Origin of the sequence: Ralstonia flaminis (assembly GCF_958415495.1) — a bacterium.
Taxonomy (GTDB): Bacteria; Pseudomonadota; Gammaproteobacteria; order Burkholderiales; family Burkholderiaceae; genus Ralstonia; species Ralstonia flaminis.
Genome location: NZ_CATZLL010000024.1, coordinates 1 through 51,091 on the forward strand (window position 1 = coordinate 1; position 51,091 = coordinate 51,091).

At 62.5% G+C, this 51,091-nt stretch carries 44 protein-coding genes; 7 read left to right on the top strand and 37 right to left on the bottom strand.

From position 1 onward, the window contains the following. On the bottom strand, window positions 1-12,280 hold a 12,280-nt coding region (locus tag R2N11_RS25370; protein ID WP_316682838.1), incomplete at its 3' end, for a hypothetical protein. A gap of 292 nt (window positions 12,281-12,572) precedes the next feature. On the opposite strand from R2N11_RS25370, the gene R2N11_RS25375 reads away from it, so the two are divergent. Together R2N11_RS25375 and R2N11_RS25380 are read left to right on the top strand one after the other, a co-directional pair. Beyond that, complete coding sequence (locus tag R2N11_RS25375; protein ID WP_316682839.1) at window positions 12,573-13,160, top strand: tetratricopeptide repeat protein; 588 nt, start codon at window positions 12,573-12,575, stop codon at window positions 13,158-13,160. A 42-nt stretch (window positions 13,161-13,202) separates the two neighbouring features. Next, the gene (locus R2N11_RS25380; protein ID WP_316682840.1) at window positions 13,203-13,577 is read left to right on the top strand and encodes a hypothetical protein; all 375 of its coding nucleotides are present in this window, start codon (window positions 13,203-13,205) and stop codon (window positions 13,575-13,577) included. Between the two features lie 77 nt (window positions 13,578-13,654). On the opposite strand, the gene R2N11_RS25385 is transcribed toward R2N11_RS25380, so the two are convergent. The 26 genes from R2N11_RS25385 to R2N11_RS25510 form a co-directional block, all read right to left on the bottom strand. After that, window positions 13,655-14,788: a tetratricopeptide repeat protein gene (locus tag R2N11_RS25385; RefSeq protein ID WP_316682841.1), complete on the bottom strand. Its 1,134-nt coding sequence runs from the start codon at window positions 14,786-14,788 to the stop codon at window positions 13,655-13,657. Between the two features lie 28 nt (window positions 14,789-14,816). Continuing rightward, window positions 14,817-15,638 carry a sigma-70 family RNA polymerase sigma factor gene (locus tag R2N11_RS25390; RefSeq protein ID WP_316682842.1) on the bottom strand — a complete coding sequence of 274 codons (822 nt, stop codon included), beginning with the start codon at window positions 15,636-15,638 and terminating at the stop codon, window positions 14,817-14,819. Window positions 15,639-15,646: 8 nt separating this feature from the next. Further along, a complete protein-coding gene (gene fliP, locus R2N11_RS25395) occupies window positions 15,647-16,588 on the bottom strand; it encodes a flagellar type III secretion system pore protein FliP (protein ID WP_316682843.1) in 942 nt (313 codons plus the stop codon). Beyond that, window positions 16,585-16,962, bottom strand: coding sequence for a flagellar biosynthetic protein FliO (locus R2N11_RS25400; RefSeq protein WP_316682844.1), 378 nt, complete (start codon window positions 16,960-16,962; stop codon window positions 16,585-16,587). Before R2N11_RS25400 ends, fliP begins: the two co-directional genes overlap by 4 nt. Window positions 16,963-17,005: 43 nt before the next feature. Next, a complete protein-coding gene (locus R2N11_RS25405) occupies window positions 17,006-17,368 on the bottom strand; it encodes a FliM/FliN family flagellar motor switch protein (RefSeq protein ID WP_316682845.1) in 363 nt (120 codons plus the stop codon). Between the two features lie 5 nt (window positions 17,369-17,373). Next, window positions 17,374-18,267 carry a FliM/FliN family flagellar motor switch protein gene (locus R2N11_RS25410; RefSeq protein ID WP_316682846.1) on the bottom strand — a complete coding sequence of 298 codons (894 nt, stop codon included), beginning with the start codon at window positions 18,265-18,267 and terminating at the stop codon, window positions 17,374-17,376. Beyond that, window positions 18,264-19,457, bottom strand: a complete 1,194-nt coding sequence (locus R2N11_RS25415; RefSeq protein WP_316682847.1) for a flagellar hook protein FlgE — start codon at window positions 19,455-19,457, stop codon at window positions 18,264-18,266. Before R2N11_RS25415 ends, R2N11_RS25410 begins: the two co-directional genes overlap by 4 nt. Window positions 19,458-19,484: 27 nt before the next feature. Then, entirely contained in the window at window positions 19,485-19,880 is a 396-nt protein-coding gene (locus tag R2N11_RS25420; RefSeq protein WP_316682848.1) for a flagellar hook capping FlgD N-terminal domain-containing protein, read from the bottom strand. Continuing rightward, entirely contained in the window at window positions 19,864-20,610 is a 747-nt protein-coding gene (locus R2N11_RS25425; protein WP_316682849.1) for a hypothetical protein, read from the bottom strand. The genes R2N11_RS25420 and R2N11_RS25425 overlap by 17 nt, the downstream gene beginning before the upstream one ends. Beyond that, window positions 20,607-21,092: a hypothetical protein gene (locus tag R2N11_RS25430; protein ID WP_316682850.1), complete on the bottom strand. Its 486-nt coding sequence runs from the start codon at window positions 21,090-21,092 to the stop codon at window positions 20,607-20,609. The genes R2N11_RS25425 and R2N11_RS25430 overlap by 4 nt, the downstream gene beginning before the upstream one ends. Beyond that, complete coding sequence (locus R2N11_RS25435; RefSeq protein ID WP_316682851.1) at window positions 21,085-22,515, bottom strand: FliI/YscN family ATPase; 1,431 nt, start codon at window positions 22,513-22,515, stop codon at window positions 21,085-21,087. Before R2N11_RS25435 ends, R2N11_RS25430 begins: the two co-directional genes overlap by 8 nt. 5 nt (window positions 22,516-22,520) lie before the next feature. After that, the gene (locus tag R2N11_RS25440; protein ID WP_316682852.1) at window positions 22,521-23,324 is read right to left on the bottom strand and encodes a FliH/SctL family protein; all 804 of its coding nucleotides are present in this window, start codon (window positions 23,322-23,324) and stop codon (window positions 22,521-22,523) included. Further along, window positions 23,321-23,947, bottom strand: coding sequence for a hypothetical protein (locus tag R2N11_RS25445; protein WP_316682853.1), 627 nt, complete (start codon window positions 23,945-23,947; stop codon window positions 23,321-23,323). The genes R2N11_RS25440 and R2N11_RS25445 overlap by 4 nt, the downstream gene beginning before the upstream one ends. Continuing rightward, the gene (fliF, locus tag R2N11_RS25450) at window positions 23,944-25,395 is read right to left on the bottom strand and encodes a flagellar basal-body MS-ring/collar protein FliF (RefSeq protein ID WP_316682854.1); all 1,452 of its coding nucleotides are present in this window, start codon (window positions 25,393-25,395) and stop codon (window positions 23,944-23,946) included. The genes R2N11_RS25445 and fliF overlap by 4 nt, the downstream gene beginning before the upstream one ends. 48 nt (window positions 25,396-25,443) lie before the next feature. Then, window positions 25,444-25,779, bottom strand: coding sequence for a flagellar hook-basal body complex protein FliE (gene fliE / locus R2N11_RS25455; RefSeq protein ID WP_316682855.1), 336 nt, complete (start codon window positions 25,777-25,779; stop codon window positions 25,444-25,446). Beyond that, window positions 25,776-26,231 carry a flagellar basal body rod protein FlgC gene (flgC, locus tag R2N11_RS25460; protein ID WP_316682856.1) on the bottom strand — a complete coding sequence of 152 codons (456 nt, stop codon included), beginning with the start codon at window positions 26,229-26,231 and terminating at the stop codon, window positions 25,776-25,778. The genes fliE and flgC overlap by 4 nt, the downstream gene beginning before the upstream one ends. An 11-nt stretch (window positions 26,232-26,242) precedes the next feature. Then, window positions 26,243-26,623, bottom strand: coding sequence for a flagellar basal body rod protein FlgB (gene flgB, locus R2N11_RS25465; protein ID WP_316682857.1), 381 nt, complete (start codon window positions 26,621-26,623; stop codon window positions 26,243-26,245). Between the two features lie 38 nt (window positions 26,624-26,661). After that, a complete protein-coding gene (locus R2N11_RS25470; protein ID WP_316682858.1) occupies window positions 26,662-27,738 on the bottom strand; it encodes a flagellar basal body P-ring protein FlgI in 1,077 nt (358 codons plus the stop codon). 86 nt (window positions 27,739-27,824) lie between these two features. Continuing rightward, window positions 27,825-28,430: a flagellar basal body L-ring protein FlgH gene (locus R2N11_RS25475; RefSeq protein WP_316682859.1), complete on the bottom strand. Its 606-nt coding sequence runs from the start codon at window positions 28,428-28,430 to the stop codon at window positions 27,825-27,827. Window positions 28,431-28,447: 17 nt separating this feature from the next. Further along, a complete protein-coding gene (gene flgA / locus R2N11_RS25480; RefSeq protein ID WP_316682860.1) occupies window positions 28,448-29,392 on the bottom strand; it encodes a flagellar basal body P-ring formation chaperone FlgA in 945 nt (314 codons plus the stop codon). A 41-nt stretch (window positions 29,393-29,433) separates the two neighbouring features. Further along, the gene (flgG, locus tag R2N11_RS25485) at window positions 29,434-30,228 is read right to left on the bottom strand and encodes a flagellar basal-body rod protein FlgG (protein ID WP_316682861.1); all 795 of its coding nucleotides are present in this window, start codon (window positions 30,226-30,228) and stop codon (window positions 29,434-29,436) included. A 43-nt stretch (window positions 30,229-30,271) separates the two neighbouring features. Further along, on the bottom strand, window positions 30,272-31,003 hold the full coding sequence (locus R2N11_RS25490; RefSeq protein ID WP_316682862.1) for a flagellar hook-basal body protein: 732 nt from the start codon (window positions 31,001-31,003) through the stop codon (window positions 30,272-30,274). A gap of 19 nt (window positions 31,004-31,022) precedes the next feature. Next, the gene (gene flhA / locus R2N11_RS25495; RefSeq protein WP_316682863.1) at window positions 31,023-33,065 is read right to left on the bottom strand and encodes a flagellar biosynthesis protein FlhA; all 2,043 of its coding nucleotides are present in this window, start codon (window positions 33,063-33,065) and stop codon (window positions 31,023-31,025) included. Beyond that, entirely contained in the window at window positions 33,062-34,162 is a 1,101-nt protein-coding gene (locus tag R2N11_RS25500; RefSeq protein WP_316682864.1) for an EscU/YscU/HrcU family type III secretion system export apparatus switch protein, read from the bottom strand. Before R2N11_RS25500 ends, flhA begins: the two co-directional genes overlap by 4 nt. Then, window positions 34,162-34,932 (bottom strand): flagellar biosynthetic protein FliR, encoded by a 771-nt coding sequence (locus R2N11_RS25505; RefSeq protein ID WP_488281385.1) that lies wholly within the window; start codon window positions 34,930-34,932, stop codon window positions 34,162-34,164. The genes R2N11_RS25500 and R2N11_RS25505 overlap by 1 nt, the downstream gene beginning before the upstream one ends. 21 nt (window positions 34,933-34,953) lie before the next feature. Continuing rightward, on the bottom strand, window positions 34,954-35,220 hold the full coding sequence (locus tag R2N11_RS25510; protein WP_316682866.1) for a flagellar biosynthetic protein FliQ: 267 nt from the start codon (window positions 35,218-35,220) through the stop codon (window positions 34,954-34,956). Between R2N11_RS25510 and R2N11_RS25515 the strand changes: the two genes are divergently transcribed. After that, complete coding sequence (locus tag R2N11_RS25515) at window positions 35,215-35,844, top strand: hypothetical protein (protein WP_316682867.1); 630 nt, start codon at window positions 35,215-35,217, stop codon at window positions 35,842-35,844. The two genes, R2N11_RS25510 and R2N11_RS25515, sit on opposite strands and share 6 nt — an antisense overlap. Window positions 35,845-35,927: 83 nt before the next feature. Here the strand turns inward: R2N11_RS25515 and R2N11_RS25520 are convergent, their stop codons facing one another. From R2N11_RS25520 to R2N11_RS25535, 4 genes are read right to left on the bottom strand one after another with little or no spacing between them, the layout of a single operon-like run. Beyond that, window positions 35,928-36,575, bottom strand: a complete 648-nt coding sequence (locus R2N11_RS25520) for a DUF2894 domain-containing protein (protein WP_430715479.1) — start codon at window positions 36,573-36,575, stop codon at window positions 35,928-35,930. Then, window positions 36,562-37,212: an OmpA family protein gene (locus R2N11_RS25525; protein ID WP_316682868.1), complete on the bottom strand. Its 651-nt coding sequence runs from the start codon at window positions 37,210-37,212 to the stop codon at window positions 36,562-36,564. The genes R2N11_RS25520 and R2N11_RS25525 overlap by 14 nt, the downstream gene beginning before the upstream one ends. Next, window positions 37,209-39,539, bottom strand: coding sequence for a DUF802 domain-containing protein (locus tag R2N11_RS25530; protein ID WP_316682869.1), 2,331 nt, complete (start codon window positions 39,537-39,539; stop codon window positions 37,209-37,211). Before R2N11_RS25530 ends, R2N11_RS25525 begins: the two co-directional genes overlap by 4 nt. 17 nt (window positions 39,540-39,556) lie before the next feature. Continuing rightward, a complete protein-coding gene (locus R2N11_RS25535) occupies window positions 39,557-40,306 on the bottom strand; it encodes a DUF3348 domain-containing protein (RefSeq protein WP_316682879.1) in 750 nt (249 codons plus the stop codon). 196 nt (window positions 40,307-40,502) lie between these two features. Between R2N11_RS25535 and R2N11_RS25540 the strand changes: the two genes are divergently transcribed. Next, a complete protein-coding gene (locus R2N11_RS25540; RefSeq protein ID WP_316682870.1) occupies window positions 40,503-41,636 on the top strand; it encodes a class I SAM-dependent methyltransferase in 1,134 nt (377 codons plus the stop codon). A 1-nt stretch (window position 41,637) separates the two neighbouring features. Here R2N11_RS25540 and R2N11_RS25545 read toward each other — a convergent pair whose 3' ends face one another. Further along, window positions 41,638-42,912, bottom strand: a complete 1,275-nt coding sequence (locus R2N11_RS25545) for a TIGR03862 family flavoprotein (protein WP_316682871.1) — start codon at window positions 42,910-42,912, stop codon at window positions 41,638-41,640. A gap of 217 nt (window positions 42,913-43,129) precedes the next feature. On the opposite strand from R2N11_RS25545, the gene R2N11_RS25550 reads away from it, so the two are divergent. Beyond that, on the top strand, window positions 43,130-43,966 hold the full coding sequence (locus tag R2N11_RS25550) for a class I SAM-dependent methyltransferase (protein ID WP_316682872.1): 837 nt from the start codon (window positions 43,130-43,132) through the stop codon (window positions 43,964-43,966). Between the two features lie 103 nt (window positions 43,967-44,069). Here R2N11_RS25550 and R2N11_RS25555 read toward each other — a convergent pair whose 3' ends face one another. From R2N11_RS25555 to R2N11_RS25575, 5 genes are all read right to left on the bottom strand, one after another. Beyond that, complete coding sequence (locus tag R2N11_RS25555) at window positions 44,070-45,038, bottom strand: fimbrial protein (protein WP_316682873.1); 969 nt, start codon at window positions 45,036-45,038, stop codon at window positions 44,070-44,072. A 35-nt stretch (window positions 45,039-45,073) separates the two neighbouring features. Continuing rightward, window positions 45,074-46,090: a fimbrial protein gene (locus R2N11_RS25560; RefSeq protein WP_316682874.1), complete on the bottom strand. Its 1,017-nt coding sequence runs from the start codon at window positions 46,088-46,090 to the stop codon at window positions 45,074-45,076. Window positions 46,091-46,142: 52 nt separating this feature from the next. Continuing rightward, window positions 46,143-46,694 (bottom strand): fimbrial protein, encoded by a 552-nt coding sequence (locus R2N11_RS25565; protein ID WP_316682875.1) that lies wholly within the window; start codon window positions 46,692-46,694, stop codon window positions 46,143-46,145. Window positions 46,695-46,779: 85 nt separating this feature from the next. Beyond that, complete coding sequence (locus tag R2N11_RS25570) at window positions 46,780-47,529, bottom strand: fimbrial biogenesis chaperone (RefSeq protein WP_199026630.1); 750 nt, start codon at window positions 47,527-47,529, stop codon at window positions 46,780-46,782. 325 nt (window positions 47,530-47,854) lie between these two features. Further along, window positions 47,855-48,130 carry a hypothetical protein gene (locus tag R2N11_RS25575; RefSeq protein WP_199026631.1) on the bottom strand — a complete coding sequence of 92 codons (276 nt, stop codon included), beginning with the start codon at window positions 48,128-48,130 and terminating at the stop codon, window positions 47,855-47,857. Window positions 48,131-49,018: 888 nt separating this feature from the next. Here R2N11_RS25575 and R2N11_RS25580 point away from each other — a divergent pair. Then, window positions 49,019-49,489 carry a hypothetical protein gene (locus tag R2N11_RS25580; protein ID WP_316682876.1) on the top strand — a complete coding sequence of 157 codons (471 nt, stop codon included), beginning with the start codon at window positions 49,019-49,021 and terminating at the stop codon, window positions 49,487-49,489. A gap of 203 nt (window positions 49,490-49,692) precedes the next feature. Continuing rightward, window positions 49,693-51,091: ESPR-type extended signal peptide-containing protein (locus tag R2N11_RS25585; protein ID WP_316682877.1), on the top strand; the 1,399-nt coding region annotated here is incomplete at its 3' end.

Consider the following 51,091-nt stretch of genomic DNA (forward strand, 5'->3'; position numbering starts at 1 on the left):
CCATCAGCACGTGGCCCGATACGTCATTGACGAACGTGCGGTTGTTCTGCCACTTGGTCGAATCGGTGATACCGACCAGGTTGCCGTTGACGTCGTAGCTGCTGGTGGTCGTGCCCGGGTCCATCTTGGTGCTGGTGCCCGAGACCGTGCTTTGCTTGTAGCCTTCGAAGCGCTGCAGACCGTAGGTGTACGTGTTGGTGTAACCGCCGTCGTAGTCCGTGACCGCGTACTGCAGCACGTTGCCGGCCGCGTCGTAGCTGTTGTAGTGGATGTCTGCCTTGAGCGCGCCGTCGCTCTTGAGCGTGCGCTGGTGCAGCAGGCGGCCGTTGGCGTCGTACTGGTTGGAGCGCACTTCCAGGCCGTTGGTCTGGTCTTGCGGCACGCCTTCGTTGAGCTTGGCGGCGTAGCCGGTGGGCAGGTTGCCCGAGCCGGTGCGCGTGACACGGCCCGCGCCGTCGTACGAGCGGTGGTCGATCTGTACGCCATCGCGCACCACGCTGCTCAGGCGGTTCAGGTTGTCATACGCATACGTCTCGGTGGTGTAGCCGTCTGAGCGTACGAACGTCGTCGGCGTCGTGCTGTAGATGGCCTCGCCCGCCTCCGTATAGCCCGTGATGATGCTTTGGCCGCCGGCGGTCGTGACCCTGTTGCCCCAATGCGTGTCGGTGAGGCGGTTGCCGTTCTTGTCGTAGGTGATGGCGTGGCCTTGCTGACCAATGTTGCCCGCCGCGTCCACACCGTCCACCACGATCTGGCGGTTCATCGCGTCGTACTTGAAGTACCGGCCAACATCAGAGCGATTGTTGCCGTCCACCGCGTGTTGCTCGATGTACGTGCGGTTGCCCACGTTGTCGTACTGGAACGAGATGTGCACCTGACCATCGGCCACATCGCGCAAGCGGTTCAGTGCGTCGTAGCTCAGGAAGTTGTCCTGATACACCACGCCGCCCTGCACGGTCTTTTCGCGAACGTGGTTGCCTGCCAAGTCGTAGGCATACGTGGTGGTCTGGTTGAGCGCGTTGTCCTGAATCGTGGTCAACTGGCCTGCGGCGTCATAGCTGTAGTTGAGCGACTGGCCGCGCGTGTTGCTTTGCCCGATGAGCTGACGGGCGTTGTCGTAGGCATAGCTGTAGACCGCCCCGCCAATATCGGTGTGGCGCGTGACCTTGCCAAAGTAGTTGTACGTCCAGGTCGCCGCCATTGCCGTCGGGTCCACCTCGGCAATCTTGCGGTTGAGCGCGTCATATGCAGAACGTGTCGTCTGGCCCAGCGGCTGCGTGACCGAAAGAACGTTGCCGCGCAGGTCGTAGGTGTAGCTCGTCGTTTCACCCGCGCCGTTGGTCTGGCGCAGGAGACGGCCAGCCTGATCGTAGGCGTAGCGCTCCGACACGTTTTGCCAGCCTTGGCTCTGCAGCTGGTAGGCACCGTTGATGGAAGTCACTTCCACCTGCGAATGCGTGGCAGACAGCAGTCGGTTGGCCGCGTCGTAGTTGTACTTGGTCACCAAGCCCATCGCATCGATGGTGGCGGTCTTGTTGCCGAAGGCGTTGTAGCGGTAGTTCACCACGCCGCCATCCGCATGCAGCTCGGCCGTGACGTTGCCGCCGGCATCGTAGACCTTGCCGTTGACGTTGCCGTTGGCATCCACCACCGCCACCTGGCGGCCCAGCGCGTCGTATGTAGAACGCGTAACGGGGCTCGCGCCGGTCTGATTACCTGCACCGTCTGGCTTGCGCTCTTCGATGACCTGGTTGTTGGCGTTGTAGCGATACGTCGTCTTCCAGTACGGCGAACGCGGATCGCTGATCTCGGTCACGTTGCCCCAGCGGTCTACCTTCTGGTTGACCACCGGGCGTGCCCAATAGGCGTCGCCGTTCGTGACGGCAACCTGGCCAAGCACTGCACCTGCCTGGCTCGCGCTCAGGCTGACCGACGTGCTGGAGGTGGTCGACACGCTGGCACTGTACTGCGCGGGAATCGCGCTAACGAAGTACGCCGGCGTATAGGGCGGTGTTGTGGATTGGCTAGTCGGCGGCGGCGTGGTGCCTGCCACCCAGACCTGCTGTTGCTGCGTCTGCCATTGGTACACGGTGTACGGCACGGCAACGGCGACGTTTCCATTCCAGGCGTAGTGCGCGCCCAGCGTCTGGTGGCCCGACTCATTGGTACCGATCACCACCGGAGCGTTATAGAGCGGCCGCGGTGCAGCCGTCATATAGGCATTCGGGTCAGCCGGATAGATCGTGACCTGACCGTACACCGGCACGCTGCGCGAGCGCTGCTCGTTCACCCACACGGTCGTGTAGATGATGTTGCCCGACTCGTCGCGCTTCGGAACCCGTTGCCCCGCCTCGTTGGTGATCATGACAGGCGGCCCCTGCGTGGGGACCTGCACCGTGTAGTACTCCGTGGTCCAGCCGACAATCTGCGTTTGCTGATACGGCACCGCTACGACAACATTGCCTTGCCACGCATAGTGCGCGCCCAGCGTCTGCTTGCCAGACTCGTCGGTGGCGACCACCACCGGATACGTGTACTTGGCCTGCGTATAGCCGCGGATGTACAGCGAAGGGTCAGGCGGGGTCACCGTTACCGGCACCTGCACCTGCACGTTGCGCATTTCATAGTGTCCGGGGCCCTGCGGATAGAACGTCAGGGTACCCAGCCCCTGGGCCGTGCGGTTGCCGCTGCTGTCTGTCGCAACAACTTGGTATTCGTAGGTGCCAGCCGCCATGCCCGTCACATTGACGAACTGGTATGCCGGGTTACCCGACTCGTCGGCGCCGTGATACATCACGGGCAGAGACGCCCAGGCACCGCCACCCTGCGGTCGATACAGGAACTGAACGTTGCCCGCCTTCGCCGGCCACTTCAACACCTTGGCAGGGGTTCCGCCAATGACGTTGCCGGCCTCGTCAGTCTTGTAGGTCGGGCGGCCATAAGTGTCGGTAATTACCTGAGTACCGACCACACCGTCGGCCAAGCCAACGGCAATCGGCGGATAGTTGACTTGCGGCACCCAGTAGCCGGGCACCTCAGCAACCTTAACGAACTGGCCCGTCGCGTGTGCGTAAGGTGCCGCACTGCCGCTCTGCGTCCACAGCAGCTCGAATTCATACGTACCGGCACCCACCGCCGACGTATCGACGCCGTACAGGCCATTGCCACGCGCCGTAGCCGTCAGCGTCTGCCAGCCGGCACCGCTGCCTGCCGGGCGATAGCGCAGCGTTTGCACAACGTTGTCGCCAGGGCTCTGCCAGGCCAGTACGCCAGCGCCTGCTGCACCGTAGGACAACGGCGTGCCAATCGTCTGGAGTGCCGGCGCCGCAATGCTCACGCTGCCGGTGCCCGTTACGCGGGTCACGTTGTCGCGGCCAACGGTAATGACTTGGTATTGATAGTTGCCAGGCTGCAGGTTGGCTGCGTCATAGCGCAGCACATCACCAAAGCGCACCAGCGGCAACGCGTTGCCCCAGTTGGCCGTACCGGCGGGTGCGAGCTGCAGATACACCTGCTGCATCGGATCTGCAGGCGCCTGCACCTCAATGGCGTTGCCGGCCGTACCGCTGCCGCTCTGGTCGATGACCTGCACCCACTCGCCCTGTGCGTTCTGCTTGTACACACGAACATGCGTAATCTGGCTGACGCCGCCGACCGTGCCAACGCCGTCCTGCCATGCAAACGTGGTGCCGTAAGCGCCTTGCTCTGCGCTCACGATCTGCGACCGCGACCTGGCCACGCCCGGCACCGTAACGGTGTTTCCGCTTTCGTTCGTGCCGCTTTCGTTCCTGCCGCCCGACTTGTGGTACTGATACGGCGCGGTTACGTAGTCGACATCCACCCGGACCTGACCGTTGCCCAGACCTTGCAGGCCCGACCACGACAGATTGATCTGGTTGGTACCAGTCCACGTGGCGATGCCCGACTCATTGGAGGCGGCCCTGGCCGATTGCATCGAAGACGACAGCGACACCGGATGCGCCGACACCCCCCCTTGCGATTGCAGGCGTTCGGGGCCTGTCTTGGAAACCTGCCGGCCGAGTGCGTCGTATTGCGTATCGGTGCGGCGCGCATTGCCCAACGAACGTGCGGCATCCGGGCTGCTGATCGCCGCGACATTGATATCGTCACGGCCCATGCCCGCGCTGCGGATGTCGGCCGTGGCATTGCCATAGGCGTCGAACAGCGTGATGCGATCTACGCCGTCGCCATTGTTGGTGCGCCACAAGTGGCCGGCGCTGTCGTAGTCGAAGTACTCCTGGCGCCCCCCGTTGACACCCTTGCGCACCACTTCGCCAAAGGCGTTGTATTCCATGGCGGTATCGGTAATACCGGCCTGTGCCTGTGTGACTACGGCCATGCCCGAGCCGTTGGCCTGCGCGGGGCTGCCCTCCCATTTGCTGACCCATTGGCCGTTGTCCAACTGCCAGACGCGGATGTAGGTGAGGCTGCTCAGGCCGCCATCAGCGGTGTCATTATCCGACCACGAGATGGTGGCGCCGCTAGGCACCTGTCCTGCACCAAAATCGACCGTACGGCTTGCCGCGTGCGACGCGACACCGCCTGTGCCACGCGACTGGCCGTTCTCGTTCGTGCCTAGCGAGTAGCGGGTGTCTGCGGTGATGTAGTCCACCTCCACACGCACCAGACCGCCCTGTGCGTTGATCAGCGACGACCACGTCAGATTGACCTGGTTGGTGCCGCGCATGCCGATACGGCCGGATTCATCCAGCACGACCCGCGACGAACTGCTGGAACTGACGTTCAGCCCCCCCTGCAGCACAGACGTCGATGCGGGGTCGAACGTATGCGTCAGTTGACCCAGCTTGTCGTACTGGTAAACCTCAAACTGCGTGTGCGCAACGCCATCGTTGCCGGTGACATCCATCCAGCTCTTGGCAAGCTGGCCGCGCTCGTTGTACGAGTTGTAGTGATTAACACCAGTGGCATCAGTCGTCTGGACTGCCTTGCCGTGCAGATCGTACTGCGTGTAGGTGTAGCGGTTTCCGGCCTGGCTCGACGTTCCGTAGCCGTCCACAGAAGCCGACGTGGCTCCGGTGGCGTACTCGGTCTGCAGCACAACGTTGCCGTAGGCATCGCGCCAGAATTCCGTCAGCGGCGTGAGCGCGGCGCCGTTGTCGGTGCTGGTGCGGGTGGGGGCCGCCACTGCACGGATGCGGCCCAGTACGTCGTAGTAGGTGTACGTTTTGCTGCCAGCCGCGTCGGTCACGCTGGTCTGGTTGCCGACCGCGTCGTAGGTGTACGAGGTCGTCAGGTTGCCGCGCGTGCTCGACCCGTTGGACGCCGTGCTGTATTCAACGTTGACACGCGTCTCGCTGGTCTTGCGATTGGCACGGTCAAAAGCGTACGTGGTGGTACGGTCATCCGCCGAACCGGCAGGCGCACCGTAGCTGACCTGCGACCAGCCGCCCGCCGCGATGGCGTTTGCGTACTCCGTCTGCGCCACGACGTTGCCTGCAGCGTCGAAGTTCTTGGTGGTCAGATAGCCCAGCGCGTTCACTGTGGCAATCTGATTGCCCCGCAGGTCGAAATAGTTGGTGGTGGTCGTCCAGTTGTTGGTAGCGGCATTGCGCAGCTGGCTGACCTGCACGGTGTTGCCAAAGGCGTCGTACGCCGTGCGCGTGGTCTTGCCTGCCGAGAAATACTGAGCACCCGCAGCGGCACTGGAATCGTAGGTAAATGCCTGTGGCTCCACGAGTTGCACCACACGACCCAGCTTGTCGTAGGTGGTCAGAATCGCGCGGTCAAGGCTGTGGTCCACCCCAGAGGCATTGATGGCACCTTCCACTGCCGTGCGCGTGGGTGCGCCGGCCGCGTTGGAGAAGGCGGTGCTCGTCAGACCGGTACGGGTGGCATAACGCACCAGGCGCGTTACCTCGCCAAATGCGTTGCGCGTGTAGCCGGTGACATAGCCCTCGGCATCCACTTCGTAGAGCAGCTTGCCGGTGGCGTCGTACGCCTTCGCGCTGCGGTTGCCCGCAACGTCCTTGCCGCCCACGGCATTGCCGAAGATGTCGTAGTAGGTCTCGGACGTGAGCGACATGACCGTGTCGCCACGAGCAGCGCCACCGTTCTGGCCATTGGCCGCCACGTTGCCCAGCGCCTCGGTGTACACGCCCACCGGCGGGAACGTCGTTCTGATCTGGCGGCCCAGCGCGTCGTACTCGTAGCGCGTGGTGCGCTCTTCCGGCCGCCCGGCTGCTTCAGTACGCGCAATCAGGTTGCCAAGGCCGTCGTACTGATAACGCGTGATGACCGATACGCTGATGTTCTGCGACACCTGCAGGCTGCCGTTCGCCCCACTCGGCGCCACCGTGACCGAGGTCACCAGCGGCGATGTTTCCTGGGTCAGTCGACCCACTGCATCGTAGGCGTACGACCAGACAGCGCCCAGCTTGTTGGTATAGGTCAGCTTCTTGCCCAGGCCGTTGTAGGTGTACGTTTCCGTACCACCCAGCGGGTCGGTGCTGGAGACGAGGTTGCCAGAGGCGTCGTACGTGTAGGTATTCGACTGATCCAGCGCGGCGGAGCCCACCACGGCTGCGCCGATCGCATCTGCGTTGGCAGCCACAGACGCGGGAATGGCAAGTGCGTACTGCGTGGTCCGAACAACCTGGCCGACGCCGTTGTACTGCGTCTGTTTCACATAGCCGAGCGCGTCGACCGTGTAGATCTGCCGGTTGCCGGCGTCGTAGCCGCGGCGCTCGATCCGGTCATTCGCCGCATCTGCACTCAAAAGCCCACGCAGCGTAGGCAGTGCCGCCGTGATGGATAGGTTTGTCGTGTCGATCGGCTTGGCGTAGACATGCACAGACGCCACGTTGCCAACACTGTCGTAGACGTTCTCGGTGGCGATGCCTTGCGCATTGATGGCGAGCACCTGGCGATTCGCGCTGTCATAGCCGAATCGGTCTGTCCGATCGTCGGCGCTGGCCTTGAGCGCCGCCCGAATCGATGCAAGCTGCGGCGTTGCGAGCGCCTGTGCGAGTGTCGTGCCTGTTAGCGCGCCTGCGTATCGCGTGATCGCCGCAACATTGCCGTTAGCATCGTAGACACGCTCCGTCACACCGCCCAGGGAGTCGACCTGGAAAATCTGGCGGTTGGCGGCATCGTAGGCATACGCTGTCACAAGGTCCGCTGCCGGATTGGGCGTGACCGTCGAGATGTCTTGCCCCGCGCTGACCGGCGTGGCGTAGCGGATCGTGCTCGTCAGGTTGTTCGCCTGGTCATAGACGAACTGCGTGACGGCGCCGAGTCCGTCCACCGTCCAGATCGGGCGGTTGGCCGCGTCGTAAATCGTGCGAACGTGTGAATCCTTGGCAGCGTTCGCGACAAGCGCCAGCGCCGCTGTAAGGGCGTCGACCGTGGCCGCTGTATCGGCCGGTACAGCGGCCGCGTAGACGATCTTCTCGATCACGTTACCGACGGGGTCGAGGCCCATCTGCGTAACAAAGCCCTTCGCATCGATCGTAAAAATCGGCCGATTGATGTCGTCGTACACCGTACGCACATGGGTATCGTGCGCGGGGTCTGCAACGACAGCGGGGGCTACCTTTCCGTCCCAGGAAGTGAGCGAGATACGATTTGCGTAGCCGACGCGCTCAATGACGTTGCCGTTGGCGTCATAGCGCAGTTCCGTCACGCTACCGGTGCCATCGACGCTATAGCGGAGATAGCCATTGGCGTCGTAAACACTCGACGTCACCACGTCGCTAAGCGGAGCGGCAGTAACGCGCGCAATCACATCTGCAAGCGTCGGTGCGCTGGACATGCCCGCAAGAGAAATCGGGGTGGCATAGGCCGTCTTCCGGACAACATGACCGGCGGCATCGTAGATCGACTGGCCGACTGCGCCGTTGGCATCGATCGTCAGGACCAGGCGATTGTTGGTGTCGTAGACGAAACGCGTGACATGGCCGTTGGCATCCGTGCTTGTCACCACATTGCCGTTGCCGTCATAGGCATAGGTCTTGGTGAGGTTGAGCCCGGTCGGGTCAGTCTGCTCACGAATACGCCGCCCTGCCTTGTCGTAGGTGTATGCGGTCACCACACCTGTTGGCGATGTCGCGGTCAACACGCGGCCAGCAGCATCGTAGGCGTACGTAGTCTGCAGGTTCAGGCCACCGTTATCCACCGTCTGGGTCAGAACCTGGCCCTTCTGGTCATACTGGTAGCTGGTGACCGTGCCACGCGGGTCCTTGACGGTCAGACGGTTGCCCAGCGCATCATAGGTATAGACCGTGGTCTGGTTCACCCCCGGCGGGTCCAGCCGCTGGGTCAATACACGGCCTGCGGCATCGTACGTGTAGTAGGTCGTGTTGCCGGAGGCGTTCAGGGACTGGGTGAGCTGCCCGGCCCGATCGTACGTGTTCTTCGTCTGCGTAACGTTGGTGTCCGTCTGGATCAGGGCACCGTTGGCGTTGTACTTGTAGACGGTCTGGTTGCCACGCGCATCCGTAATCTTGAGCGTCTGCCCATAGCGGTTGCGCTGCGTGGTCGTGACGATACCGCCGGGCAGCGTCACCGTGACGGTACGGTTCTTGTCCGAGTAGGCGTAGGTGACGACGTTGCCCAGCGCGTCCGTGCTGGTCAGTGTGCGATTGAACGCATCATAGGTCGTCTTGGCTGTGCCGCCGAGCGGGTCCTTCGTGGCAACCACGCGCCCGAGGCGATCGTAGGTCACCTCGCTCACGTTGCCGTTGCGATCCACCGAGCGGATCGCCCGGCCGAATGCATCGTAGACAGTGCTCGCAGCCAAGCGCAGGCCGGATGGGTCCAGCACAGATTGCGTGGCCTGGCCACGATGGTCGTAGCTGGTCTCTTGCACCACCGTGCTGCCATCAACTTGCGTCGAAGTGCGCGAGACCTCTTCGCCAAAAGCGTCGTAGGCGAACGTCGTCTGGTTGCCGTTGGCGTCCACCGTGCTCGAGACGAGCCCCCCAGCCGTGTAGGTATAGGTGACCTTGCTGTCCTTTGCCGCGTTGCGGACGGCGTCGATGGCGCTGGTCAGCGCAGCATTGACGATACCGCCGGCGTTGGCCCCCGTCAGCCCCGTCAAGGAGATGCGCGTGGCATAGCGAACCGATGCCGCCAGTTGCCCCTGCACGTTGTACTGCTGCTCCGTCACTTCACCCAGCGCGTTGACGGTATGCGTCAAGCGGCTGTCGACATCGTAGAAGTAGAGGGTGCGGAAGCCATTGGCGTTCGTGCTGCTGGTCCGGCGGCCCGCAGCATCGTAGGTGTACGTCGTGGCGTACTGTGCCCAAACGGCGTCGATCTGGGCCTGGGTCTGCCCCGTCGTCAGCTTGGTGGCGCCTTCTGCGGAAAGCTCCGCGATGACGCGACCCTGGATGTCGTAGCGGACGTTGAACTTGCGCAGGTCCGTGGTGCCCACAGCGGTGGACGTCGACGTACGGTTTCCCATCACGTCGTATGTGTATGACGTAACGGTGCCCTCAGCGTTGGTTTCGGTCAGAACGCGGTTGAAGCCGTCGTAGGTCCGTGCGGTGATCTGATCTGCCGCGTTGGTTGCCGGGCGAATCGTGGCTAGCGTGGAGTTAGCCGTGACCGTGCCGACAGCCTTGTTGGTGTAACGCGTGCTCTTGAGGACGTTGCCTGCCCCGTCATAAACCTTCTCGGTCAGGTAGCCTTCCGCATCGACCTCACCAACCTGCAGCCCACGTGCGTCATACAGGTAGAAGGTGTGTGCGTCTGCTGCATTCGCCGCCGGCAGGAGTTGGTCAAACGTGCCTGTTGCACGCAGGGATGCCGTAGTCGGTGTTGCATACGTGACTCGGTCCACCAATTGACCGGCAGCGTTGTAGCGCAGCTCCGACAGATAGCCTTCGCCATCGAGCGTGGCACGCAGCAGGCCGTCGGCATCGTAGAAGTTGCGCAACACACGGTCGGCCGCCGACGCAGTTGGCATCACACCGGGATCCTGCGGATCCGCACCCAACGGTGCGGTGTCGAGTGGGATGGCATAGCGAATGACTGCGATCACGCGACCTACACCGTCGTACTTCGTCTCAGTTACGGCCCCAGCACCATCAACCGACTTAATTAAGCGGCCGGCCCTGTCATAGATACGCCAGGCCTTGCTGTCCTGTGCAGACAACGCGGGGCGCATACTCTCCAGCGTTGGATTGGTGGGCCGTCCCTGTGTGTCGATCAGTTGGTTAATGGGAACGGAAGTTGCGTAGACGATCGTCTGGAGCAACCGATTCTCACGGTCGTAGGCGTACTCCGTCAGGGTGCCATTGCTATCGATATCGGCACTCTTGCGACCTGCTTCGTCATACAGCGACCAATGGCGAACGCCCGTCGGATCCTGCGTCATCAACAGGTGACCGTCAGCATCGTAGGCGTAGGTCGTTTGCCCAAGCGACTGGGCAGATCCATTGGATTGGGAAACACTGACCAGCCGGCCAGCCTTGTCGTAGAGGCTGGTCGTTACAAGCCCGTTGGCGGCGAGTACCGATGTCTTGTTGCCGGCATCGTCATAGCGCGTCGTGGTCAGTTGGTTGGCCGGGTCAATGGTTGCCACCAGGCGGCCCAAGCCGTCATAGCTGTACTGTGTGACTGCACCTGTACCGGTAATGGTCTTCAGCAGCCAGCCGTGTTGATCGTAGACATACTGCGTCGTTGCTGCACCGCTGGAAACACCGTTGCCGGCGGCATCCACCGCCGAGTAGGCGGTCGTGCTCTGCAGTTGCCCCCGGAAGTCGTAGGCCATGTCCGTCAAGGTGACGCGACGCATGTCCTGCGCGCCCCCCCAGGAGGCCAGTTGGGACTCCGTCAAGACGGACGTCTCGGTTAGTCCCGCAACGTTGTAGGTACTACCCGCATACGTGATGCTGCGCACGCGATTGCCTGCAGAGTCGTAGCGATACTCCGTCACTCGGCCCTCGGGCGAGATCACGAAGCGAAGCAACCCCTTGTTGGCGGCGTCATAAACGTAATGTGTCGTCAGCGGAGGCCTTTGCTGCCCAGAACCAGCGCCATTGGAATCCGCATACAAATAGGTCGATTCGCTCAGCAAGCGATTCTGAGAGTCGAAAACGCGCTTGACGACATTGTTTTCGGCATCGCGCTGTAACGTCTGGTTGCCATTGGCGTCGTACTCCATATCGATCGCCCGACCGTCGGCGCCGATCACACGTGTCAGATCACCGTTCGCGTTATACGAAAACAAGGTCTCCTGACGCAAACCGTATGCGGCCGGCGCATTGAAGTACGCCAGTTGCCCCTTGGCATCGTAGTAGTAACGCGTCACCAGACCGAGCGGATCGGTCATTGTGGTTAGACCCTTTACCACGCCATTGCTGTACGACGTGTCATAGCTATACGACGTGGTCTGCCCCAACCCATCCGTCACCGATGCGATGCGGTACTGGCCGCCGATGTTCACATAGGTGAACGCCAAGCTGCTGCCATCGGTCTGGGCAATCGTGGCAATGCGGTTGCTGGTGCCGTCGTAGGTGTACGTCGTCTTGTAGACGTTTCCGTCTGCGATCGAGCCGTCCTCCGGCGTCAGATCCACCGTGACGGTGGACAACCGGTTGCTCGCGTCGTAGGTATAGCTGACCGCGCTGAGCGCCTTGAGCGTGCCGTTGACCAGCACCATGCTGCGCACGCGCGAGACGTTGCCGCTCGCGTCGTAGTCGAGCTGGATCGACTCGCCATCGCTATTGCTGACCGAGGTGACACCGCGGCTACCCCAGGTGTAGGTCAGCGTCCGGCCCTGCGGGTCGGTACTGGTGGCAATGCGGCCGGTGGCGTCGTACACCTCGGTTCGCTGCGTGTCGCCATCCTTCCAGGTGTACTTGCCCGTGCCCGAGTCGTAGGCCAGGGTGTCGTAGGCGCCTGCGCCGTCCGTCGAGATGTACAGCCCGCGGCCGGTGTCATATTGATAGGTCGACGTCGAGCCGTCGCGATCGGTGCGAACTACCGAGCTGCCGGCAGTCAGCGCTGTGCCGTTGAGCTGCAGCTTGGTGTCCAGCCCATTCCACCAGTTATCGCCGTTGTCGTCAGTGAACTGGCCCTGGCTGTTGTACGTGCGAAGCGCGCTGGTAGCGCCGCCTACGCCGACCAGGCGGTCATCGCGGTCCTGGACAATGAGGTTGCCCGTTGCGATGTTGACGTACACCTGCTCGCCGTTACGTCCCGAGGCGGAGTTGCCGATGACACCGCGTTGCCCGAGGGTCGCGAGGGACGAGAGATTCAGGCCAATGCTGTTGCCGCTGACGATCGCTACCATGAGTTCTTCTTACGTATGGACGGTGAGTTCACGAGCAGTCGGGCTGGCAACAGGCACAGCAACATCGACCGGTCTTCGATGCAATACATCCGGAGACTCGGCGAAATGTTTAGCGGCGCACATCAATCGCGCAGCCGGAGCAAGATGTGCCGGGCCGGGCGCTAAACAAAATGAAAAACGTGTGGATATACTCTGAGCGGCTGTTCGCCCCAGGAGATCAGCCGAATACCATCTACCGCACTTGCCATGGCAAGTTGTGTCCGTTCGCCCCTTCCTGGGAGGATTGTCAGCATTGCAAACTTCAGATCCCGACGCGCTGCTGCGCGATGCCATCGCGGCCAGCCAGCGCAACGACAGCGAGACTGCGCTGTCCCTGTTCGCCCGTGTGAGCGAACTCGTGCCGCACTCGGCCGTTCCGCACTTGCTGGCGGGGGCTGAACTTGCGCAAATCGGCCAGTATGCGGAGGCTGAATCCGCCTATGCCAGAGCGGTTCTCGCCGATCCGCAACTGCACATCGCGCGCTATCAACTTGGCCTGCTTCAGTTCACCTCGGGCAACGTGCCCATGGCGATGCTGAGCTGGCAGCCGTTGCTGGAGCTGGGGCCGCAGAATGCGCTCTCGCTGTTCGTGCAGGGGTTCGCCCAGCTGGCGCAGGACAACTTTGCCGATGCAGCGTCGCTGTTCCATGCCGGCATGGCAGCCAACACCGATAACCCGCCCCTCAATGCGGACATCGAGATGGTGTTGCAACGCATGGCGGAGTTGCCTGGCGCAGGTGATCGCCCTGCACCACAACCCACCGAAGCCGCACAGCCGAGTGCCGAGGAACCGCCGGTGGGCGCGCACGTATTGCTCTCCAACTACGGCTCGCTCAACTAAGGCCGGTACGTCGCCCGGCCCTTCCCCTGCTTTCTAGTATTCATGACACAGATCGACGGCGCGAGTCGCCTCGCCGCAATGATTCGCGCAGAGGTTGCCTCGCTGGGCAATCGCCGTACAAGCGCATCTGGCACGCGCAAGGAAGCGCTCAAACGTGATGCCACGCGTGGCGCTGGGCAGGATGTGGATCTGGCCGCCGTCATCGCACGGCGGGTTGCGGCCATCGACCCGGACGACGCCGAGCGTGGCCGCAAAGCTTTTCGCGTCTTTCTGGAATCCGTGCTGCTTGCCGAGTTTGGCGAGGCGCTCATGAACGACGCGCACTTCTATCAGCTCGTTGACGACGTTCAGAAGCAAATGGAAGCCGACCCGGAGATTGCGGCGGCCATCAAAGAAGCGACTCGCCTGCTGATCTAGAACGCAAAAACGGGCCCGCATGAACGGGCCGTCGTTTTTTACCTCAGTGCCAATGCAACCTTGAAGGCCGGCAGAGCTCAACCTGCTGTCGTACCGCCAACAGCGCCAAACCGACGCGCGAGCAGTTGCGTTGCAAGACGCTGAATCGATTCAACATCGCTGACTTCACCCGCCAATATCGCGCTGGCATATTGCGTGGCCAAACCATTGCCATCGAGGCCGCGCGCACGCGCGATCTCGCCCTCCGCCAGTTCTCGCTGGCCCAGGAATGCATACGCCACGGCAAGGCCGCCATGGCTCTCCCCGAAGTTGCGATCCAGCGCCACCGCTTGCCCGAACGCTTGTACCGCAGCGTCCATGTCGCGGCGCACGATGTGGGTCCAACCCAGGCCATTCCAGGTACCCACGTGCGCGGGCATGAACCGGACAGCCTGATGGAAGGCAAAGAGCGCAGCTTCCAGCTGAAAGTCCAGCAATTCCGCAAACCCCAGCGCCGACCAGGCGCGGCCGTCCTCCGCATGGACACTCAGCGCGCGCCGCAGCAGCTCTCTGGCTTGCGCTGCATCACGAAGTGCCAGCGCAACGCTGCCCGCCGCGACCAGCGCCTCCAACTGCTGCCCGTTGTTCTGTAGCGCGGCGCCCGCCCATGCCTGCGTAGCATCCATCTCACCGAGATCCAGTGCCGCCAAGCTCGCAACACCCATCGCATCCGGCGCCAGCGCCCCATTCACAGCCTGCGCATGCGTCCATTCGATGGCTTGCTTAAGCTCTCCGGCCTGATGAAGCGTACGCAGCCAAAGCACCTGCAACGCCGGCGACGCGGCCGCCTGCTCAGACAGCATGCGTGGTGCAAGCCTGTCGCGGGCCGCCGCAAAGTCGCCTTCACGAAACACCGTATAGGCAATATCGTGCTCGATCGCCTCCTTGGCCTCGGCGGAAAGGTCTGGCGCCATCTGCAGAGCCTCCAGTCGCGCCCGGGCATCGGCCCAATGGCGCATCGCCATGTCGATTCGGCTCTCGCGGAATTCCACAATGGACCCAGTGACACCCAGTGCCTGCGCGTGCCTCAAGTGAAACCGTGCACGCTGCCACTCGCCTGCGGCAAAGGCGGCATCAAATGCCTCTTCAAGCAACGTCAGGTTGTTGGGGTCTTCACGCAGATACTGCTCAAGGCGTGTCAGGCGGTCTGCGGCGGTCGTGTCGTTTGCCATGGTTTTCGTGTTCTGGTCTGATGCTGCGTTACCACGCAACATCGGAGGGATGATGGGACTGCAAGGACTTGCGCAACTTCTCCAGCGCGGCACGGTGGATCTGCGCAACCCGCCCCTTGGTCACGCCAAGCGTGCCTGCTATCTCTTCGAAGCTGATCTCTTGCAGGTAGTGTGAGCGAATGACCGTCTGTTCCTGCGTCGAAAGCGTGCCGATGAAATAGCGCAACCGCTGCTGCAGTTGCCGAAACTCGATGCTCCCATAGTACTGAGGCGCAGGCGCACTGGCGAGTGAATCGCTCTCTATCAGGCCGGTGCCCTCCAGGAGAAACGTCAACGCCATGCCGATCCCGACCTCGGCAAGGTAGCGGAACGGCGCAGCCTTGGCAGCACGGCTGCCTTCGTTCGCCTGCGCTTCTTCCGCACTGTCTCGCGCAGCGTCCTTGATCTCCTTCATCCGCTCCTGTCGCAAGCGCATTCGCAGCGCAATCTGCTGCTGCTTCTCCGTCATGCGCTCCAGGCCGTTCAAGATGGCCCCATGCATTCGCCGCGAAGCAAACGTCTTGAACTGCGCACCTCGGTCCTCCGCGTAGCGATCTACGGATTCCACGAGGCCGACAATAGCGAACTGGCGGTACTCGTCAAACTCGATCTCGTCATGAATGCGGCGCGCATAGTAGGTTGCAGCAACGGTATGCGCATACGGCAGATAGTGCCGAATCAGTGCGTCGCGGTCTTCCGCACGCTGATGCTCGCGAAACTGTTGCCAGAGCGTTGCCTCGTCGCCCTGCGCAACCGCCGCGTGCTGCGGTGGCTCGTCTTCCATGCCGTCTTCGCTGATGATCGGTGCCATGTCGCGACTCAGTGGAATGAACCCACCAGGGCTTTCAACAAGACACTCCAACCGTCGATGAGGATGAACATGAGGATCTTCAACGGCAGCGCGATCGTCATCGGCGGCATCATCATCATGCCCAGCGCCATGAGAATGCTGGAGACGATCAGATCGATCAGCAGGAACGGCAGGAAGACGACGAAACCAATCTGGAAGGCAGCACGCAACTCAGAGAGCATGAACGCTGGGATCAGCTGAACGTTGCTGATGTCCTCCATGGTTTCGGGCTTCTTGGCCTTCGACAATTCCACCATCAGCGCCAAATCCTGCTCGCGCGTCTGCCGCACCATGAACTCGCGCATCGGCCCACTGGCTCGCTCGTAGGCCTGCTCAACATTGATACGCCCTTGCATAAACGGCTGTACGGATTCGGTATTCACCGTTTGCAGCACCGGCGCCATCGTGAAGAGGGTCAGAAACAGCGCCAACCCGATCAGGGCGGTATTCGGGGGCGTCTCCGGCATCCCCATTGCGTGGCGCAGCATGGACAGGACGATGATGATCCGCAGGAATGCCGTCAGGCAGATCAGCATTGCTGGCAGCACGGCCAGTACCGTCAGCCCGATCACGGCCCGCAGCGCAAACGTGGTTTCGCCCGGCGAGATGCGGATCTCGGGCGCGCGAGCCACCGCTCCTCCTTGGACCGGTGCAGCACTGACACGATTGGCCGACCGCGCCGGCACCTGCGCACGCTTGGGAGCCGGCGCTTCCGAAACCGTTGACTCGGTGCGCTCAATCGCAATCGAGCCTGCCGGCGTCACCGCACTGGCAGGCGCATCGTCGCCCAGCAGCGTCACCACGGGTTCTGCCTGTGCGTCCGATGCGGCCGCCATCGCAGGGCCTGCAAAGGCCATTGCCAACAGCATCACCAGCCAAAGCAGGCGCACGCGCCCTGACAGCATCGTCATCGCTGCGCGCCCTCCGCCTCGGGGGCACCACCGGCCGGGCGCGTCTGTAGCACAGTCACCTGGCCCGCCGCGTTCGTCGAGACAAGAACCTGGCCGCCGTCCCACTCCACAACGTGCAGTCGCACATTGGGCGTCATGCTCGTTGAAGCGGACACGGCGATGTGTTTGCCCGCGGGGCTTGGTGTTGACTGTCGGCCCAGCGCACGTGCGAGCCACGTCCATTGCGTTTGCCGACGACTTGCCACCCACAGCACGGCAACCGTTGCCACGAGCAACAGCAGAATGGCCGCGCCAGCGCTTGTGGAAACGGGATCCTCTTCCTGCCGGAACGGCAACGGCGCAGGAGTCGACGCGAACGCCACCGAGGACGACATACCAGAACCCTCGGCAGAGACCGGTTTTGCTGATTGCGGCATCTCAGGGCACCAAGGGCATGGGCAGTTCTGTGAGACGCACAGCGAAGCTCTCTCCCACCGCTACCAGCAAGCCCCGGGCGACGACTTTGCCGTCGAGCCGGATGTCGACCGGCTGGTCGACCGCGCGGTCCAGGCGCAGCACGTGCCCGTCTTTCGCTGCCAGCAGCTCTCCGACCGTCAACTCGACCTCGCCGACGCAGACTTCGAGCCGAGCCCTCACGGCCAACAGCGGGCTGGTCGACTGCAACACCGCGCCACCGCCCGATACATGCTGCGTTAGCGGCTCATACGCCAAGGTCTGGACGGTGACAGGCCCTTCTCCGCTGGCCGGTGCGCCAACGTGGGATAACTCTTGTTTGGACATGATGATCAGGTTTTGGATGAAGCGGCGGTCTTGTCAATGACCGCCTGGAGTTGAATGCCTTTGGCGTTGTCGACCGCACCTAGATGGCCCACGGCGAGGCACGTGTTGCCCCGACCGGCCTGAAGCAGAAACAGCTTGGTCGGCTCATGCAACGGTTGGGGGACTGTCACCACGTCACCTGCCCGTAATGTCATCAGTGCTTTCAGATCCAGGTCGATCTCTGCCAGGCGGGCAGCCATGCGCAGCGGCTGGCGACCCAGTGCGTCAAAAACGGGCGTGAGCGCACGTGCAGGCTGCGCCGCCGCGCGCGTATTGGTACGCGTCGGGATCCATTCGCGCGCGCGTGTCGGCTCCAGATGCAATGGCAAATCCACGGCAGTGGCGCCTCGTACAGTAAGCACGCCGGTAATTGCACCAGACCATGGCAGACGCTGCTTCGACGGAAAATCCGCGGCCACGAGAGCGGTCTCTGTCACAACTTCTGTCTCTGGGTGCTCACCGCCAAGCGCCTCGCACAACGCTCCCCATGCCTTGGCAGCAACCTGCGCCGACATGGATCCCGCGGTGTCCAGGCTTACCGTGCGGCCGAGTGCATCCTCGGCGCCGAAGAGTGCACGGCGCAGCATCACCCGCGGGGATTCAGCGCCTGCCATCCAGATGTCGCGACAGCGGTCAGTCGTGGCGGCCAGATTCGACCATGCGTTGAATGGCAACTCCAGAACCCGTGGCTCTGCTTCGCACGCATTGGTCAGTGCCCCCAGCGACAGCTCCAGCCCCCACGCCAGACCGAAGCTTGCGAGCTTCGTATCCAGCCGCTCACGCAGAGAACCCAGATCTTCCGGTGCCCACCAGACCAGCGAGCGCGCAGGCGAGTTGGCGTCGTTGCGCAACGCCGTCATGCCTTGCCCTTCATCGAATACAGTTCCTGGATCATGTCGTTGGCCGTGGAGATGACCTGCGACGATGCCTGGTAGCCGCGCTGCATGATCACCAGGTCACTGAACTCCTGTGAGAGGTTGACGTTGGAAATCTCCACCGTCGAAGCCTTGACGCCACCAAATGCTTCAGTGTTGGCCGCGCCGGTGTGCCAGTGCGCATCGTTCGTTGAACGAAACAGGTTGTTGCCTACCGATTCGACCGCGTCTGCGGTATCGAAGCGGCCGAGCAGCAGTCGGTCTCCCTTCTTGGTTTGCCCATTGGAATAAGTCAGAACGACAAAGCCATCGGTATCGAAGCTGACGTTCGACAACGTGCCAGAACCAAAACCGTCCTGGCCGGATGCGGCTAATGTCGACAAATTGCCGGACGCAAACGAGGTCACGTCCTTGCTGAAGTCCAGCGCAACCGTCATTGGCGACTGCCCAGGCGGCGTGTAGTCGAACTTCACCTGAGAAGACGCAGCGTCTGGCTTGCCGTCCTTGAACAGCAACGTTCCGGAGCCGACGGCAGTCGTGCCGTCCAGGATCGATAAGGTCCAGCTCCCGGGGTTGGTCGCGCTGCCGTTGGTGAACTTGACCGACAGCGTATGTTGCGTACCAGTGCTGTCATAGACGTTGACACTGCCTACGGTCTGCTCGGTCGCCGTGCTGGACAGGTTGCCTGAAAACTTGACCGTGCCCGTGGGCTTGGGCGGCGACGCGCGCGAGCCATCCAGCGAGACGATCCCGGCATTACCGTCGGCGTCGATACCAAACACCTTCAACCCACCCACGCGCGTGACCAGCAAGCCCGCGTCGTTGAACTGAAACTGACCAGAACGGGTGTAGCGTACGTTACCGTCAGCATCCTGCACGGTGAACATGCCCAGCCCATCCACCGCCACATCCATGGCATTGCCGGTCTGGCGCAGTTCGCCAGGATTGAAGTTCAGCGCGGTGCCATGCGTGGCAAGGCCAAACCCCTTGCCGTGCTGCATTCCGGGCGAGCCAGCGTCGCCGCTGGTGGAGTCGCTGTAAACAAGGTCGCCAAATTGCAGCGTCGAGCTCTTGAAGCCCGGCGTGTTCATGTTGGCCGTGTTGTTGGCAATCACCTTCAGCCCTTGGGAATATCCCATCAAGCCGGTCATGCCAAGATAGATTGAGTCGAGCATGGTGCACTCCCCTTTAGCGACTGGTCGTTAGCGGATCGTGTTGATCTGCGACAGGCTGATACCCGACAGCGCGGTACCGCTGGTTGTCGTGATAGTCAGTTGCGGTGAACCGCTTGCCAACGACAGCGACGACACCGTGCCGACCGCCGTACCCGACTGCGTCTTCACCTCCACCGTCTTGCCGATCAGCCCCACCGATTGCAGCGAGGATTGGCTTGAGAGCAGCGTATCGAGCTTGGTATTGATCTGCTGTGTCTGCTCGAGCGACGTGAACTGCGCGATCTGCGCCATGAACTCTTGGTTGTCCATGGGCTTGAGCGGGTCCTGATACGTCAGTTGCGTCAACAATATCTTCAGGAAATCCTGCAGCCCGATGGACCCCGACTGCAGGCTCGTGCTGCCAACACTATCGACCGTTGCCATTGCGTTCCCCCTCGATGGGATAGTTGACCTGCGGCGCCTGCTCGGCGCCTAGGGTCAGGTTTCCGTTCCATGATTTGCCGTTGCAGGTGATGTCGGCCAACCCAATGCCGCGCGCGGCCAGGCGCTGGCGCACATAGGCAACCGCCTGCGCAATCTGCTCTGGATTGGCCTGCGCAGCACCGATCCAGAGATGGCCACCCGCCTCGCTGATCTCCAGATGCAGACGCATCGGCACCGCACCTTCTGCTTCGAAATCTGCACCCTGGAGGAGCACGCCTTGCGCAATGCGACCTTCTGCGGGCGACCGTACCGCCGTCACCACCGCATCTCGCGTGGACGATGCCATCGGCTTCACCGATTGATCAACGTATCCCCCGAACCCGGTTGGCACGGACCATTCCTGCCGTTGGGCCTGCATGCCAGCGGAATCCGTGCTCGCGGCGAGGTCCAGGCGAAGCGCCTGCATTGCCAGCTGCCGAGATGCGGTCAACGTGCCGTCGGTCGGTGACTGGCGCCCCGGCGCCTCCACCGCCATTGAACGCGGTGCCACAGCTGGCTCCGTAAGAGGACGGCCGCTATAGTGGGTCGCTCCTTGAAACCAGTCCTGCGTCTGGGCACGCTCCATTTCCCGCTGCCATGCCGCAACGTCACCAGCGGAGGGCAATGTGGCCTCTGTCCCCCGCGGGGCATCGGCCTTGTCCGGCAGCAAGCCATACGGCAGCGGCTTCATGCCTCATCTCCATTGCCCGACGTTGGAGCGTTGGTGCGCTGCCATGCCTGGCGCGCTGTCCAATCGTCATCGGCCTCAACCGCCGCGTCACGCGCGCACGTTTCGGCATACGCTCGGCGGCTATCTTCGCGATGCTGCGCAAGCAGTTCCACAGCGCGGTGTGCTTGGCCTAGTGCAACCTGTGCCTGTTCCCTCGCTTCGCTACGGACGCGCACTTGTCGTGCGCTTTCCTCGAGCTGTGTGTGTGCCTTGCCGAGATAACGCAAGGCGTGCGCCCGTTGCATGATATCCACGGACACGCCCTCGCCCGAAGCCATCGCGGCAACTGCGGCCGCGTGATCCGCTTCCAGCTGGGCATGACGATCGCGCTCCACCGTCAGCGCGGTGGTGGCCTCTGTGAGTGCGCGCGTGGCGGCGTCCAATTGCCAGTTGGAGCGGTTGAGCACCGGCTCCAGACCGTAGCGAAATCCTCGGCTATCCATGTGCGCCCCCGGTGCTGACGCTCGCCGGCTTGATGCCCGTAGGCGCAAACGACGCAGCCGGTCGCGAAGGTTGCGCCGGCTGCCGAGAGGCCGGCGGCACACTCTGCGGCGAAGGAGCGACCTGCGACAGCAGCTCCCTCAGCGCCTGCAGCGACGCTTCCCGCGCCTCGCCCCCCTCTACCTGAGATAGGAACGCACGCAAGGTAGGTTCAAGTGCCAGCGCTGCATCAAGCTCTGCGTTGGCACCGGGTTCATACGCACCAATGTCCACCAGTTGCCGGTTGCGCTCGAGAATCGAGAGCTGCTTGACTGTTGCAGTGGCCAAGGCGCGCGTTTGTGCATCCGTCAATTCAGACATCAGCCGGCTGGCACTCTGCAACACGTCGATGGCCGGATACTGGCCGCGATGCGCCAGCGCGCGTGACAGCACGATATGGCCATCCAGGGTTGCACGCAGCGTGTCTGCGATAGGCTCATTCATGTCGTCGCCTTCCACGAGCACCGTCAACAGCGCGGTGATACTGCCGCCGCTGCTTGCGGTACCGCAGCGTTCACACAGTTGCGGTAGCTCTGCGAAAACAGACGGGGTGTATCCGCGCGCCGTCGGCGGCTCACCAGCAGACAGTCCGATCTCTCGCCGGGCCATGGCCAAGCGGGTGATCGAATCCATGGTCAACAGGACCTGCTTGCCCGCGTCGCGAAACGACTCCGCAATGGCCACAGCGGCATACGCGGCATGTAAGCGTGCCAGCGCCGGCTGGTCCGATGTGGCCACCACCACCACCGAGCGCTTCAACCCGTCCTGGTCAAGCTGCTTCTCGATGAACTCCCGCACCTCTCGGCCGCGCTCCCCGATCAGTGCAATGACGTTGATGTCTGCCTTCACATGGCGAGCGATCATCCCAAGCAGCGTGCTCTTACCCACACCGCTGCCGGCGAAGATACCCATGCGCTGCCCTTGCCCCAGCGTCAGCAGCGTATCGATGCTGCGCACACCGGTTTCCAGCACACGATCAATCCGGGGGCGATCCATCGGATTGAGCGGCGTGGCATGCAATGGCCTACGTTCTGCGCAGACGGGCCGCGGCTGTCCATCAAGTGGCTCTCCGAAACCATCGATGACACGGCCCAGCAGCGCGTCACCCACGCCAATGCTGGCCGTACGCCCCATCGCCACAACCTTGCTGCCGGCCCCCAGGCCAACCGCTGATGCATAAGGCATGAGCGTCACGGCGCCCGGGCGCACGCCCACAATCTCGGCCATCACGGGCGCCCCGCCACGCCGGGGCGTGATCGCGCAAATCTCGCCAATCACGGCATCCGGCCCCTCGGACTCGATCACCAGGCCGGAAAGCGCACGCACCGTGCCCGTCCGCTCAGTCAGCAAGGTATGCGCAGTGGCTCGACGCACTGCTGCCAGCATGCCGCTCACGACGCGCCCCCCTGGGTTGGGGCGGCCGCGTTCCCCCTGTCACCACGTACCTCGGATGCCGCTTTGCGCCATGCATTTCCCAGGTTACGCAATTGCACCTCAAGTCGACCATCCAGCGTACCCGTTGCCGTATCGACGACACATCCACCCACGGCAATCGTCTCGTCAGCAACCCAGCTGATACCCGGAAAGCCCTGACACACTGCTTGCAAATCGGCACCGGTTTGCAACGTCGCAAGATCGTCTGGGCGCATGCGCACACTCAGTACAGGCTTGCCGGCAAGCTCACTCAAAACCCTGTCAACAACGGAGCGCACCGCTGCGGGGCTCGCCGCCGCGTCGCCAACGACACGGCAGACCGCCTCAAACGCAAGGCCGATTGCCTGCTCTTCCATGTTGCGCAGGGCGCTGGTCAAGCTCTGCTGCATCTGCTCGAGCACACGCCGCGTCACGGCGGCATGCTCAGCAAGCGCGGCATCGATGCGCTTACGCTCACTGTCTCGAGCGGTTGCCGCCTCAGCCTGGACCGCATCCACCGCCTGTTGAGTTGCCTGTTCAACCTTTTTTGCGGCGTCCACCAATCCCTCCTGGAGGCCGCGCTCGTAGCCCTCCGCAAAGCCGCGCGAAACAGCCTCGGCGGCCTCCCGCGCTTGCGCCGTCAGGACACCGCCCGCCTCCTCCGCAACGCCAACCGCCATCGGAGCCGGAACGGGCGCAGACGCCCGTTGCCGGACGAGCGCGCGCGGGGCGTCTTCCAGCGCAACAGAACGCAGCACATGAGAGATCGGTCGCTGGCTCATGCCTGGGCCTTTCTCGAGAATGATCTGAGCAGCTCTGCCACACCCCAGGAGGCACGGCGCCTCGCCTGTGCAGTGGGTCGCACCCGGTGTTCTGTGCTCTGCGGATGCGCCATGGCAACGCCAGCGAGCGTGGCTTCCAGTACCGCGACGTCACGTGCTTTGCCGGGCAATGCGCCGAAAGTCATCGAGACCTCCGCAATACGGCGCGCCCGAGCGGGGCCAAGCCGCTGCATGACTTCCGCTCGCCACGGCCACGCCGAGATTGCCATCAGGGTGACGGCAAATATCGGAGGCTCCTGTCGCAACACCTCGACCATCGCGTCGGGCGACAGCGCCGCCACCTGAGCCATCAGTTGGCCCTGCGTAGGGTCGGTCGCAGGCTTCGGCGCATGGGTAGCCGATGTCGCTGTCACCATCGTCGTCGCAGCGAGCAGCGCGCGATCTCTCGGCAAACCAAGCACGGCAAGCTCATCCAGCAGGGCCAGTAGCTGCACACACGCGTGTTCAGGCAACTGACCGAGCATCCACACGCGGTCTGCAGCGGTCATCGCATGCAGCGCCAACGCGGTGTGGCGAAGTCCATCTTCGCCCTCTGTTCGGACGAAATCTGGCGCCGCGCTCATGCACGACCTCCATCGCCCACACTGTCGGCCTTGCTCGGCGCCCGCAACCAGCTCTGCATCTGTGCCAGCATTGCCGCACGCTCTGCGTCGCTCATGCCGGGCGTCTCGGGTTCAGTTTTCTTCCGCCCACGGCCGAACCACCATCCCACGACAAGACACAAGGCAGCCATCAGAAGCATCGGCACCCCGTAACCCGAGACGATTGCGCGAGGGCTGCTCAGTCTCGGCCCGGTCGCAACCGATAACGGGGCGACATCCGCCGACGGCGTTGCCGGCATCTGGCCCGTTGGCGTGACAACATTGCCGCCATAGGTGCCCATCGTTTGCACCAGCACCACGTCGCCCCGCTCCGGCACGATCCCGGTCGCCGTCGCCACCAGGGCCTTCGCGTGTTCGATCTGCTCCGATGACAGTTGGGGCTTGATCACGGCCAGCACCTGCATCCGCTTCACGGACCCCGGCTGGCCGACAACCTGCTCCACCCGTTTGCCGACCTGGTAGTCAACCTCGCGCTGCGTGCTGCCACTTGCTGCGTCGCGTGCACCCAGCGGCAACCCACCATCATGGCTGCTTTCGCGCTCTCGCACGACCACGCCTGTCAGGGCCTGGTTGCCTCGACCGGGCGTACCCACCACATCCTCCGTGGTAATGCGCACCGCGTCCATGTTCAGCGTGACATCGACGCTTGCAATCGCCTGCCCCGCACCAAAGGTTTTCTCGAGCACCTCGGTGGCCTTTTTAGCCAACGCGTTCTCGGTATCCCGCTTCAGGTCCAGCCTTGCGGAGCCATCGCCACCTGCCCCCGCCTGTGCACTGCGCGTTAAGGCAATGCCCTGCTCATTGACGATCGTGACATCGTGACTGACGAGCCCCGGAACCGATGCCGCCACCAGCCGCTGAATGCCTGCCGTCTGCTCCGGAGTCAGCGTGTGACCATCCTTCAGGGCGATGGTCACCGATGCCTTTGGCTTGTTGTCCGCACGTTTGAACAGACCGTCCTCGGCCAAAGCGATATGAATCCGTGCCGACTTCACATCCGAAATCGATAGAATGGTCCGCGTCAATTCACCTTGCAGTGCACGCTGGTAGTTGACCTTCTGAGCGAACTCCGTCATCCCGAAATCACCGGCGTTGAACAGTTCGAATCCAACGCCGCCATGCAGCGGAAGCTCCTTGCCCATGAGCTTGAGACGCGTCTTGTGGACAACGTCCCCCTCGATCAGGATCGTGGCGCCTTCGTCCGCGAGACGATACGGCACCTTCATCCTGTCGAGCTCGGCCATCATCACGGATGCATCCTGCGGCGACAGACCAGAGAACAACACCTGCTCGTTTGCCCGAAACAGCCAGACGCCAGCGAGCGCTGTTGCTCCAACAATGGCCACCGCGCCGGCTATCAAGCCGATCCGGCGTGTTCCGGAAAGACCGGTCCAGAAATCCTTCAGCACATCACCCCCTGCTACTCATCCCCGCCTTCACTCTTGACGGACGCGCCGTCACACCTGCGTCCGCATGATGTCCTGATAGGACTCAAGTACACGATTGCGCACCTGTAACATCAACTGGAACGCGATCCTGCTTTCTTCCATCCGCACCATGACTTGATGCAGGCTCTGCACGTTCCCGATCGCGAGGTTCTGCATATCCTGTTGACTGGTCAGCAGCGCCTGGTTCACCTGTTCAAGACCGGCGCTCACCATGCCACCAAACGATGCGGTGGCGTCGCCCCGCACGGATGGCGCCGCCGCAGCTTCTGCCACGTTGGGCATGGTGGGATTGACCGCTTGCGAAGCGACGCCTGCAACGGCATCGAGTTGTGCAGCAATCGTCATTGCTTACCTCCGATTTCAAGTGCTTTCATGGCCATCGTGCGAGCCATTGTCATAGCGGCCACGTTGGCCTCGTAGGCACGTGTTGCAGACATCATCGTCATCATTTCCGTCGCGGTATCCACGCCCGGATACGATACGAACCCCTGTGCGTCTGCATAGGGGTGTCCCGGTTCGTAGGCACGGCGCACGGGCGCAAGACTTGGCTCGACCCGTGCCTGAGGCGCCGACAACGTACGCTCGATCATCGACGTGAATGTGCTTTCACCGGCGGTGACCGAAGCCGCAGCGAGCGGTGTATGCGCGTACGGCACCAACCGCATCGGCTGGAAAGTCGCCCCGCCAGAGCCAATGACGGTATTGGCGTTTGCCAGGTTCAACGTCGAGATATCCACACGCATGCGCTCGAGACTCATACCTGCTGCGCTCACCGCAAAAGATTGCTGGTAGTCCATGGTGTCCGTGCCTATCGTTTGCCGTCGGAGACAGCGCTGAACAGCACGGAAAAGTGCCGATCCAGTGCCGTCGTCAGCGCCTGGTACTGCAGCGCGTTGGCAGACATGGCCGCCATCTCCTGATCCGGTTGCACCGAGGTCATCACGCCGCTCGCATCCTGCGCGGGCTGCAGCGACATGCGAACCGCAAACATCGACGCTGGGTCCGCAGATATGGGAGGCCGGCGCGCAGCCATTTCGTCGATCTGCGCCGAGAACTGCAGCCGCATCGGCACATAGCCGGGTGTGTTGGCATTGGCAATGTTCGCCGCCAAAACCCTGTGCTGCAACGATGCCGCATCGAGTGCCAGCGACAGTGCCGCCGTGGTCACCCCTTCGATTCCTGGATTCACTTCTACCCCCTGTGCCTTTATTGTTGGATGGTCTCGCGTTACTGGACTACCAGTTCCGCATGCAGCGCGCCCGCTGCCTTGACGGCACGCAGGATCGAGATGATGTCCCGTGTGTTCGTCTTCATCTGGGCCAGTGCCTGGACGAGATCGGCAACCGTGTTGTTGGTTGCAGCCACGAAAGCAGGCGCATTGCGCTCGTCCACATCCACGTGCGAGTTGGAAACGATCGCGGTTTGTACGCCCGGACCGCCGTGGCCGATGTAGAACGGCTGCGACACCGTATTCTCGGTAGCGATCGAGATCTTCAGGTCGCCGTGCGAGATGGCAACCTTGGCGATACGCACATCCCCTCCGGCAACCACTGTGCCCGTCCGTTCGTTAATAACAACCTTGGCGCGCCGGTCAGGCTCGACCGTTACGTTCTCGACGCGCGAGAAGAACTGCACGGGATGATCGCGCAGCGATTCCGGAATCCGAATCTCAATGCCCGAAGCATCGCGCGCCTCCGCCAGCGGCGCGCCAAGCTGCGCGTTGATGGCGTTGGCGACGCGGTTGGCTGTCGTGTAGTCTGGTTCCGCCAATACGAATGTGATGTTCTTGCGCGCATCGACCATGTTGGCGCCGGTGCCCACCTCCACCGTGGCGCCCGCAGGCACCGAGCCAACCGTCGGATGATTCTTCTGCACAACGTTGCCGTTCGCATCGTAGCGGTACCCGCCCACAGACAACGGTCCCTGGGCCAGCGCATAGACACGGCCGTTGGGAGCCTTGAGCGGTGTCAGCAACAGCGTGCCGCCGACCAAGCTGCGCGCGTCACCGGCAGAAGTCACCGTGACGTCAAGCGTGTCACCCTCCCGCGCAAATGTCGGCAGCGCTGCAGTGACCATCACGACGGCCACGTTCCGGCTTTGCACCTGCTCCGGCGCAATTGTCATGTTGAACTGCGAGAAAACATTCGCCAGCGCCTGTTTTGTCGAGCGATTGGTGGGCGCATCGCCAGTGCCAGCCAAGCCCGTCACGATGCCGTAGCCAACCAGCGCATTCTCACGCCAGCCCTGAAGCTTGCCGAGATCCTTCACACGCACCGGCGCATCTGAGGCGGCGAGTGCCGACATTGCGTTGAGAAAAAGCGGTACGGCCGCAACGACCAACACTGCGCACCGCAGCCGCGTGCGCCAATGCTGAACAGTGAACATCCTCATCATAGCCCCAGGAAATCGAGCACTTTGCGCCACCACGCGCGCGTCTGCCGTTCGGACAAATCGCCCTCGCCTACGTAGGTAATTCGCGCATCGGCAATGCGCGTGGACAGCACGACATTGCCGTCCGAAATATCCAGTGGCCGGACGCGTCCTTCAAGGTTGATACGTTGCTGCTCTCCATTGATGACCAGCAACTGCTCACCGGCAACACGAAGGTCGCCACTGGGCAGCACCTCCTGCACGCGCACCGTCAGCAGCGCGAGAACCTTGCCCGCGCGGCTGGTCCGACCACCGCCATCAAAATCGCCAGCGACATTCAGATTGGCCGCGAGCGGCGCTGTGCGTGTCACGCTCAGGTTGCCCCCAATGTCGTTCTTGCGACGCGTGGCCGTGTCGGCGTTTGCCGCAGCCGACGCATTCTCATAGACCTGCACGGTGATGACGTCGTCCACGCGGAACGCCTTGTTGTCCGCCGTCAGGGGCCGGAAACGCTGCTCTGAGTACAGACTCTCGGCGCTGGCTACGGTACTGGTCAGCAGTAACCAGACTGCAAGCGCAGCAAAGCAACGGGATGTCAGGAAGGTATTACTCATGAAGTTGCTCAATCCACCTATAGTCTGCTTCACTGGCCCAACTCCACGGCCCCGTCTTCCATCACCTGGCCCCGAACGGGATATCTGCCAGCCAACATTCGAACCTGTACCGGACGCCCAGGCCATCCGTCCTGCAGTGCCTCGGCCCGGGTCTCCAGTGAAATCATGCCAACACGGCTGCGCAAGACCACGGTCTGTCCACGCGCGATCACAGGGATGGGCTGCATGGCCGCCTCCAACAGCGGCGCACCGGCCATAACACTGTGGCGGGCCCGCCAACCCTCCGGAATGGCGGCGACAGGCGCCGTACCGAGTTTGGTGACGTCGATCTCTCGCCGTTCGAAGTCAGCGGTGCGCAACGCATCACCGGCACGCACATCGTGACGAGCCACCCATGCGGCCTGATAAACATTGACGTCAAACGCCACCGAGACGACGCGCACAAACTCGCCGGCCACCCACACCTCAACCCAGACCACCATGCGAGGCGTCGGCAACTGGTTATCCGAGAGCTCGCGTACACGCAGGTCTACGTCGCCAGCAGGCACAGAAATGTCGTCGACGTTCTGGCCAGAAGACACTGAGAAACGCTCATAGCGGCCACGCAACCACGACTCCAGACGTTGACGTGCAGTCATCTGCAGTTGCGCGCCGAACAACGGCTGAACTGCACGTTCGATCCGCACGCGTTCCGCGCCATCCCATTCGACGGCGTCTCCCGTCAGTTCCAACCGCCTCTGCACGAAGCGCGCGATCGTCTTGGCGTCCAGCACGATCGACTCGCCCGGACGTGGCGCGGGGCCGATGGACAGAGCCATCAACTGCCGCAAGGTCTTCACATCGCGCGCACGTAGTTGCGCGACGTCATTCAACGTAACGTTTGCGCGCCTTACCTGAACATGCTCGTGCAAGGCGACATGTGCGCCGGGATCGGCGAATACGTGCGTCGGCACGCTGCCCATGACGACCAGCATGGCAACAACGAAGCGAGTGAGCCGCAACGGCGCGCAGGCAATCATCGACGAAGGTTGTTGATCATGCCGAGCATCTCATCGGATGCCTGCGCGATCTTGACGTTTGCTTCGTAAGCACGCTGAGCCACCATCAGGCTCACCATCTCGTCAACAAGCTTGACGTTGGACGACTCCACAAAACCCTGCTGGATTTGCGACGTACCGTCGTCACCGGCACGCATGGCTATCGGTTCACCTGCGTTCTCGTTGGTGCGATACAGGTTGTCACCCGCAGCCGTGATCGCACCCGCATTGGGAAACTTGACCAGCTCCAACTGCCCGACGTCGGTGGCCAAAGACTGACCGCTCACGCGCACCATCACATGTCCGTCCGCGGTAATCGTCATGTCGGTGGCATTCTCGGGGATCGCAATCCCCGGTTTCAGCGGATAGCCCGACAGCGTTGACAGCATGCCGTCTGCATTGACCTTCAGTGTGCCGCCACGCGTGAAGGCACGACTGCCATCCGGCATCTGCACCTCAATAAAACCCGCCCCTGCAATGGCGACATCGAACGGCGAGTCCGTCTTCTTCAGATCGCCGGTATCAAGAACACGTCCCATGCTGGCAATCCCCACACCAACCCCTAGACGTGACGCTGTGCCAAGCAATCCTGTAGTCGCGTCCGAGCTGGTCGCGACGGGCCGCATGGCATCCTGCGTGACGAGATCCGTAAAGCTGACCTTACCTTTCTTGAAGCCTGGCGTATTGACGTTTGCCAAGTTGTTGGCAATGGTGTCGACGTTGGTCTGCTGTGACTGCATGCCTGTGGCAGCAATATAGAGGGCGTCTAGCATTTGGTTTTGGGGCTTCTTCTGTCTTGTTGTGGGGCTGTTGGTGTCAGGCCTCGCCGAGCTTGCGGATCGCTTGGCCGATCATCTCGTCGTAGTTCTGCGTCATGCGCTGGACCGACTCCGCATGCCGCATGGTCTGAACCAGTTGCGTCATCTCCACCAACGAACTGACGTTGCTGTTCTCGAGGTAACCCTGACGAACGGTCTGCACGGTGTCCTGGGCGGGCGTCATACCTTCGCCCGGCGCCCAGAGCCCATCCCCAAGGCGGCGCAAAGACTTCGGGTCGGAAAAGGTCACCAACTTCAGTTGGCCAACGATATTGCCGGCCTCACGAACAACGCCAGCGCTGTCGACAACCGGATTGGGCGTGGTCAGTACGATCTCTCCGCCACGCCCCATCACCGGCTTGCCGCTCATCGTCACCAGCCGGCCCCGCGTGTCGACGCGGAACTCGCCGTTGCGGGTGTACGCAGGGCCAGACTCCGTCGCCACCTCAAAGAACTCGGGGCCGGTCAGGGCAAGTTGCAGACTCTGCCCGGTCGCTCGCAGGGTGCCCGGGCGGGTATCTGCCACAGTTGACTGTGTCGGTACGGAAGCGGCCATCCCCGCGTCCACCTGCGCGCCAAATGCCTGGGCTGTGCTCACCGCGGCACCGGCCCCCGCCACCTCACGCCGATAGCCCGGCGTTGACGCATTCGCGAGGTTGAGTGCGATGCGGTCCAGTCTGTTTGCATCCTGCTGCAATGCAGACAACGCGACGACAAGTGTTTGTTGCACGAGCGCTCTCCAGAATTCTCTATACGTTAACGACGCCAAACGACTTGAGCTCCACCGCGTGAGGCACCTCGGCCATGGAGATCACTCGCAGATGAGGGAGCACACGCTCCGTCAGGCTACGGATATGCCGCCGAAGCTCCGGCGAGCAAAGAATCACCGGCAGCAGATTGCTCTTCATCATCTTCTCAGCGTGGAACACCAGGCGTTGGATGAACTGCTCCGCGAGGCGCGGCTCCAACGCGAACTGCCCCGCTGCATCGCCGGTATGCAGGCCCTGCAAGAAACCTGCCTCCATCGCAGCATCCAGTGTCAGCACCTGCAACGCGCCTGCATCTCCAATCAACGCCTGGCAGATTGCATGCCCCAAGCGCTGACGCACCAGTTCGGTCAGCGCCAGGATGTCCTTTGTGCCGCGCCCTCCGTCTGCCAGCGTTTCGAGAATCGCCTCGATATGCCGGATGCTCACTTTCTCGCGCAGCAGATGCTGCAGGACTTTCTGCACATCCCCCAGCGTCAACACGGTTGGGATCAGCTCCTCCACCAGTCCGGGGTGGCTTTCCCGCACGCGTGCCAGAAGTCGCTCGGTGTCTGCCCGCGTCAGCAAAGTGGCCGATTCGCGCCGCAGGATCTCTGTCAAATGCGTCAGGAACACGGTCTGCGGATCGACCAAGGTGTACCGCGCAGCTGTGGCCGCATCGCGTTGTGTGTTCTCGATCCACAGCGCAGGCAGGCCATAGGTGGGGTCCTTTGTGACCTCACCTGGAATCGCACGGGTATCGCCCGATGGATGAATTGCCAGCAAGCGGTCCATCCGGGCTTCCGCCTTTGCCCGGACGACACCGTCCACATGGATCTCATACTGGTTCGGCCCCAGTCTCGTTCCCTCGCGAAACCGGACAGGCGGCAACACCAGGCCCAACTCCTGCGCGTGCTGCTTGCGAAACAGAAGAATCCTGTCCATGAACAAACCGCCTTCCTGCCCGACCAACGGCAACCACTGGGAGCCGACGTGGACCTCGATCGGTTCAACAGCGAGCGCTGCATACGTATCGCCATCACGCTCGGATTGCTGGTCGGGCTGTGGCGCCTCCGCCTTGGCATCCGCACGCTTGCCGCGAAACGCGAACACGGCGACGCCGAGCATGACGGCCAGCAGTGCAGCGACTGGAAACCATGGAATGCCCGGCAAGAGGAACAGCCCAACGAGTGCGCACGCCACCAGCAGCAGTGTCTTCGGAAGCGAGGTGATCTGACGTAGCACTTCCTGGCTCAGGTTGGTATCCGAGGCAGAGCGGGTCACGATAATGCCGGTGCCCACGGCAATCACCAGCGCGGGAACCTGCGTCACGATGCCATCACCAATGGTCAGCAGCGTGTAGGTCTGCAAGGCCTGGTCCCAGCGCATGCCGAACTGCATCGTACCGATCACCAAGCCGCCCACGATGTTGATGAGCATGATGATGATCCCCGCGATGGCATCACCTTTGACAAACTTGCTAGCGCCGTCCATCGCACCGTAGAACGCTGCTTCCTTTTCCAGGTTCTTGCGTCGCCGCTGCGCCTCCTCCTGATCGATGAACCCCATGTTCAGATCAGCATCGATGCTCATCTGCTGGCCCGGCATGCTGTCCAGGGTGAAGCGCGCCGCCACTTCCGAAACGCGCTGCGCACCGCTCGTCACGACCACGTACTGCACAACGATCAGAATCAGAAAGACGATGAGCCCGATCACGTAGTTGCCACCGACGACATACGACCCAATGGCCGCGATCACGCGCCCGGCATCAGCATCGGCAAGAATCAGCCGTGTTGCCGCGACGTTGAGCGACAGGCGAAACAACGTGGCGATCAGCAACAGCGACGGGAAGGTGGAAAACTCCACCGGCCGCGCCATGTAGAACGTCAGCAGCAGGATGAGAAAGGCAAACGAGAAGTTGGCCAGAATGAGGAAGTCCAGCATCCCGCGCGGAATGGGTGCGAAGAGCACCAGCAGGATGCCGAGGACGAGCGCGACCAGCACAACGTCCCCTTGCCGCATTAACAGACGTTGCAAGTTTGTCATGACACAACACCCTCGGCCGACGGGGCCGCAACAACGTGCCGCGAACGCTTCATCGCAAGCACCCAGACCATGATCTTCGCCACGTCGACATAGAGGGACGGCGGCACATGATGCCCGATATCGAGCTGCCGAAATAGCGCACGCGCAAGAGAACGGTTTTCTACGATGGGCACACCGTGGTCGCGCCCAACCCGGCGAATGGCCAAAGCCACCGCACCGGCACCCTTGGCGATGACGCGCGGCGATTCCATCTTGCCGTGCTGGTACTCGAGTGCGACAGCGAGGTGAGTCGGGTTGGCAATGATGACGTCGGCACCACCGGCCTTGCCGATCAAGGCGGAGCGTTTCGACATCTGCTGACGAATCTCGCGCTGACGCGCGCGAATGCGAGGATCGCCTTCCCTTTGCTTGTGCTCGTCCTTGACCTCACGCTTGCTCATGCGCATGCGCGTGGCGAACTGCCTGCGCATGAAGAGCCAGTCGACCGCTGCAATCAAGATCAGAATGGCGCCAACACGAAACCCAACGTCACCGATGTCGGCAACCATCGTTTCGATATAACGACGCGGTGACAATGCCGCCAGATGCTGGAACTGCGGCAACATGGCCTTCAACGCGTACCAGACAACGAGCGCGAGCAAGATCAATTTGATGCAGGAGCGCCCGGCCTGGAACAGCGTACGGATCGACAGCAACTGGCGCAGACCCTTAGCCGGATTCAGTCGGCTCCAATCCGGCTTCAGCGCCTTGGGAGCAAACAGCGGCCCCGTCTGCAACAGGTTGCCTGCAATGGCGGCCAGTACGATCGTGATCAGGAAAGGCAGCAAGACCACGAGAAGATGGCCGAGCATGGCTCCCGTCAAAGCCACCAACTCAACACCATCCTCGGCGCGAGCTGCTCGCTGGAGAACCGTGAGATCGAAACGAAACTCGCGCAGGATTCCATCCGTGCCCTTGGCGTGAAGCATGGCAATGGCGGTGACCAGCACTACGGCCGCGACCACTTCCGTGCTCTTCGGCACCTGCCCTTGTTCACGCGCACGCTGCAGCTTATAGGGCGAAGCTGCTTCGCTCTTGTCGAAATCCTCGTCAGCCATTACCGGAACAGTGCCTCCCAGCTACGGAACACTGCGGTGAAGATGCGACTGACATGCTCTCCTGCCCCGGTAAGCCAAGCAGCCAGCGCGCCCAACCCCACAATGACCTTGACCGGCATGCCCAGCGCGAACATGTTCATCTGCGGCAGATTGCGCGCCAGCATGACCAGCCCGAACTCGGTCAGCAGCAGGCACGCGACAACCGGGGCAACCAGCGCAAAGGCCAGCGTGAACACGCCGGCCACATGGCGCAGGACGACAGGAAGGCTGTCCGTCATTGCCCATGGCATGCCCATTGGAAAGTGCTCAAAGCTGTAGGCCAACGCTCGCAGCAGCGTGTGATGGACATCCAGAGAGAACAGGCACACGGCGGCGAGATAGCTCATTGTGCCGGTAAGAAGGGGCAGATTCTGGCGTGTAGCGGGATCGAACAACTGGCCGATGCCGAATCCGATTTGAATATCAAGGATGCGCCCCGCGACTGAGAACGTCGCAAACGCGAACAACACGCCCAGCCCAAGCACGACCCCCACCGAAAATTCGATCAGCGCTGCCGTAGTCAGCGCTGTCAAATCCACGGTGCCTCGATAGGCGGCAGATGGTATCGCCTCCACGAGCGCGGCAGAAAATCCGAGTACAAACAGCACCCGCACCATGAGCGGCACAGGCATGGCGCTGAGAATCGGCGTCATGGCAAAGACCATGCCGATGCGAATGCTCATCAGCAGCACAGATACGGCCCACGGTCCGTACCACGGAGAACCAACCATCGACGCCACGGGACGACGACTTCAGAACAGCGTTGGAATGCTGGCCCAGAGCTGCGCGGAATAGCTTGTCAGCGTGCGCAACATCCACGGGCCCATCGCGATCAAGACGACGCCGGTCGCGAGAAGCTTGGGGACAAAGGTCAGGGACATTTCCTGAACCTGGGTCACGACCTGCAACAAGCTAATGGCAAGCCCGACCACCAGAATGACGGCGAGAACAGGCAGGCAAATGACCAGCCCCGTCCACAAAAGATTCGCCATCATGCGCAGCGCCAGATCCGCATGCATTCTTACTTCCCCATCCCTGTGCGTTATTTTGATGTTTTTCGCATGGTGGCCGCTGCTATTTCCCTTTCAGGGTTGTCGGCTTATGCAAAACGCTGGCACCCCCCCTTAAACCCCAGGAATAATCCGCGATCTGCGCCAATCTTTGTTGCGCGCAGACGGCTCACTCCCGCTCGGAGTACTCCGGCAGGGATGGCTCAAAGCTGGATTAAAAGTAGGAGGAAACGCCAAACGGGCACGATTTTGCCGGCAGCCCAAAAAACTTGCAACACATTGTTACAAACAACGCAAGCGAATTTACAACAGGTCAGGTTTTACACACAGTGTGTAGGTAAAAATCGAAGCTCCCATGCTGGTGATATGACGCGCAAACCGACGTGGAACGACGCCAATCAAAGCAAATCTTTGCCAACAGGCAGGCCTGAAGCCGTCGAGAGCGATTACGTGATTAATGCAGCGCATTTCACGGTGCATGCACCGCACCTTGGTGAGGCGGACTTGAAAATAGCTACTCTCGCGCCCTTGCCGGGTATCGCGTGTTTCAGACATTCGCAGGATTCTCACCGTTGGAATGACATCAGGCGATTCTGCGAAGAAGATCCTTTGGAACGCACGGTCATTTTCTAGCTGCCCGACGTCTTTTCTACAACGTCACACTGGTGCCGCCGTATTTGTCGGCATCAGGCGGTCGCTCAACAGCTGTTGCCGGCCTATCTGGGTGGCTTGCCTTTCACACTCTTACTGCTCACACCACCACGCCCAACCTCCAGCCCGGCACCAGCCCCCTCCCCGCCCATCCGCTCCAGCCACGACAGCGCATCCACATACGCCAGGAACTGCCGCAGATACTCCGGCGACACCTCGCGCATCAGCAGCAGTGACCGGTGCACAAGGCTGCTCGAATTGAGCGGCCCGGCGTTGGTCGGCACTTGATCAAGCGACTGGCGCAACTGTTTCTCTGCACTGACGCGCGACCAGGTTTCCCGCACGTCTTCGAGAATCTTCAGTTCAGTGGCGGCATGGGGATGGCGCTCTAGGCCAATGGCCGCAGCGCCACCAGCATCCGCGCGCGCATGGCTGGCGATGCTATCGAGCAAATCGCCCAACGCACTACGCGCAGGCATACCGGAACCCCCATCCGCCTCAGGCACTGGCATCGCTCGAGCGACGTCATCCGCATAGGCCGCGATCAAGTTGCTCAGTCGTTCCTCCAGGAGGCGCCGCGCCTCGCCCGTTTGCTTGGCCGCACGACGATGCAGCGCCTCAATGAAGTGAAAGCGCACGCGATCAAGGCGATCCGCACCGCGTGCTCGCCAGTCGTCGAGCATCACCTGCGTGGACGAATCAGTTGGGCTCACGACGCCCACCGTTGGAAGCAGACTGCCTCGGCACAGGCGCAATCTCCACACGCCGGTTCTTCGCGCGGCCCACATCATCCGCATTGGAGCTCACGGGTTGCTGCGAGCCAAACGCCGCGGCAAACACGCTGGACGCGGGAATACCTTCATCAATCAATGCGCGTGTCACCGTCAACGCACGCTTGGCAGACAACTCCCAGTTATCGGCAAACTGGCGATTGCCGGCCCGCACCTGCTGGTCATCGGAGAACCCGCTCACCATCAAAATCTCATCGCGGGACGTGAGATACGCCGCCAGCGGGCCTGCCAGACTCTTCATCAGCGCGCGCCCCTCGGGCTGCAACTGATCGGAATTGAGCGCAAACAGCACACTGCCGTTGATGCCGATCCGCCCGTTGACCAGCGTCACGCGCCCCGCCGCCAGCGGGCCGGCCAGAGCCTGCTCCAGCGTCTTGCGGCGCTGTGCCTCCGCCTCGCGCTGCTTGACCTCGTTCTCCAGCTTGGACGACAGCTCCAGCTGCACGCCAATCACACCCACCAGAATCAGCACGAAGGCGCCAAGCACCACCGACATCAAGTCGCCAAACGCGGCCCAGACCGGCGCGGACTCCAGGCCGCCGTCAATCTCGTCGTTCATGCCGCTTCGGTTCCGGCAAGGGCACGCTGCTCGCCAGCATGGCCGCTGGAATGGCCACCCAAGCGCTGCAGGTCTTCAAGGATCTGCTTTTGCGACAGCATGCTCAGATCAATCACCTCCCGCGCCTGTGCCACGTAGTAGGCAAGCTGTTCATCGCTGCGCGTGAGCGACTTGTCCAGCGCGGCTTCGATCCGCTGCAGGTGCGCCACCAGTTTGTCATTCGACTCACCGAACAGGTGCACCGCCGCGCCAAACGCCTCGCCCAGGCTTGCCACCTCAACGGCACTGCCGGTCACCTGCGCGGCCACTGCGCCCAGCTTGCCGGTCTCGGCCTCCACCCGATCGGTGAAGCGCACACCAACCCGCTCAAGCAGATCTGCCGAACTGGCAACCAGCGCATCCACCGCGGTTCGCTGTTCGGTAGACGCGTGGTTCACAGCGTCGAGCAGCGTCTCCAGCGTGCCCAGCAAGCGCGTGCGCTCTTCCAGCATTGCCGTGTCGCGGACCATGCTGTCGGACAGCTTCTGGCGCAGCTCGGCAACCACTTCGGCTGCCGCCTTGGGCGCCTCCGAGGCAGCCTGCACCAGTCGAGCAATCTCGGCGATCGTGTCGTTGGCGTGGGCCTGTGTTTGCGAAGAGATGTCGCGCGCGGTCTGTGCCAGCGCATCGCAAATTGCCTGTTGGCGGCTTGCCGTGTCGGCACCCGCCTTCTCCCATTCCTGGCTCAGCTTGGCGCCCATTGCACCCAGCGCCTCGGTCCAGGCCGCCAGACGTTGCTGGTCGCGTGCTTCCAGCGCAGTCTGCAACGCCACATGCGATTGGCGCGATGCATCCTGCTGCGCGGCGATATCGCGGGCAGTTGCCGCCAGCGCATCGCAAATTGCCTGCTGGCGGCTCGCCGTGTCGGCACCCGCCTTCTCCCACGCCTGGCTCAGCTTGGCGCCCATTGCGCCCAGCGCCTCGGTCCAGGCTGCCAGACGTTGCTGGTCGCGTGCTTCCAGCGCAGTCTGCAATGCCACATGCGATTGGCGTGATGCATCCTGCAACGACACGGCATGTTGCTCGAACGTCGCCGCAGCCGCCTCCAGGGCACGCTGGTTCCGATCCGCCAGTTCCACGTGAGTGTGCTCCTGGCGCGAAAGTGCATCGCTCCAGGCGCCGGACAGGCTGCCCACCGTCGCATCCAGGCGCTCGGCAACGCCGTCGAGCAGACGGGTCGAGCGTTGCTCAAAGGTTTCGGCAAACCGGTCCAGCGAGGTACCGACGTTCCCCACCAGCGCAGCGCTTGCGCGTTGATGCTCCGACAACGCGGTGTTCCAGATGCCCGCGACCGTCTCGGCCGTTGCCTCAAAGCGCGTCGACAGGCCGTCCAGTTGGCGCTGCACGGCTTGCGTTACCGTCTCATGCAGCGCGGCGGATTCACGCGCAAGCCCCGCCATCGTCGTGTCGACCACCGGTTGCAGCGCTGCGCCGGCAACGCGTGCACTTTCAGCGGCACTGTCCTGCAACGACTGCCCGACAGAAGATGCCAGTTGACGGTAGGCCAGCTCCGTCTTGTCGAGAAACGCTTGCTGGCTGGCGATCTGGCGTTCGCTGCTGGCGGCGCTCTGTTGCTCCAGCGCAGCCATCATTGCCTGCAGCCGGTCCACCAGGGCGGGCATGGCGTCCGATTGCCGCTGCAGCAGCTTGAACGTCTCTTCGCGTTGATGCGCGTGGGAATAGATGCGCAGTGTCGTGGCGATCTGGGTGTCGAGCGCCTGAACCGCCTGCAGCCGCTCACGCCGGCACAGCGCGGACAGCAACCCCAGCATGGCGGATGTGGCCACCCCGGCAATCGACGTACCGAACGAGAACCCCAGGCCCTTGACCGGTGCGGCCAGCGACGCGCGAATCGCCTGCAGGTCGGTGGCGCTCTCCAGCGCGGCGCCCGTGCCCTTGAGCGTCATCACCATGCCGAGCAACGTCCCCAGCATGCCTAGCAAGACAAGCAGACCCACCAGATACGGCGTCAGCGCAGGCCCAGGCAGCGCAACGCGCTCGCCTTCCACGCGCAGGCGCACCGCGTTGCGCAGGCTCGGGGGCAGTTGTTCCAGCCAGGCCCCCAGCTTGGGCGGCTGTTCAGACAGCCCGGCCACGGCTTGCGTGAGCGTGCCTGTGGCCTGCTGATAACGGCGCAACTCCAGCGCCCCCGCCACGTAGGCGGCGCCAATCACGATGGTGACGACCAGCGCGAGCGGGTTCACGCCCACGACATAGCCTGCCGCAATCCACCCCAGGGCCACCAGCCCGACAAAGAAGACGATGAGATTCAGGTGATTTCTGGACATGGTGTCCTGTTGAACGCCTAGCGGGTACGAAGGGCGGCAAGCAACCCGTCGACCGGTTGAAAACGAACATCCAGCTCTGCAAGCAGCACGCTCTGCATATCCTTGCGGAACGCATGCAACCATGCGCGGGATGGGGATGTGGGTTGAGTGGTTCGGGCAGCGCTCTCCGGCGGCGCATCTGCCTGCGGCTGCCCAGCCGTGCGCAAGCGCTCGAAGTACGCCCCAAGCATCGTCGGGATGGCACCCAATAGCGTGCGTTCCCGCGCGCCAAGGGCCTGCTCCATGCTGGCGTCCAGCACAGCAAGCCGGGCCAGATCGGGCGTCTTCGCGGCCAGCACGCGTCGTACGCGGCCACGCAGCTCGCCAATCTCTATCTCCATGGTCTGCTGCATCAAGAGGTAGCGCTGCCGAATATCCGCGTAGTCGACCGGCGCGGCCGGCATGGCGGGTTGAATGGGCGCGCGCCCACCTCCGCCCGGCCTGGCATCCGGTGCACAAGCAGTTGCGATGGACTTTGCCAACGCGGCGCGGACACGGCTGCACATGGTCTCGGCGTCCATGCCAACGGGCCGCACACCAGGGGTGATGGCCGGCGGACTGGCCGCAAGCGCCGTCGAGAGCGTGATGGCGTCCGTCCAACTGAGCCATTGGCTCAATCGGTCTGAAAGCGGCTGCCCGGATTCGGAAACGTCGACATCCGTCAGGCGAGCAAGTAAGCGGATCAGCGCAGGGCCGCTGAGCGCCCTGCGTTGCTGGGCGTGCGCCATGCTACGAGTGCCAAAAAAAGGCTGGAGTTTACACTGCCCGCCAGCCCAGACCGCCTTCTGCGAGCGGATCAAGGATCACTTTCATGGAAAGAATCACGGTGCGGTCGACAGCATTCGCCCGCATTGTGCGTTTGCACCGCCAGCGGTATCGTGTCGCCCACAACCGCGCCTTACCCCGCCTTCTACCCATTCCGCTGTGACCAATCACCCCACCCTCACCTGGACAGACGCCGAAACTGGCGCCGACCACACCGCCCTGTGGCGCTCCGAAGCCGGCAACCCGCCACCCAAGCGCGTGGTCATTGCGGACGACCGCATCACCGCAGACGCCGCCTACCGCCTGGCCTGCGAGGGCACCGCACTGCTCTGGCGCGGCGACTTCCAGAACGCGCGCCAACTGCTGCAGGCGATGTCGCGCCGCACCGATCGCAAACCGCGCAAGGAGGCCACCTCGCCCATCGATGCGTTCAACCTCCATCGCCAAGCGCAATCGCAGCGCGCCCGCACGCTCGGCATGCTGCTGATCCAGCTCGATGCCGATTACACGATTCCGCTGCGCCGTGCGCCTGACATGCGCGAAGCCTGCATGGAAGCGTATGGCGCGGGTGAGGCGGCGTCGGTCGTCTCGCTGCGGGAGCTGCTCGGCCTGATCGGCGCGCACGAATGGCGCAAGAAAGGGGTGGAGATTCCCGCGCTGGATGGCGAACGCATTCACCCGCACTACGGCGTGTTCTCACCCGTGCGTGGGGAGTACATCGATCTGGTCGCGCAGGCGCCGTTGCCGTCGAAGGCGCTGGCGTTTGACATCGGCACGGGCACGGGTGTGCTGGCTGCGGTGCTGGCAAAGCGCGGTGTCAAGCGCGTCATCGGCACCGATCAAGACCCGCGTGCGCTGGCTTGTGCACGAGACAACCTGACCCGCCTCGGGCTGCAAACCCAGGTGGACGTTGTTGAAACCGATCTCTTTCCCGAAGGGCGCGCGCCACTCGTCGTGTGCAACCCGCCGTGGCTGCCAGCGCGGCCCAGTTCGCCGATCGAGCGGGCCGTCTACGACCCGGACAGCACCATGTTGCGCGGCTTTCTCAATGGTCTTGCCGCACACCTTGAGCCCGGTGGCGAGGGCTGGCTGATCCTGTCGGACTTTGCAGAGCACCTCGGCCTGCGCACGCGTGAGACCCTGTTGGCCATGATCGACGCGGCGGGCCTGCAAGTCGTCGGCCGCCAAGACATCAAGCCCAAGCACCCCAAAGCCTCGGATGAGAACGACCCGCTCTACAAGGCGCGCGTGGCCGAGGTGACCTCGTTGTGGCGCCTGAAGGCGCGCCAGTAACCTAACGCGTGGCCAGATAGTCGAGCACGCCCTGCCCGGCGGCGGCGCCCGTTGCAAAGCACGCCGTCAACAGATAGCCGCCCGTCGGCGCCTCCCAATCGAGCATCTCGCCCGCGCAGAACACGCCGGGCAGGCGCGCGATCATCAGGTTGGCATCCAACGCCTCAAACGCCACGCCGCCCGCGCTGCTGATCGCTTCGTCGATCGGCCGGGTGCGCGTGAGGCGCAGCGGCAGCGCCTTGATGGCAGCGGCCAACTGTGCAAGATCGGCAAACGCCGCCTTCGACAGGCACTCACGCAGCAGCCCAAGCTTCACACCCGTGATGTTCAGCTTGCTCTGCAGATGGCTCGACATTGAACGCGCGCCGCGTGGCCGCATCAGCTCATCGCGCACACGCTGTGCACTCCACCCGGGCGCCAGGTCAAGCCAGATCGTCGTTTCACCGGCGGCGGCAAGCGCATCGCGAATCGGCGCGGACAACGCATAGACAAGGCTGCCTTCCACCCCCGTCTGCGTGACCATGAACTCGCCCTGGCGGAATTGCAGCGCACCGTCGTCGCCAGACGGCAAACCAATGCCGACCGACTTGACCGGCTGCCCCGCAAAGCGCTCCCGAAAATACGGGCTCCAGTCCGCATCAAACCCGCAGTTGGCGGGCTTGAGCGGCAGCACCTGCACACCGCGCGCCTCCAGATGCGGCACCCAGGCGCCATCGGAGCCCAGGCGCGGCCAGCTACCACCGCCCATGGCAAACACGACGGCGTCGGCTTGTACAACACGCTCGCCATCAGGCGTGTCAAAACGCAGCGTTTGCGCATGATCCGATGCCGACGGTGCACCCCACCCCACCCAGCGGTGCCGCATGTGCAACTGCACACCCGCCTGACGCAACCGGTGCAGCCATGCACGCAGCAACGGCGCGGCCTTCATCTCGGTCGGAAACACCCGGCCCGAGCTACCGACAAACGTGTCGATGCCCAATCCATGAATCCACGCGCGCAGCGCATCGGGGTTGAGGCGATCAATGATCGGCGCAAGCTGTTCGCGACGCGCGCGATAGCGCCCCAGAAACGCATCCAGCGGCTCCGAATGCGTGATGTTCATCCCGCCAATGCCCGCCAACAGAAACTTGCGCCCGGCCGAGGGCATGGCATCAAACACCGCCACGCGCACGCCTTGGTTGGACAACACTTCAGCCGCCATCAGCCCGGCGGGGCCGGCACCGATCACGGCAACAAGGGGGGCACTCAAGGGGGCATTCAGCGGTTCAGACATGCGATGGCGGGCGGTGGCGCGCGTGACGCGCGTGACAAACAGGCGGGGGCGCTATTGTCACATCCCCGCTTGGCGCGGGCAAACAAAGCGGCGCATGGCGCGCATGCGGGTGCACGCCCCGTCGCCCGGCCCGCTTTTCGGTAAACTCACGGCTTCGCTCCCGTTTTTCTCTCGGCACCGTGCACCCGCGTGCAGATGCCGCCAAGCTGTCCTGACGATGTCCAACAAGACCCACGAAATCCGCCCCAACCAGTCGATCGAGCTGCTCAAGGAACTGCACATCCTGACGCGCGACGGCAAGATGAATCAGGACAGCCGCCGCAAGCTCAAGCAGGTCTACCACCTGTTCCAGTTTATCGAGCCGCTGCTGGCCGACGTACAGCAGGCCAAGGGACATGTCTCGCTGGTCGATCACGGCGCGGGCAAGTCGTACCTGGGCTTCATCCTGTACGACCTGTTCTGCAAGGAACAACCCGGCGATGGCACCTCGCACATCTACGGCATTGAAACGCGTGAAGAGCTGGTCACCAAGTCGACCGAGCTTGCCGCGCGGCTGGGCTTCAAGGGGATGTCGTTCCTGAACCTGTCGGTGGCGGAATCGATTACATCCGATCGCCTGCCGGCCACCATCGACGTGGTGACCGCACTGCACGCGTGCAATACCGCCACGGACGATGCGATCCGCTTCGCGCTCGAAAAGCACGCGCAGTACATCGTGCTGGTGCCGTGCTGCCAGGCAGAGGTGGCCGGGGTGCTGCGCAAGAACAAGGGCAAGTCGCTTGGCAATGCGCTGACAGAAATCTGGCGCCACCCGCTGCACACGCGCGAGTTCGGCAGCCAGGTCACCAACGTGCTGCGCTGCCTGCAGCTTGAAGCCCACGGCTATCAGGTGAGCGTGACGGAACTGGTTGGCTGGGAGCACTCGATGAAGAACGAGCTGATCATCGCGCAATACAAAGACCTGCCGCGCCGGCGCCCAACCGAGCGGCTGCAAGAGGTGATCAGCACGCTGGGGCTGGAAGAACTGCACGAGCGGTTTTTTGCGCCCGCTTGATAGCGAAAAAAAAACCGCGCACTTGCGCGGCTCCCAACATGCAGAAAGGGCTTGAACCGTCGTTGGTTCAAGCCCTTTCGTCTTTGATGTGGCCTAAGCCGCCTCAGTCGTAGTCGAACCGCAGTGTCGGGCTCGCGTTTGCACGGCCCGCCGTTACGGTTCCTGTGCGGTAGTAGCGCGCTGCAATGGGCACATTCAACGTGGCGCCAGCAGCAGCGCTCACGACCGTCGGGGTCGCAGAATTGACGACCAGCGGGTTGCCGCCATACAGCACCTCCACGCCAATGCCCTGGGCAACACCGGCACCCCCTGCTCCCGTCAGGGCCACCGCCGTATTGGGGCCACCGGCGGCTTGCGTACCTTGCAGCGTCATTCTCACGCGGGGCGAACCCGTACAAGTCAACGCAATGTTTTGCGTCCCACTGGCGGTGGATCGAGAGCCGACGTTCGAAAATGAACCGCCCGAGACATTGCCCAGCGGAATCGTGATGCTTGTATTGTTGACGGTGCATGTTGGCGCCGCAATGCTCGAGACACGAGCGTATACGTTGTAGCCAACCGTGCCATTACTCACGAATCTTGCCTGCCCGACGAGAACAAGCCCCCCCCGCCAATCGGTGCCATTGCTGTTCAGCTTGACCAACTCAGCTGAAAGGGTACTGGAGCCGAGCGTATAGCTGACTGTCCCACTCGAGCTCATCGTTGCAATCGTCAAGGCAGAATCGTTGCCAAGCACGGTGTTGCCCGATCGGAGTACCAAGCCGTAGCGAGAGTTAGCCCCTGCCGTCAGCGTAATCGAGCCATCACTTCCACCCCGCGCCCCTGTGGGCACATAGAGGACCAGCCTGTCGGAGCCCCCTGAACCAGAACACCTGGCGGTCCACGGGGTACCCGTTGCGACAACTGTGGTTCTCCCAAGAGAACCCACCCCTTTGTCGATGATGTTTCCCATCTCAGCAGTGGCTACGTAGTTTCCGCCAGTGCAGTTAACTTGCGCATAGGCGCTTTGTGAAAAATGAAACGCAGCAATGGCCATGAGGCCGTACTTCATTCTGTTGATCAACATCGCCATATACCTTCTTCCCCGTTTCTTGTGGCCGAGCCGCCTCAGTTGTAGTCGAACCGCAGTGTCGGGCTCGCGTTTGCACGGCCAGCCGTTACGGTTCCTATGCGGTAGTAGCGCGCTGCAATGGGCACATTCAACGTGGCGCCAGCAGCAGCGCTCACAACCGTCGGGGTCGCAGAATTGACGACCAGCGGGTTGCCGCCATACAGGATCTGCACGCCAATGCCCTGGGCAACACCGGCACCCCCTGCTCCCGTCAGGGCCACCGTGGTATTGGGGCCGCCAGCGGCTTGCGTACCTTGCAAGGTCATTCTGACGCGGGGCGAATACGCACACGTCAACGCAATGTTTTGCGTTGCGCTAATGGGGGATGGCGTGCCGACACCGGAAAGTGAGCCGCCCGAGACATTGCCCAGCGGAATGTTGACGCTCCCGGTGTTGACGGTGCAAGTGGGTGTCTGCCGGGTAAAGCCATTCACGCAGGCCCCAATGCCAGCCAAGTAATTGCTCATACCGTCGCTTGCCACCAAATTACCAATGGGAGTTAGCTGCGTACAGAACCCATTATTAAGACTGGTAGTAGCGCTTGTTTTGATCAATTGCGCGGTGATGCCGGAAGGTGCCTGGTCATAGTTGCCTGCGGCCGAATACGTTCTATAGACAACCTCGCTACGCAGCGGAGTCCCGTTATATAGTATTCGTACCGACGCACCATTAATGTTATAGCTCGGCACATCTACATTACTGGCCGGCCGAAGATTCGACGAACCGTTTGCACGCGTGCCATTAACAAGCGTACAGGACAAGGTAGACGGATAAGTTCCTGAATCAACAACGGTGGCTGTTGCCAAGACGCCGCCAATTGGAATATTCGGATTATCTACAACATTATTGAATGTCGCTACCCAAGATCCGACTCGCCCAATGAAGCTCCACGGTTGGCATACGGTATAGCTTGCCATCGCATTACCTGACGCGCAAAAGAAAGCCACGACCCCAAACAACCAAGTGGATAGCCTGAGCCCGCTATTGCCCTTAAAAAATATTGGCTGTTTCATATCAACCTCAACTCAATCAAATAATGCTGTGGTGGCAGCCGCCTGCCCGCGCTTAGTTGATGGTGAACGTCAACGTGGCCGTTGCATTGGCCGCACCGGCCGTCGGGGCGGCTGTGGTGGCGAAATACCGCGCCCCAACACGCACCGTGACAGTGGCGCCAGTGGGGATCGTGACGGCCGTGCCACGCGTCAACAGCGTTCCAGGTGTGCCAGTCGTGGCGGTGCTGTACAAAAGCTGCACGCCCACGCCAGTTGCAATGCCTGTACCACTACCCGTGAGGGCCAGCACGGTCGTGTTTGCTGTGCCGGTGTGTTGCGTGCCGGTCATCGTCATCTTGATGCCGGGGCTGGAGGTGCAGGTGAGCGTAATGTTCTGCATCCCGGCGGTAGCGGAGAAATCTCCAGGTGCCTTGAACGTGCTGGCCGCAACGGTGCCCAGAGGAATCGTGAGCGACGAGCCCCCCGTAATCCGGCACTCACCGGTGATGTTGCCCGTCACATTAACGGTGGACGTTTGAGCCAAGGCTTCGGTAGCACCACCGGCAATCAGCAGCAGGGCAGCCAGCGCATGGGGCAGGCAACGCTTGTGGTTCGCGATCTTCATGAAGACTCTGTGAGTAGAAGGTTCGGCAATGGCGCCGGTTACGGTAAAGAACTGCGCAGTGCATGCGCATCTGCAGAAAATCGGGTTACGGCACAAGCGGCGCCTCCTGCGCGCTTGATCCGCCGGCGTCGTCAATCACGTCAAAACTGGCCCGGACGTCGCCACTGGGGCGGCTCGTCAGTTGGAGCGGTGCGAGTGAAAACGTGGCCGTGGCGCCCGGTGCCACCATGCCGCCGTCGTCATTGCGCTTGAGAACGCCGTCAACTTTCAGCCCAACATCCGCAAAGTTGACGTAGTACGGCGTGGGGTTGGTCACCTCCAGGGCAAAGCCCTGGCCGCCCTCGCCCGTCACCCATTTCCAACTGAGTTGCTTGAATGCATCGTTGGGATTGCCCTGCAAGCCCAACGGCCGAAAGATCAGCTTGATGCGTGTGCGCGTTGCAAACTGAACCTGATTGACGCTTGCCCCATTGGCCGCTTTGGGCGGCACCTCCAGCACGTTGAACCAGAACATCGTCTCTTGGTTGTCGGGCAGCGGGTCACCGGTGTAGGTCAACCGCACAGCGTGGCCGCTGTTGGGCTCCATGCGAAACATGGGCGGCCGGATAAAGAACGGCGCCTTGATGGCATCGGGGGTTTCCAGCGGGTCTCCGGTGTCCACCCACACCTGCGCCAGCACGGGCTGCTTGCCCTGGTTAGCCAAGGAGACCGTCACCTCCTTCTGGTCGGCGGGATAGATCACGCGCGTTGCGCCAATCACCACACTGGCTTGCACTGCACTGGCGCCGCACCCCATCACCAACAGGCACGCGGCCATGAAACGGCGGACAGACATACGTCACCTCATGGTTGGAATGTGGATCAACGTGGCCTGGCCCGCCCGCACGTTTGCGACACACATGCGTGCAATCTCTTGCGGCAGGGGGAATTTCTGCGGGCGCTCAACCGCGCTGGCGGCGGAGCCAATGGACAGACCGGAAACGACAGGCCTGATTCTGGAGACTGGCGGGCGAAAGCGTTATAAGACTGCTCCTAAATTTGAGGACGCAGTCGTGCGCGTTTGACTGAGAGCGCGGCATTGCGCCCGCTCTTGGTGGCATCCCCGCCCGTCTCGGGGAACCGTCTTGCTATCGTTATTGGCGTTACTGGCGCTATTAGCGTTATTGGCGCTCGCCAGCCTGCTCTACGGCGGTCAGCACTTCCCACGTTTCAGGGTTGACCTGACACCCTTCCAGCACCATCGACACGAATGCGCCAATGCCATCCAAGAACCCGGCCCGATATTCCGGTGGATGCGCACTGGCGTGGGCCAGCGCCCAGCGCAGCGTATCGGGGCGGAATTGGCGGTGAATGCGCAGATCTGCCTGCGTGCGGCAGAGGTAGTCTCGCGCAGCCAGTGCGCCGGTCAGGTAGATGCGACGTTGGCTGGGAGTCATTGCGCACCTCCTGACCGGCAGGAATGGGGGCGGTGTTTGGGTGGGGATGGGTACGACGCGGGGCGATGCCCGCTTGCGACTCCAGACATAGAACCTCCTGTGAGATAACAGAGGCCCAGCCATTCGCTGCTACACGAGGGTGGCGGGCCTGACGGCAGGGGTAGCAGACCGGTCTCACAGGACACCGGCAGACCCGAAGGTCTCCCTGCCCGGCCCGCCATAAAAACAATAGGCGTGCACAAGCTCCAGATGAAAAAAGCCGCGTGGCAGCGGCTATCCGGCCTGTGAGAAAGAGACGGGCTGCTACACCCGGCTACCGTTGGTGCGGCAGCGATCGCAATTATAGCGATGCACGCGCCGCTCGGATTCCGATTCTTCGATGCCACACGGACGCGGCCCGACGTCGCCCCGCCACCCTCCGGCGCTGGACCTCCAACCTCCAATGCCGCACCTAAAACCTCCGCAGCCGGACCTCCGCACCTCCGGCGTCGGACCTTTTAGCTCCGGCGTCGGACCTTTTAGCTCCGGCATCGGACCTTTTAGCTCCAGCGTCGGACCTCTGACCTCCGTGCACACACCTTTTAGGTGCGAAGGCGGACGTTCAGACCTCCGGCGTCGGACCTTTAACCCCCAGCGCCGGACCTTCAACCTGCGCGCATGCACCTTTTAGGTGGAGCGCCGGACCTCTTGGACTCCATCACCGGAGCTTTACGCTGCGTCGCCGGACCTCAGACCTCCGCAGGCGCGCCCTCGGGCGCCACCGGCATAGGAGTTTTCGGAAAATGCGCCCGAAACCGGCCCCAGGCCTTGCGATACGCCGCGTTGCCCGCCACTCTCGCGCGGTCATGCCGGTTGGCATGGCGTATCTGCATTTCACCAAGGAATCCAATGCCACAAAACCTGATCTCATTTGCGCCCAGCACCGCAGACCTCGCCGCCATTGATGGCGCGCTCAAAACGCTGGAAGACAAGTTCGTCAGCCTGATTGATCTGTCGACCGAGCAGCGCGGCGCGCTCGTCAAGATGGGCGACAAGTCCGAAGCCTTCTGCCGCAAAGCGGTCGAAGTGCTTGCCGCCAACCCCAACGTGCTGCCGCCCAACTTCAACGTGGCAGAAATGCGGCGTGACCTGGCGGGCTTCGATACGCTGCGCCCGCGCATGGTCCGCTTTGAAAAGCTCTACGAAAAGATGCGCGACTCGCAGCTCGCACTCGGCAGCGATGTGATGAGCGCCGCGCTGGAGGGCTACGCCCTGCTGAAGGTGGCCGGCAAGGGTGAAGCGCTGGATACCGCGCGTAAAGCCCTATCGGTGCGCTTCAGCAGCCGCGCGGTGAAGAAGGAAGAGGTCGCGGCCCAGTAACGCGGCGCCGCACCACCAAGCCCTCGCCCAAAAGCGCGAGGGCTTTTGCTTTGGGCCTGCGCGTATTGGGGTGTTGCGCGTAACGCAAAACCCGCCGCCCGAGTGTGCACCTGCACAAGTTTTAAGACAATTCTCATTCTGCCGAAGGCGCCCGCTCCCTAGCATGACCTTGTCACCTACACCAACCTCGAAGGAACAGGGATATGAACAAGGTTTATCGCAGCGTCTGGAACGCCACCACCAATACGTGGGCAGCGGCGGCCGAAACGGCCAAGTCGCGCTCGAAGGGCTCGGCGCGCGTTGCGCGTACTGCCGTGGCAGCCCTGGTGCTGGGCGGTGTTTCGATGAGCGGCGCGTTTGCTACGGAAGTGGACGCAGCTGACGAAGAAGAAACGATCAAGAAAACCGTGAGCCAAGTGCAGAGCACTGGCACGGTTGGCACGCAATCGATGGGCACCCAATCGATCGGCACCAGCGCAATTGGCACCACGGCTGCGCTAGATGACGCCTATATCAAGGTGAATGCGAATAGTGGCCGCACCGCGGCTACCGCCACTGGCAGTGCTTCCGTTGCAATTGGCTCTGGCGCTGCCGTAGGTAATAGCTATGGTGTAGCGATCGGCTCCAACGCTCAGGCTGGCAACGACCCGCTCAATACCAAAACGCTCGCAACCGCAGTCGGTACGGATACCGTGGCCTCGGCAGTCCGCTCCACTGCAATTGGGTCATCCGCAACTGCAACGGCCGACTACGCGTTCGCCGGCGGTGGTTATCTTGCATCGGCAACTGGCAGCGCCTCTACCGCTCTCGGCTCTAACTCGCGTGCCACAGGCAATTACTCCATCGCAATCGGCGGTGCGACAAGCTCCGACGCAAACGGCGGGCGTGGTGCTTATGCTAGCGGCGCCAGTAGCGTCGCCATTGGCGTGGTGAGTGAAGCGCGAGGTCGCAACTCCGTCGCCTTGGGCGCCAACAGCCTCGCTGATCGCGACAATACGGTGTCCGTAGGTGCGGTCAACAACCGTGATGGGAGCACCTTCACCCGGCAGATCGTCAACATGGCCGCAGGTACGCAAGCCACCGACGCCGTGAACGTGAGCCAGCTCTCGCCTGTGGTGGCGGCACTGGGCGGCGGCGCCACCATCAACCCGGATGGCTCGGTAACCGGCCCGACCTACACGCTCGCCAACGGCGGTACGCAAACCACCGTGGACGGTGCGCTGAATGCGCTCGATGGTGCGTTGACCACGGCCAACGGCAACATCGCACGCAACACGGCTGACATCACCAACATCCGCAACGACATAGACAGCGGCTCGATTGGTCTGGTGCAGCAAGCCGCCCCCGGTGCAAACCTGACCGTGGGCGCGAACACCGACGGCGCAGCCGTTGACTTTGCCGGCACGGCAGGCGCCCGCAAGCTGATCAACGTGGCCGATGGTGCGGTCTCGACCATCAGCAAGGAAGCGATCAATGGTTCGCAACTGCGTACCGTGTCTGACAGCGTGGCTTCGATCATTGGCCCAGGCACAACGGTCAACCCCGATGGTTCGATCTCGACCCCGGGATTTACCGTGGGTGATGGCCACGGCGGCACGACCA

What these genes read in the sequence shown, in the direction of transcription:
- R2N11_RS25380 (WP_316682840.1), top strand. Translation starts at nt 13,203, where the DNA reads ATGACACAGATCGACGGCGCGAGTCGCCTCGCCGCAATGATTCGCGCA.
- R2N11_RS25385 (WP_316682841.1), bottom strand. Translation starts at nt 14,788, where the DNA reads ATGGCAAACGACACGACCGCCGCAGACCGCCTGACACGCCTTGAGCAG.
- R2N11_RS25390 (WP_316682842.1), bottom strand. Translation starts at nt 15,638, where the DNA reads ATGGCACCGATCATCAGCGAAGACGGCATGGAAGACGAGCCACCGCAG.
- fliP (WP_316682843.1), bottom strand. Translation starts at nt 16,588, where the DNA reads ATGACGATGCTGTCAGGGCGCGTGCGCCTGCTTTGGCTGGTGATGCTG.
- R2N11_RS25400 (WP_316682844.1), bottom strand. Translation starts at nt 16,962, where the DNA reads ATGTCGTCCTCGGTGGCGTTCGCGTCGACTCCTGCGCCGTTGCCGTTC.
- R2N11_RS25405 (WP_316682845.1), bottom strand. Translation starts at nt 17,368, where the DNA reads ATGTCCAAACAAGAGTTATCCCACGTTGGCGCACCGGCCAGCGGAGAA.
- R2N11_RS25410 (WP_316682846.1), bottom strand. Translation starts at nt 18,267, where the DNA reads ATGACGGCGTTGCGCAACGACGCCAACTCGCCTGCGCGCTCGCTGGTC.
- R2N11_RS25415 (WP_316682847.1), bottom strand. Translation starts at nt 19,457, where the DNA reads ATGCTCGACTCAATCTATCTTGGCATGACCGGCTTGATGGGATATTCC.
- R2N11_RS25420 (WP_316682848.1), bottom strand. Translation starts at nt 19,880, where the DNA reads ATGGCAACGGTCGATAGTGTTGGCAGCACGAGCCTGCAGTCGGGGTCC.
- R2N11_RS25425 (WP_316682849.1), bottom strand. Translation starts at nt 20,610, where the DNA reads ATGAAGCCGCTGCCGTATGGCTTGCTGCCGGACAAGGCCGATGCCCCG.
- R2N11_RS25430 (WP_316682850.1), bottom strand. Translation starts at nt 21,092, where the DNA reads ATGGATAGCCGAGGATTTCGCTACGGTCTGGAGCCGGTGCTCAACCGC.
- R2N11_RS25435 (WP_316682851.1), bottom strand. Translation starts at nt 22,515, where the DNA reads ATGCTGGCAGCAGTGCGTCGAGCCACTGCGCATACCTTGCTGACTGAG.
- R2N11_RS25440 (WP_316682852.1), bottom strand. Translation starts at nt 23,324, where the DNA reads ATGAGCCAGCGACCGATCTCTCATGTGCTGCGTTCTGTTGCGCTGGAA.
- R2N11_RS25445 (WP_316682853.1), bottom strand. Translation starts at nt 23,947, where the DNA reads ATGAGCGCGGCGCCAGATTTCGTCCGAACAGAGGGCGAAGATGGACTT.
- fliE (WP_316682855.1), bottom strand. Translation starts at nt 25,779, where the DNA reads ATGACGATTGCTGCACAACTCGATGCCGTTGCAGGCGTCGCTTCGCAA.
- flgC (WP_316682856.1), bottom strand. Translation starts at nt 26,231, where the DNA reads ATGGACTACCAGCAATCTTTTGCGGTGAGCGCAGCAGGTATGAGTCTC.
- R2N11_RS25470 (WP_316682858.1), bottom strand. Translation starts at nt 27,738, where the DNA reads ATGTCGGCACTCGCCGCCTCAGATGCGCCGGTGCGTGTGAAGGATCTC.
- flgA (WP_316682860.1), bottom strand. Translation starts at nt 29,392, where the DNA reads ATGCTGGTCGTCATGGGCAGCGTGCCGACGCACGTATTCGCCGATCCC.
- flgG (WP_316682861.1), bottom strand. Translation starts at nt 30,228, where the DNA reads ATGCTAGACGCCCTCTATATTGCTGCCACAGGCATGCAGTCACAGCAG.
- flhA (WP_316682863.1), bottom strand. Translation starts at nt 33,065, where the DNA reads ATGACAAACTTGCAACGTCTGTTAATGCGGCAAGGGGACGTTGTGCTG.
- R2N11_RS25500 (WP_316682864.1), bottom strand. Translation starts at nt 34,162, where the DNA reads ATGGCTGACGAGGATTTCGACAAGAGCGAAGCAGCTTCGCCCTATAAG.
- R2N11_RS25505 (WP_488281385.1), bottom strand. Translation starts at nt 34,932, where the DNA reads ATGGTTGGTTCTCCGTGGTACGGACCGTGGGCCGTATCTGTGCTGCTG.
- R2N11_RS25515 (WP_316682867.1), top strand. Translation starts at nt 35,215, where the DNA reads ATGCATTCTTACTTCCCCATCCCTGTGCGTTATTTTGATGTTTTTCGC.
- R2N11_RS25510 (WP_316682866.1), bottom strand. Translation starts at nt 35,220, where the DNA reads ATGCATGCGGATCTGGCGCTGCGCATGATGGCGAATCTTTTGTGGACG.
- R2N11_RS25525 (WP_316682868.1), bottom strand. Translation starts at nt 37,212, where the DNA reads ATGAACGACGAGATTGACGGCGGCCTGGAGTCCGCGCCGGTCTGGGCC.
- R2N11_RS25530 (WP_316682869.1), bottom strand. Translation starts at nt 39,539, where the DNA reads ATGTCCAGAAATCACCTGAATCTCATCGTCTTCTTTGTCGGGCTGGTG.
- R2N11_RS25535 (WP_316682879.1), bottom strand. Translation starts at nt 40,306, where the DNA reads ATGGCGCACGCCCAGCAACGCAGGGCGCTCAGCGGCCCTGCGCTGATC.
- R2N11_RS25545 (WP_316682871.1), bottom strand. Translation starts at nt 42,912, where the DNA reads ATGTCTGAACCGCTGAATGCCCCCTTGAGTGCCCCCCTTGTTGCCGTG.
- R2N11_RS25550 (WP_316682872.1), top strand. Translation starts at nt 43,130, where the DNA reads ATGTCCAACAAGACCCACGAAATCCGCCCCAACCAGTCGATCGAGCTG.
- R2N11_RS25555 (WP_316682873.1), bottom strand. Translation starts at nt 45,038, where the DNA reads ATGGCGATGTTGATCAACAGAATGAAGTACGGCCTCATGGCCATTGCT.
- R2N11_RS25560 (WP_316682874.1), bottom strand. Translation starts at nt 46,090, where the DNA reads ATGAAACAGCCAATATTTTTTAAGGGCAATAGCGGGCTCAGGCTATCC.
- R2N11_RS25565 (WP_316682875.1), bottom strand. Translation starts at nt 46,694, where the DNA reads ATGAAGATCGCGAACCACAAGCGTTGCCTGCCCCATGCGCTGGCTGCC.
- R2N11_RS25570 (WP_199026630.1), bottom strand. Translation starts at nt 47,529, where the DNA reads ATGTCTGTCCGCCGTTTCATGGCCGCGTGCCTGTTGGTGATGGGGTGC.
- R2N11_RS25575 (WP_199026631.1), bottom strand. Translation starts at nt 48,130, where the DNA reads ATGACTCCCAGCCAACGTCGCATCTACCTGACCGGCGCACTGGCTGCG.
- R2N11_RS25580 (WP_316682876.1), top strand. Translation starts at nt 49,019, where the DNA reads ATGCCACAAAACCTGATCTCATTTGCGCCCAGCACCGCAGACCTCGCC.